At 63.0% G+C, this 56,594-nt stretch carries 54 protein-coding genes (2 of these 54 cut by a window edge); 15 read left to right on the forward strand and 39 right to left on the reverse strand.

Going from position 1 to position 56,594, the window contains the following annotated elements; all coding sequences use genetic code 11:
• Positions 1–296: the 5' end (the start) of a class I SAM-dependent methyltransferase gene (locus tag GLW01_RS06130; protein WP_202405600.1), read on the reverse strand. It extends 358 nt beyond the left edge of the window; 296 of the gene's 654 nt are visible here — the first part of the coding sequence; it begins with the start codon at positions 294–296; the stop codon falls past the left edge of the window.
• A 59-nt stretch (positions 297–355) separates the two neighbouring features.
• Here GLW01_RS06130 and GLW01_RS06135 point away from each other — a divergent pair, with 59 nt between their 5' ends.
• A complete protein-coding gene (locus GLW01_RS06135) occupies positions 356–1,405 on the forward strand; it encodes a methyltransferase domain-containing protein (RefSeq protein ID WP_160898520.1) in 1,050 nt (349 codons plus the stop codon).
• Here the strand turns inward: GLW01_RS06135 and GLW01_RS06140 are convergent.
• From GLW01_RS06140 to GLW01_RS06175, 8 genes are all read right to left on the reverse strand, one after another.
• Positions 1,402–2,016 (reverse strand): DUF938 domain-containing protein, encoded by a 615-nt coding sequence (locus GLW01_RS06140; protein WP_151441572.1) that lies wholly within the window; start codon positions 2,014–2,016, stop codon positions 1,402–1,404. The two genes, GLW01_RS06135 and GLW01_RS06140, sit on opposite strands and share 4 nt — an antisense overlap.
• Positions 2,013–2,864, reverse strand: a complete 852-nt coding sequence (locus GLW01_RS06145) for a slipin family protein (RefSeq protein ID WP_160898521.1) — start codon at positions 2,862–2,864, stop codon at positions 2,013–2,015. Before GLW01_RS06145 ends, GLW01_RS06140 begins: the two co-directional genes overlap by 4 nt.
• A complete protein-coding gene (locus tag GLW01_RS06150; protein ID WP_160898522.1) occupies positions 2,857–4,329 on the reverse strand; it encodes an NfeD family protein in 1,473 nt (490 codons plus the stop codon). Before GLW01_RS06150 ends, GLW01_RS06145 begins: the two co-directional genes overlap by 8 nt.
• A 151-nt stretch (positions 4,330–4,480) precedes the next feature.
• Positions 4,481–5,245 carry an SDR family oxidoreductase gene (locus GLW01_RS06155; protein ID WP_151441258.1) on the reverse strand — a complete coding sequence of 255 codons (765 nt, stop codon included), beginning with the start codon at positions 5,243–5,245 and terminating at the stop codon, positions 4,481–4,483.
• Between the two features lie 201 nt (positions 5,246–5,446).
• Entirely contained in the window at positions 5,447–6,139 is a 693-nt protein-coding gene (locus GLW01_RS06160; protein ID WP_160898523.1) for a histidine phosphatase family protein, read from the reverse strand.
• Between the two features lie 10 nt (positions 6,140–6,149).
• Complete coding sequence (locus GLW01_RS06165) at positions 6,150–7,214, reverse strand: phosphotransferase family protein (RefSeq protein WP_160898524.1); 1,065 nt, start codon at positions 7,212–7,214, stop codon at positions 6,150–6,152.
• An 11-nt stretch (positions 7,215–7,225) separates the two neighbouring features.
• A complete protein-coding gene (locus GLW01_RS06170; RefSeq protein WP_160898525.1) occupies positions 7,226–8,038 on the reverse strand; it encodes an SDR family oxidoreductase in 813 nt (270 codons plus the stop codon).
• A 16-nt stretch (positions 8,039–8,054) separates the two neighbouring features.
• Complete coding sequence (locus GLW01_RS06175) at positions 8,055–9,260, reverse strand: acyl-CoA dehydrogenase family protein (protein ID WP_160898526.1); 1,206 nt, start codon at positions 9,258–9,260, stop codon at positions 8,055–8,057.
• A 327-nt stretch (positions 9,261–9,587) separates the two neighbouring features.
• On the opposite strand from GLW01_RS06175, the gene GLW01_RS06180 reads away from it, so the two are divergent.
• Positions 9,588–10,562: a LysR family transcriptional regulator gene (locus tag GLW01_RS06180; RefSeq protein WP_202405601.1), complete on the forward strand. Its 975-nt coding sequence runs from the start codon at positions 9,588–9,590 to the stop codon at positions 10,560–10,562.
• Here GLW01_RS06180 and GLW01_RS06185 read toward each other — a convergent pair.
• Both GLW01_RS06185 and GLW01_RS06190 read right to left on the reverse strand, forming a co-directional pair.
• Positions 10,494–10,844: a hypothetical protein gene (locus GLW01_RS06185; protein WP_160898527.1), complete on the reverse strand. Its 351-nt coding sequence runs from the start codon at positions 10,842–10,844 to the stop codon at positions 10,494–10,496. The two genes, GLW01_RS06180 and GLW01_RS06185, sit on opposite strands and share 69 nt — an antisense overlap.
• Positions 10,844–11,611: an EAL domain-containing protein gene (locus GLW01_RS06190; protein WP_192497385.1), complete on the reverse strand. Its 768-nt coding sequence runs from the start codon at positions 11,609–11,611 to the stop codon at positions 10,844–10,846. Before GLW01_RS06190 ends, GLW01_RS06185 begins: the two co-directional genes overlap by 1 nt.
• Positions 11,612–11,751: 140 nt before the next feature.
• Here GLW01_RS06190 and GLW01_RS06195 point away from each other — a divergent pair, with 140 nt between their 5' ends.
• Positions 11,752–12,918, forward strand: a complete 1,167-nt coding sequence (locus tag GLW01_RS06195) for an isocitrate/isopropylmalate dehydrogenase family protein (RefSeq protein WP_160898528.1) — start codon at positions 11,752–11,754, stop codon at positions 12,916–12,918.
• 12 nt (positions 12,919–12,930) lie between these two features.
• On the opposite strand, the gene GLW01_RS06200 is transcribed toward GLW01_RS06195, so the two are convergent.
• On the reverse strand, positions 12,931–13,917 hold the full coding sequence (locus tag GLW01_RS06200; RefSeq protein WP_160898529.1) for a D-2-hydroxyacid dehydrogenase: 987 nt from the start codon (positions 13,915–13,917) through the stop codon (positions 12,931–12,933).
• A 190-nt stretch (positions 13,918–14,107) separates the two neighbouring features.
• Here GLW01_RS06200 and GLW01_RS06205 point away from each other — a divergent pair, with 190 nt between their 5' ends.
• Positions 14,108–15,337, forward strand: coding sequence for a pyridoxal phosphate-dependent aminotransferase (locus tag GLW01_RS06205; protein WP_151441266.1), 1,230 nt, complete (start codon positions 14,108–14,110; stop codon positions 15,335–15,337).
• A gap of 17 nt (positions 15,338–15,354) precedes the next feature.
• Positions 15,355–15,939: a DUF1439 domain-containing protein gene (locus tag GLW01_RS06210; RefSeq protein ID WP_160898530.1), complete on the forward strand. Its 585-nt coding sequence runs from the start codon at positions 15,355–15,357 to the stop codon at positions 15,937–15,939.
• A 42-nt stretch (positions 15,940–15,981) separates the two neighbouring features.
• Here the strand turns inward: GLW01_RS06210 and GLW01_RS06215 are convergent, their stop codons facing one another.
• The gene (locus GLW01_RS06215; RefSeq protein WP_151441268.1) at positions 15,982–16,296 is read right to left on the reverse strand and encodes a cupin domain-containing protein; all 315 of its coding nucleotides are present in this window, start codon (positions 16,294–16,296) and stop codon (positions 15,982–15,984) included.
• A complete protein-coding gene (locus GLW01_RS06220; protein WP_151441269.1) occupies positions 16,296–16,691 on the reverse strand; it encodes an acyl-CoA thioesterase in 396 nt (131 codons plus the stop codon). Before GLW01_RS06220 ends, GLW01_RS06215 begins: the two co-directional genes overlap by 1 nt.
• A gap of 91 nt (positions 16,692–16,782) precedes the next feature.
• Between GLW01_RS06220 and GLW01_RS06225 the strand changes: the two genes are divergently transcribed.
• The 3 genes from GLW01_RS06225 (at position 16,783) to GLW01_RS06235 (ending at position 19,004) form a co-directional block, all read left to right on the forward strand.
• Entirely contained in the window at positions 16,783–17,280 is a 498-nt protein-coding gene (locus tag GLW01_RS06225; protein ID WP_160898531.1) for a tryptophan-rich sensory protein, read from the forward strand.
• Positions 17,281–17,364: 84 nt separating this feature from the next.
• Positions 17,365–18,558: a multidrug effflux MFS transporter gene (locus tag GLW01_RS06230; protein ID WP_160898532.1), complete on the forward strand. Its 1,194-nt coding sequence runs from the start codon at positions 17,365–17,367 to the stop codon at positions 18,556–18,558.
• Positions 18,555–19,004 (forward strand): YaiI/YqxD family protein, encoded by a 450-nt coding sequence (locus tag GLW01_RS06235; RefSeq protein ID WP_160898533.1) that lies wholly within the window; start codon positions 18,555–18,557, stop codon positions 19,002–19,004. Before GLW01_RS06230 ends, GLW01_RS06235 begins: the two co-directional genes overlap by 4 nt.
• A 77-nt stretch (positions 19,005–19,081) precedes the next feature.
• On the opposite strand, the gene acs is transcribed toward GLW01_RS06235, so the two are convergent.
• The 3 genes from acs to GLW01_RS06250 form a co-directional block, all read right to left on the reverse strand.
• The gene (acs, locus tag GLW01_RS06240) at positions 19,082–21,025 is read right to left on the reverse strand and encodes an acetate--CoA ligase (RefSeq protein WP_160898534.1); all 1,944 of its coding nucleotides are present in this window, start codon (positions 21,023–21,025) and stop codon (positions 19,082–19,084) included.
• 73 nt (positions 21,026–21,098) lie between these two features.
• The gene (locus GLW01_RS06245) at positions 21,099–22,637 is read right to left on the reverse strand and encodes a fatty acyl-CoA reductase (protein ID WP_151441274.1); all 1,539 of its coding nucleotides are present in this window, start codon (positions 22,635–22,637) and stop codon (positions 21,099–21,101) included.
• Positions 22,638–22,753: 116 nt separating this feature from the next.
• A complete protein-coding gene (locus tag GLW01_RS06250) occupies positions 22,754–23,986 on the reverse strand; it encodes an AAA family ATPase (protein WP_160898535.1) in 1,233 nt (410 codons plus the stop codon).
• 286 nt (positions 23,987–24,272) lie between these two features.
• Here GLW01_RS06250 and GLW01_RS06255 point away from each other — a divergent pair, with 286 nt between their 5' ends.
• The 3 genes from GLW01_RS06255 to GLW01_RS06265 all read left to right on the forward strand — a co-directional run bounded on the left by GLW01_RS06255 (position 24,273) and on the right by GLW01_RS06265 (position 28,391).
• Positions 24,273–26,423, forward strand: a complete 2,151-nt coding sequence (locus tag GLW01_RS06255; protein WP_160898536.1) for an EAL domain-containing response regulator — start codon at positions 24,273–24,275, stop codon at positions 26,421–26,423.
• A 275-nt stretch (positions 26,424–26,698) separates the two neighbouring features.
• Complete coding sequence (locus GLW01_RS06260; protein WP_160898537.1) at positions 26,699–27,352, forward strand: class I SAM-dependent methyltransferase; 654 nt, start codon at positions 26,699–26,701, stop codon at positions 27,350–27,352.
• A 31-nt stretch (positions 27,353–27,383) separates the two neighbouring features.
• Entirely contained in the window at positions 27,384–28,391 is a 1,008-nt protein-coding gene (locus GLW01_RS06265; RefSeq protein WP_151441278.1) for a DUF2156 domain-containing protein, read from the forward strand.
• Here GLW01_RS06265 and murI read toward each other — a convergent pair.
• Together murI and nudC are read right to left on the reverse strand one after the other, a co-directional pair.
• On the reverse strand, positions 28,319–29,182 hold the full coding sequence (gene murI, locus GLW01_RS06270; RefSeq protein ID WP_160898538.1) for a glutamate racemase: 864 nt from the start codon (positions 29,180–29,182) through the stop codon (positions 28,319–28,321). The two genes, GLW01_RS06265 and murI, sit on opposite strands and share 73 nt — an antisense overlap.
• Positions 29,182–29,973, reverse strand: a complete 792-nt coding sequence (gene nudC / locus GLW01_RS06275; protein ID WP_151441280.1) for an NAD(+) diphosphatase — start codon at positions 29,971–29,973, stop codon at positions 29,182–29,184. Before nudC ends, murI begins: the two co-directional genes overlap by 1 nt.
• Before the next feature lie 113 nt (positions 29,974–30,086).
• Here nudC and plsB point away from each other — a divergent pair, with 113 nt between their 5' ends.
• The gene (gene plsB, locus GLW01_RS06280) at positions 30,087–32,594 is read left to right on the forward strand and encodes a glycerol-3-phosphate 1-O-acyltransferase PlsB (protein ID WP_151441281.1); all 2,508 of its coding nucleotides are present in this window, start codon (positions 30,087–30,089) and stop codon (positions 32,592–32,594) included.
• A gap of 7 nt (positions 32,595–32,601) precedes the next feature.
• Here the strand turns inward: plsB and GLW01_RS06285 are convergent, their stop codons facing one another.
• The 6 genes from GLW01_RS06285 to ppc all read right to left on the reverse strand — a co-directional run bounded on the left by GLW01_RS06285 (position 32,602) and on the right by ppc (position 38,791).
• The gene (locus GLW01_RS06285) at positions 32,602–33,387 is read right to left on the reverse strand and encodes a class I SAM-dependent methyltransferase (protein ID WP_160898539.1); all 786 of its coding nucleotides are present in this window, start codon (positions 33,385–33,387) and stop codon (positions 32,602–32,604) included.
• Positions 33,387–33,704: a hypothetical protein gene (locus GLW01_RS06290; RefSeq protein ID WP_151441283.1), complete on the reverse strand. Its 318-nt coding sequence runs from the start codon at positions 33,702–33,704 to the stop codon at positions 33,387–33,389. Before GLW01_RS06290 ends, GLW01_RS06285 begins: the two co-directional genes overlap by 1 nt.
• A 71-nt stretch (positions 33,705–33,775) precedes the next feature.
• Complete coding sequence (tsaB, locus tag GLW01_RS06295) at positions 33,776–34,474, reverse strand: tRNA (adenosine(37)-N6)-threonylcarbamoyltransferase complex dimerization subunit type 1 TsaB (protein ID WP_160898540.1); 699 nt, start codon at positions 34,472–34,474, stop codon at positions 33,776–33,778.
• A complete protein-coding gene (adk, locus tag GLW01_RS06300) occupies positions 34,474–35,130 on the reverse strand; it encodes an adenylate kinase (RefSeq protein ID WP_151441284.1) in 657 nt (218 codons plus the stop codon). Before adk ends, tsaB begins: the two co-directional genes overlap by 1 nt.
• Positions 35,131–35,224: 94 nt before the next feature.
• Positions 35,225–36,139 (reverse strand): HDOD domain-containing protein, encoded by a 915-nt coding sequence (locus tag GLW01_RS06305; RefSeq protein ID WP_151441285.1) that lies wholly within the window; start codon positions 36,137–36,139, stop codon positions 35,225–35,227.
• Positions 36,140–36,154: 15 nt separating this feature from the next.
• Entirely contained in the window at positions 36,155–38,791 is a 2,637-nt protein-coding gene (ppc, locus tag GLW01_RS06310; RefSeq protein WP_160898541.1) for a phosphoenolpyruvate carboxylase, read from the reverse strand.
• A gap of 106 nt (positions 38,792–38,897) precedes the next feature.
• Here ppc and GLW01_RS06315 point away from each other — a divergent pair, with 106 nt between their 5' ends.
• A complete protein-coding gene (locus GLW01_RS06315) occupies positions 38,898–39,110 on the forward strand; it encodes a hypothetical protein (RefSeq protein ID WP_095617715.1) in 213 nt (70 codons plus the stop codon).
• Between the two features lie 15 nt (positions 39,111–39,125).
• On the opposite strand, the gene GLW01_RS06320 is transcribed toward GLW01_RS06315, so the two are convergent.
• The 5 genes from GLW01_RS06320 to cysM all read right to left on the reverse strand — a co-directional run bounded on the left by GLW01_RS06320 (position 39,126) and on the right by cysM (position 44,969).
• Positions 39,126–39,467, reverse strand: coding sequence for a pilin assembly protein (locus GLW01_RS06320; RefSeq protein WP_151441287.1), 342 nt, complete (start codon positions 39,465–39,467; stop codon positions 39,126–39,128).
• Positions 39,468–39,575: 108 nt separating this feature from the next.
• Entirely contained in the window at positions 39,576–40,424 is an 849-nt protein-coding gene (mazG, locus tag GLW01_RS06325; protein ID WP_160898542.1) for a nucleoside triphosphate pyrophosphohydrolase, read from the reverse strand.
• A 13-nt stretch (positions 40,425–40,437) separates the two neighbouring features.
• On the reverse strand, positions 40,438–42,678 hold the full coding sequence (relA, locus tag GLW01_RS06330; protein WP_151441289.1) for a GTP diphosphokinase: 2,241 nt from the start codon (positions 42,676–42,678) through the stop codon (positions 40,438–40,440).
• Positions 42,678–43,985 (reverse strand): 23S rRNA (uracil(1939)-C(5))-methyltransferase RlmD, encoded by a 1,308-nt coding sequence (gene rlmD / locus GLW01_RS06335; RefSeq protein WP_340162437.1) that lies wholly within the window; start codon positions 43,983–43,985, stop codon positions 42,678–42,680. Before rlmD ends, relA begins: the two co-directional genes overlap by 1 nt.
• Before the next feature lie 90 nt (positions 43,986–44,075).
• On the reverse strand, positions 44,076–44,969 hold the full coding sequence (gene cysM, locus GLW01_RS06340) for a cysteine synthase CysM (RefSeq protein ID WP_151441291.1): 894 nt from the start codon (positions 44,967–44,969) through the stop codon (positions 44,076–44,078).
• Positions 44,970–45,109: 140 nt separating this feature from the next.
• Between cysM and GLW01_RS06345 the strand changes: the two genes are divergently transcribed.
• Positions 45,110–47,944 (forward strand): ATP-binding protein, encoded by a 2,835-nt coding sequence (locus tag GLW01_RS06345; protein ID WP_160898544.1) that lies wholly within the window; start codon positions 45,110–45,112, stop codon positions 47,942–47,944.
• Here the strand turns inward: GLW01_RS06345 and pdxJ are convergent.
• From pdxJ to GLW01_RS06390, 9 genes are all read right to left on the reverse strand, one after another.
• Positions 47,924–48,679 (reverse strand): pyridoxine 5'-phosphate synthase, encoded by a 756-nt coding sequence (pdxJ, locus tag GLW01_RS06350; RefSeq protein ID WP_160898545.1) that lies wholly within the window; start codon positions 48,677–48,679, stop codon positions 47,924–47,926. The genes GLW01_RS06345 and pdxJ overlap by 21 nt on opposite strands.
• Entirely contained in the window at positions 48,676–49,395 is a 720-nt protein-coding gene (gene recO, locus GLW01_RS06355) for a DNA repair protein RecO (protein WP_151441294.1), read from the reverse strand. The genes pdxJ and recO overlap by 4 nt, the downstream gene beginning before the upstream one ends.
• A 3-nt stretch (positions 49,396–49,398) precedes the next feature.
• The gene (gene era / locus GLW01_RS06360) at positions 49,399–50,307 is read right to left on the reverse strand and encodes a GTPase Era (RefSeq protein WP_151441295.1); all 909 of its coding nucleotides are present in this window, start codon (positions 50,305–50,307) and stop codon (positions 49,399–49,401) included.
• On the reverse strand, positions 50,297–50,998 hold the full coding sequence (gene rnc / locus GLW01_RS06365; protein WP_095617705.1) for a ribonuclease III: 702 nt from the start codon (positions 50,996–50,998) through the stop codon (positions 50,297–50,299). The genes era and rnc overlap by 11 nt, the downstream gene beginning before the upstream one ends.
• The gene (locus tag GLW01_RS06370; protein WP_151441296.1) at positions 50,995–51,375 is read right to left on the reverse strand and encodes a DUF4845 domain-containing protein; all 381 of its coding nucleotides are present in this window, start codon (positions 51,373–51,375) and stop codon (positions 50,995–50,997) included. The genes rnc and GLW01_RS06370 overlap by 4 nt, the downstream gene beginning before the upstream one ends.
• Before the next feature lie 15 nt (positions 51,376–51,390).
• Positions 51,391–52,185 carry a signal peptidase I gene (lepB, locus tag GLW01_RS06375; RefSeq protein WP_340162442.1) on the reverse strand — a complete coding sequence of 265 codons (795 nt, stop codon included), beginning with the start codon at positions 52,183–52,185 and terminating at the stop codon, positions 51,391–51,393.
• A gap of 15 nt (positions 52,186–52,200) precedes the next feature.
• Positions 52,201–54,003: a translation elongation factor 4 gene (lepA, locus tag GLW01_RS06380; protein ID WP_151441298.1), complete on the reverse strand. Its 1,803-nt coding sequence runs from the start codon at positions 54,001–54,003 to the stop codon at positions 52,201–52,203.
• Positions 54,004–54,141: 138 nt separating this feature from the next.
• Positions 54,142–55,554: a DegQ family serine endoprotease gene (locus GLW01_RS06385; protein WP_151441299.1), complete on the reverse strand. Its 1,413-nt coding sequence runs from the start codon at positions 55,552–55,554 to the stop codon at positions 54,142–54,144.
• Between the two features lie 98 nt (positions 55,555–55,652).
• Entirely contained in the window at positions 55,653–56,138 is a 486-nt protein-coding gene (locus GLW01_RS06390; RefSeq protein ID WP_160898547.1) for a SoxR reducing system RseC family protein, read from the reverse strand.
• A 92-nt stretch (positions 56,139–56,230) separates the two neighbouring features.
• Between GLW01_RS06390 and nadB the strand changes: the two genes are divergently transcribed.
• Positions 56,231–56,594 carry the 5' end (the start) of an L-aspartate oxidase gene (gene nadB / locus GLW01_RS06395; RefSeq protein ID WP_151441301.1) on the forward strand. It continues 1,241 nt past the right edge of the window, so 364 of the gene's 1,605 nt are visible here — the first part of the coding sequence; its start codon is at positions 56,231–56,233; its stop codon lies beyond the right edge, outside the window.

A 56,594-nucleotide genomic window follows, 5' to 3' on the forward strand; every position in this document is an offset into this window, starting at 1 on the left:
ACCAGTGCGGGTCCGGGGCCACAGCCGAAATCCAGCACCCGATCTCCCCGCGTCAGGCGCGGCATCAGTTCGTCCGCGAGCCGCGCCAGGAAACGCCGGTAGCCCGGGTCCCTTTCGTCGTTGTCATGCTGGTCATACTCGGCTTTTTCCGCCGCCGGCTCGGGCCGCTGGGAAGGCTCAAGAAAGGTGGCCTCGCACTGATGGCAGCGCCAGTAGTCGCGCTCACCAATCGTCATGAACGCCGCGGTCGTACCGCTTTCACACACCGGGCAATCGGGTACGGCGTTGTGTAACATGGGCGCCTGCAATGGGTCTCCCGGATGATCAGTCACAGAACGGAACAGCGACGCGAATTATGAGAGAAGACGTTCAGGATTACTACGGCCGCCAGCTCCAGGGCACCCAGGACCTGCAGACCAATGCCTGTTGCGACCAGGCGCCACCGGAATGGCTCAAGCCCATCCTCGCCAGCCTGCACGACGAAGTGCTGTCCCACTATTACGGCTGTGGCCTGGTCGCCCCCCAGCTTCTCGAGGGCGCGCGCATTCTGGATCTGGGCAGCGGCAGCGGCCGGGACTGTTACGTGCTGTCGAAGCTGGTCGGTGAACAGGGTGAGGTCGTGGGTGTGGACATGACCCCGGAACAGCTGGCCATCGCCCGCCGCCACCAGGAGTACCACAGGGAGGCCTTCGGCCACGCCCGTTCCAACGTGCGCTTTCTTGAGGGCTACATTGAGCAGCTGGACGAGCTGGACCTTGAGGACGACTACTTCGACATCGTCATCTCCAACTGCGTGATCAACCTGAGCCCGGACAAGGAGAAAGTGCTGTCGGAAGTACAGCGCGTGCTCAAGCCCGGCGGTGAATTCTACTTCTCGGATGTGTACGCCGACCGTCGCATACCGGCACACCTGAAAGAGGATCCGGTGCTGTACGGCGAGTGCCTTTCGGGCGCCCTCTACTGGAATGATTTCGAGAACCTGGCCCGAAAGACCGGCTTTACCGACCCGCGCCTGGTGGAAGACCGGCCGCTGACCATCGAGAACGAAGCCATTGAGGCACGCCTCGCCCCGGCGCGCTTCTTCTCCGCCACCTATCGCCTGTTCAAGCTGCCCGGACTGGAGCCCCACTGCGAGGATTACGGCCAGGCGGTGATCTATCAGGGGACGATTCCCGGTGAGGATGCGGTATGCCGGCTGGACAAACACCACCACATTGAGCGCGGCCGCGTCTTCCCGGTCTGCGGCAACACCTGGATGATGCTGGCGGATACCCGCTTTGCCGAGCATTTCAGGTTCATCGGCGATTTCAGCACCCATTTCGGGATCTTCGAGGGCTGCGGCACGGCACTGCCCTTTGATGACCCCGAGTCCGGAACGGAGGGGGCGGGCGGCAGCTGCTGCTAGGCGCTGCCGCGCACAAACCTCAGGAGCTGGTTGTTGGCCGGCATGCGGAAACGTTCCACGGCCTCGAAACCATAATCCGCCGCCAGCGCATTGAAGACCGCCCGGTCCTTGATGCCGCTGGACGGATCCCGCTCCTGGAGCCAGGCATCCAGCTCCGCGTTGCCCTCACTGGTGTAGCCACCATCCTCATTGAAGGGCCCATAGATCAGCAGATCACCGCCCTGGCGCAGGTGGGCGGCGCTGATTGCCAGCAGACCGTTAACGATGCGCCAGGACACGAAATGCACGGTGTTGGCAGTGAACACCGCATCAAAGGTTTCCCCCAGACGGACCCCAGCATCAAGCGCGTCCACCTCCAGTGGGTCACGCACATTGCGCAGCTTCGCCTCACGCCGCCATTGCCGGATGCCATCAAGATTCTCGGCGATGTCCGTGGGCTGCCACTCCAGGTGCGGCAGGTGGCGCGCCATATAGACCGCATGCTGGCCGGTCCCGCTGCCCAGCTCCAGCACCTTCGCGGGCTGGGTCAGGACCTCTGCCAGAACCTCCCGGATCGGTTCCTGATTGCGCTCACAGGCCGGCGCAAAGGGTTTCTCTGGTGTTTCCGTCATGCTTTACCACTCTCTTCTCCGCCGAGAACCGCACTGGTATCCGGAAACTCCGAAGACGAATGAGCCGGCTCCTCACCCCCATCATCCGGCTCCGGCGTTTCCATCCCGGCCACGGTCTTTTTCAGGTCCCGCAGCAGGTCCACCGGGAAGACAATGGTATTGGTCTTATCATTGGCGATATCGGTGAGAGTCTGCAGATACCGCAGCTGCAACGCCTCGGAACGCTTCGACAGCGTCCGCGCCGCCTCCAGCAGCCGCTCGGAGGCTTGCTGCTCACCCTCGGCATGGATGATCTTGGCCCGCCGTGTACGCTCAGCCTCCGCCTGGCGCGCAATCACGCGGATCATGGACTCGTCCAGATCCACGTGCTTGATCTCAACGTTTGCGACCTTGATGCCCCAGGCGTCGGTCTGGGCATCCAGAATCTCCTGGATGTCCTCATTAAGCTGGTCCCTGGAGGCCAGCATGTCGTCCAGCTCATGCTTGCCCAGCACCGAACGCAGCGTGGTCTGAGCCAGCTGGCTGGTGGCCGCATAGAAATTCTCCACGTTGATGACCGCATTCTGTGGATCCATCACCCGGAAATACAGCACCGCATTGACCTTCACCGAGACGTTATCCCGCGAGATCACGTCCTGAGAAGGCACATCCAGGACAATCGTCCGCAGATCCGTGCGCACCATCTGCTGAATGAACGGGATCACGATGATCAGCCCCGGCCCCTTCACTTTCTGGAACCGGCCCAGCAGGAAGATCACACCCCGCTCGTACTCCCGCAGGATCCGGAACATGCTCACCAGCAGACTGATGACGATCAGTACAATGGCTATGGTGAAATATTCAATCATTCGACTGGCCCTCCGACCTGACTGTCAGTTTGAGTCCTTCCACGTTCTGGATAACCACAACATCTCCTTCACGAACCGGATCCGCCGAGTGCGCCTGCCAGATCTCGCCAAGCACACGCACCCAACCTACCCCCCCGTCAAAGTCCCGTATTGCCACGGCCGTAGTGCCCTGCATACCCTCAGAGCCGCTGACCACCGCTTTGCGCGTTGACTGCAGTGCCATACGCAGCACCAGCACCATGATCAGGAAGGTCGACACCGAAAATGCCGCGATCACAGGCATGGCGATCTGGTAGCCCGGAAGGTCCGTGTCCATCAGCATGACGGAGCCGATCACAAAGGCCACGGCCCCACCGACCCCCAGGATCCCGAAACTCGGGGAAACCGCCTCAACCACCATCAGCCCGATCCCCAGCAGCATCAGTGCCAGCCCCACATAGCTGATGGGCAGCATCTGCAATGCGTACAGCCCCACCAGCAGACAGATGGCGCCCACGACGCCGGGCACACCCATGCCCGGGTTGTAGAACTCCAGGATCAGGCCATAGATGCCCACCAGCATCAGAATGTACGCCACACTCGGATCCGTGATCACCGTCAGGAACTCGGTGCGCCAGTCCTTCTGGATACGACTGATGCGGTGATCGGCCAGGGTCAGCGTCTGCATCACGCCATCCACATCCACTTCCATGGCGTCCGCCTGGGCAAGCATGTCCTCAAGACTGTCGGCACGGATATCGATCACATTCTTCTCAAGCGCCGCACTCGAGGAGAGGTTCACCGCCTCGCGCACTGCCTGCTCCGCCCAGTCCGCATTGCGCCCACGCAGCTCCGCCAGGCCACGAATGTAGGCCACGGCATCATTGATCACCTTCTTCTCCATGGCACTGGCGTTACCGGCATCGCCACTCTGCCCGGCTGATGCTCCATCTCCCTCCTCTGACGCCCCCTCGGCAGTACCGTCTTTGCCGGTATCACCAGCCGCGGCGCCATCGTCGGCCTGGAGGCTGAACGGGGAACCACCCCCCTCATCCTGACCACCCCCGCCACCGATCTGCACTGGCGTCGCCGAGCCCAGATTGGTCGCCGGCGCCATGGCCGCCACATGGGACGCATAGAGAAGATAGGTTCCGGCGCTCGCCGCCCGCGCGCCACGGGGCGTCACGTAGGTTGCCACCGGCACCTTTGAGGAGAGGATGCCCTGGATCATGTCCCGCATGGACTTACTCAGCCCCCCCGGCGTATCCAGCTCCACCACGAGAAGATCCGCCCCCTGCGCCTCCGCATCCGCCAACGTGCGCAGGAACCAATCCGACACCGCCGGCCCAATCGCCTCCTGGATCGTCATAACCCGGACATCCGCCGGCGCACGGCCATCATCCCCTGCCTCCTGAGCCTGAACACTCAACAGCAGGGCACCGGCGAAAAGCAGGAGCAGTGAAACCAGACGTGGCAGTCGACGCATTGAAGCTCTTCCCTGAAAAGAGGTTCTCCAATGAAAGATGGTGGATTTCAGGTGGTTTGACAAGAGAAGAATGACCCGTAGAAGCGAGCCCTGCTCGCGATCATTTGATCGTACCGCGCGCGAGGCGCACTCCTACAGGATAGGGGAGACGTTACACGGTGAGGTAACCACCATCCACGTTCAGGCAGGTGCCCGTGGTGTAGCTGGCCGCATCCGAGACCAGATAAAGCACCGCCCCGGCCATTTCGCTCGGCTCCGCAATCCGCTTCTGCGGGATATGCGCCAGTGCCTGCTGCTTGATGGAATCGTTGGTGGTCAGGGCACTGGCGAACTTCGTATCCGTCAGCCCCGGAAGCAGCGCGTTCACACGCACGCCCTTGGTTCCCAGCTCGGTGGCGAACGACTTGGTCATCTGGATCACCGCCGCCTTCGAGATGGAATAGATCCCCTGGTAATGCCCCGGGATCACCCCGTTCACCGACGCCACGTTCACAATGGAACCACCGCCATGCTTCTTCATCAGGTTCACACCCGCGCTGGTCATGAAGAAGTAACCCCGGATGTTCACATCCACCGTCTTGTTGAAGGCCGCCTCATCAGTGTCCTCAATGGGACCGAAGTACGGATTCGCCGCCGCATTGTTCACCAGGATATCCAGCCGCCCGTAACGCCCTTCAATATCCGCGAAGATGGCCTCAATCTGCTCCATCTCCCCGATATGGCACGCAATGGCCTCAGCCTTGCCACCCTCGTCACGGATCGCCTGCGCCACCGCCTCACAGCCATCAATCTTGCGGCTGGACACAATCACCTGCGCCCCCTGCTTCGCCAGCAGCTTGGCAATTTCCTCGCCGATACCACGGCTGGCACCGGTTACCAGGGCAATGCGGCCCGTCAGGTCAAACAGATCACTCATTTTCCAATTCCTTGTTTTCCAGTTTTCATTCGTTGCGTCATCGTTATGGCCGGTCGAGTGGGAGCGGTGACGGCCAATCGGGAAGCTCTGGAGCCATGGATGGCGGAAGAGCAGCCTACAGGGATGTACTTGTGGCCTTTCCCGATTGGCCGTCCCCGCTCCCACTCCTGCAACACATTCGCAGTCCTGAGATCACGATTCTCATCGATAGGTGACCAACTTCGGGTCTTCCCCTTCGAGATGCCCAAAACTGTTAAAAACAGCCAGCGACCGCCGATCCCCACTGAACAGCACCCGCGACACACTCGCATTCGCCAGCACCTCATTCAGCCGGAACGCCCGCATGTCATCCAGATCCAATAGCGACTGGGCCACCACACTGATCGGCCCACCCGAGGTCACCACGAACACATGCTTCGCATCCCCGGCATCCCGGATCACCTCATCAATCCCCTGCAGCACACGCTCCCTGAACGCCCGCCAGGACTCCGGATAATCCCCCTCGTTCTCGCCCCCGATCCAGCGCCGGATCGCCTCACTGAACGCATGCTGGAACGCCTTCCGCGGATCCGCCTCTTTCGCCAGCTGCCGGGCCATCTCCTCCGGGTTTCCCCACCCCGGCCGGTACGCCTCCAGCACCGACCGATGGTCAAACTCATTCAGCCCCGGGTGCACCGCCGCCTCCGGCAGCCCATCCCCGAAGCCTTCCGCCATCGCCTCTATGGTCTCGCGATGACGGCGCAACTCACCGCCGAACAGCCGTTCGGGCTGGGTATGCCGGCCAATCCAGCGCCCCAGAACCCGACCCTGCTCCCAGCCACGCTGCGAAAGCCGGTCGTAATCCGACGCGCCGAAACTCGCCTGCCCATGACGGATCAGGTGGAGTGTTGCCATCGATCCGCTCCTACAGGCTGCTCTTCTCGATCAACCGCTTGCAGCGCTGCTCCAGGTAATTCGCTGCCTGGCCGAAGCCCGCAAAGCGCTTGTCCTGGGTCTGACCGTGGTAGTAGCGGTAATAGATCTGCTGCACGATGCCCGCCAGGCGGAACAGCCCGTAGACCTCATAGAAGTCGAAGTTGTCCGCATGGAAGCCGGAGCGCTCCATGTAATAGGCCACCACCTCTTCCCGGCTCATCATGCCCGGCCGGTGCGTGGGCTGGCGCCTCAGCATCTGGAAGAACTGGTCGTCGTCCGCCTGCACCCAGTAGGCCAGGCTGTTGCCCAGATCCATCAGCGGATCGCCAAGCGTCGCCATTTCCCAGTCCAGAATGCCGATCACCTCAAAGGGGTTCTCCGGGTTCAGCACGACGTTGTCGAAGCGGAAATCGTTATGGATAACGCAGGTGGCCACATCCTCCGGCATCTTCTCCTGCAACCAGGTCATGACCGGCTCGAAGTCGCTCACATCGTCGGTACGGGCCTTGCGGAAGCGATCACTCCAGCCGTCAATCTGGCGCTTCACATAGCCTGCCCCCTTGCCGATCTGATCCAGACCCGCGGCCTGATAATCCACCCGGTGCAGGTCCACCAGCTTGTCGACCACGTTGCCGCACAGCTTGCGGGTGTCCTGCTCACTGAGCTCGAAACCCTCGGGAAAATCCTGACGCAGGATAATGCCCTTGAGGCGTTCCATCACGTAGAACTCGTCACCGAGCACGTCATGGTCATCGCAGATAGCGATGATATCCGGAACATAGGGGTAGACCGGCTTGAGTGCACGCATGATGCGCGCCTCGCGCAGCATGTCGTGGGCCGATTTGGCCTTGTGACCGAACGGAGGGCGGCGCAGGACGAAGGAGCGCTCGCCGTAGTCGATCTGGTAGGTCAGGTTTGAAGCGCCGCCCGGGTACTGGCGGATCACAGGCTCGCCTTCCAGCTCAGGCAGCTGCTGCTTCATAAAGCGATCCACCGCGGCCGGGTCCAGCGCCTCGCCCTCGCGGGTTTCCGTTGGCTGATCAATCAGGGTCATGGTCGCCTCGCTCAGTTCTTCTGCATCTTTTTCATCCAGCGCTTGCTTTCCATCCCCAGCAGGAAATCAAAAGCCTTCGGGCTGGCGCGCTTGATGTACCACAGGCGGCGTTCAGTCTTGTGCGGCAGCACCCAGAAACTCCCCTTGCGCACGGCACGGGCAACGTCTTCCGCCACATCGTCCGCGGTCACGCTGGAGCGCTGCATCAGCTTGTTCACGTTGTTCTGGATGCCCGGAATGCTCGAACGCATGCTCGAGGTCAGGTTTGTCTGGAAAAACGCCGGGCAGACCACACAGACGTTCACGCCGGTGTCGAGGAACTCATGGTTCATGGTCTCGGAAAGCGCGATGACGCCGGCCTTGGAGACGTTGTAGCTGCACATCAGCGGTGCCAGCATCAGCCCCGCCATGGAGGCAATGTTGACGATGGTGCCACTGCCCTGCTCTTTGAGGAGCGGTGTAAACACCTTGCAGCCCCGGACCACACCCATGACGTTGATGTCCAGGATCCACTCCCAGTCCGAGATGGTGGTGTCCTCGATGGAGCCTGCAGAGGCTACACCCGCGTTGTTGACGACCACGTCCACGCCACCCCAGCGCTCCACCAGGGCGTCCTTTGCCTTTTCAAGACTGTTGAGCCGGCGTACGTCGCATTCGAGGAAAAGTCCCTCGCCGCCGGCCTCGTTAATGGCACTTTCGGTTTCCACACCCTGTTCCGGCGTGATGTCGCCAATGCAAACCCGTGCGCCCTGGCGGGCGTAGTTCAGTGCCAGTGCCCGGCCGAGGCCACTGGCCCCGCCGGTGATGAATACCCGTTGGCTCATGCGTTGTCTTCCTTTGTTATCGGTATTTGGCCAGCTCAAGCCTTGCCACCATGGCCCGGTGCACCTCATCCGGCCCATCCGCCAGCCGCAGTGACCGCGCCGCGCCGTACATGGCGGCCAGCTCGTGGTCGTCACTGACGCCACCGCCACCGTGCATCTGGATGGCCTGGTCCACAATGGTACACAGCATCTCCGGAACCACGGCCTTGATCTGTGACACTTCGCTCAGTGCGCCGCCGACACCCTTGGTATCCAGCAGCCAGGCGGTCTTGAGCGTCAGCAGCCGCGCCTGTTCGATGTTCATGCGTGCCCGGGCGATGATGTCCGGATTACCGCCGAGCTTCGACAGCGGCTTACCGAAGGCTTCACGCGAGTTGGCCCGGCGGATCATCTTTTCCAGTGCCCGCTCAGCGGCACCGATGGCCCGCATGCAGTGGTGCACGCGGCCCGGCCCGAGCCGCCCCTGGGCAATCTCGAAACCGGCCCCCGGTGCCTTGATGATGGCACTCTTCGGCAGCCGGACGTTGTCGAAGCTCACTTCGCCGTGACCATGAGGGGCATCCTCATCCCCGAACACCTTCAGCATCCGCTCTACCTTTACACCGGGTGTGTCCTTCGGGACCACCACCATGGAATGGCGCTGGTGACGGTTGGCGTCCGGATCGGTCAGGCCCATGAAGATCAGCACCTGGCAGTTCGGGTGGCCGATACCCGTGCTCCACCACTTGCGCCCGTTCAGCACCACTTCATCGCCCTCGATGGTCGCGGTCGCCTCCATGTTGGTCGCATCCGAGGAGGCGACATCCGGCTCCGTCATGCAGAACGCCGAACGGATCTCGCCCGCCAGAAGCGGCTTGAGCCACCGCTCCTGCTGTTCCTCAGAGCCGTAGTAGTAGAGCACCTCCATGTTGCCGGTATCCGGCGCGTTGCAGTTGAAGATCTCCGGCGCTATGAAGCTGCGCCCGGTCTGCTCCGCGATCACCGCGTAATCGGCGTTGCTCAGCCCGGCGCCCAGGTCACTCTTGGGCAGGAACATGTTCCACAGCCCCTGGGCCTTCGCCTTGGCCTTGAGCTCTTCGATCACCGGCAGCACCACCCAGGGGTTGTCCAGGCTGTGCAGTTCGCGGAAATAATCCGCCTCGATGGGTTCAATCTCGTCTTTCATGAACTGACAGACCCGGTTGTAGAAATCCTGGCCTTTTTCTGAGAGCTCAAAGTCCATGGGGGACCTCCGGCTGCTTTCACAGGTGTCTGAGGGGGTGCTTCGGGGAGGCTTCTGCGGGAAGCTCTGGAGCCATGGATGGCGGAAGAGCAGCCTACATGGGTTTGCGCGCTCAAGCGCAAACGGGTTTACACGGAGGTAAACCCTGGACTTTTCAGCGGAGCAGGACAGCGCAGCTGAAAAGTACTCGTGGCGTTTCCCGCAGAAGCCTCCCCGAAGCACCCCTGCGCGATTGATACTGAAAGTGTAGAAACCTGTACCGGATAAGGCTACTGAATTATCCTCATTGCATGTTATGCAGAATACTAATACAGAGAGACACCCATCATGATCCCCGGTAACCGCCTAGACCTGAACCTCCTCACCGTCTTCATCACCATCTACCGCGAAGGCAGTCTCACCCGCGCCAGCGAGATCCTGCACCTCACCCAGCCCGCCGTCAGCCACTCCCTGGCACGGCTGCGCGAGCAGTTCGACGATGCCCTTTTCCGCCGCCAGGGCAACCGCATGGTGCCCACGCCCCTCGCCCAGCGCCTGGCCAGTTCCGTGCACCCGGCTCTGAGTGAGATTCACTCCGCCCTGAACGCCTTCCATGAATTCACCCCCGAGCAGCAGCCCAGGGTATTCAACATCGCGCTCAGGGATGTGCTCGAGGCGACCTTTCTGCCGCCGCTGATGCAGGAGATGACGCAGTATCCGGGGATCGAGGTGGTCAGCCAACGGGTGCCCCGACGGGAGATGGAGCAGCAGCTGGCGGCGGGCAAGCTGGATTTCGCGGTGGATGTCCTGCTGCCGGTGAGCGACCAGACCGCCCATGAACGCCTGCATGAGGACCGGCTGGTGGTGGTGGCGCGGCGGGGTTCGGCCATCGCCCGGCAGGGCATGACCCTCGAGCGTTACCTCGCCGCCGGCCATGTGCTGGTCTCATCCCGGGCCGAGGGTCAGGGGCTGGAGGACTTCGCACTCAGTGCCCGCGGGCATCGGCGCCGGATCGCACTACGCTGCCAGCATTATTTCGCAGCCTGCCGGGTGGCAGCTGAAACGGACCTGCTGGTGACCATGCCCGAGGCCTATGCGGACATCATCGGCCAGTACCTGGATGTCGCGCTTCTGGAGCCACCCGAAGGCATGCCGGAGGTGGATGTGCATCTCTACTGGCACCGCCAGCACGAACGTGAACCGGCTCTCAATTGGTTCCGGGAACGGCTCCACGCCCTGAAAACGCCCGGGGGATCAGGCGACCAGGGCCAGACCACCGAAGAGCAGACCTCCGGCCACCAGGGTACTCAGGAGAACCACTGAAAAGCCCCAGAGCAGGACCCTGGCTTCGCTGATGTGCGGCAGGGTGGCCCGGGCACTGCGGTAGAACGCCACCGTTCCCAGTACCGGCCCGCCCAGACCCATGAACAGCAGCCCGATCCCGAAACCGGCAAAGGTCCAGATGGCGATCAGGCGGGCGCGCTCGAACACACGCTCCTTCTCACCCATCCGGTCGAGGAAGAATCCGGCGCCCGCCCACATGAGTGCGAAGGTCAGGCCAACCAGAGCCAGTCCGATAACGAAGATAATCACGCGATAGAACACTAATGGTCACTCGGAATATAGGGGGACGGCAGCGTCTCGAACCCCGGTCTGGCCAGCAGATAGCCCTGGAAATAGCGGATCCCCATGCCACGGCACCACTGATACTCGGCCTCAGTCTCGACGCCTTCGGCAATGGTTGCAATACCGAGACGGTCATTCGTCAGCAGGACTCCCTCGATCACCGCCTGTTTGCGTGGATACTGCTCCACATCCCGGATGAGCGACATGTCCAGTTTCAGGTACTCCGGGGTGGTGTCCGTCAGCAGGTTCATCCGGGAATAACCGGCCCCGTAGTCATCCAGGGCAATGTCAAACCCCATCTCCTCATAGGCATCGATGATGCTGATCAGGTGATCGGTATCCGCAAGGTTCTCCACTTCCGTGAACTCGAAAACCAGCCGGCTGGTGTCGAAATCATACCTGTTCGCCGCCGCCAGCGTCGTCTGGATGCAGGTCTCCGCCCGGTACACCGCGTTGGGCATGAAATTGATACACAGCTTGGACGTCATGCCCAGCTCCGATGCCAGTTTCACCGCCTTGACCCGGCACGCCTGGTCAAACCGGTACATATTCTTGCGTGTCACCCGCCCGAGAACCTCCCCGGCCCCCTCGCCATTGAGACCGCGTACCAGCGCCTCGTGGGCCAGAATCCCGCCGGTGTCCGCATCCACAATTGGCTGGAATGCGAAGGAAAAATCAAAGTCCAGGCCAGCACCGCAGGCACAGTGCTCGCAGTGCGACTGGTCAAACAGCTCCTCTTCTTCCATACCCCTTCCCAAAAAAACGCTTCAGACGGTGAAACCGGTATTTACACGGATTCCTGCTCTGATTTCAGTATAGAACTTGCCACAGATACAAGAGCGCCTACAGTAAAAAATGTCACCCGGCGTCAAATCAGGATCTGACCATGGCCACCTCAAGCAAGCCCACACGCATCGCCGTCACCCCTGGCGACGGTATCGGACCCGATGTAATCCAGCAGTCCCTGCGTGCTCTGGACCATCTCAGGCAACAATACGATCTCCTGCTCGAATGGGATGTCTTCGAGTGGCCCTCGACAGAGTGGCACCGCCGCAACGGCGACATGATGCCGGCGGACGCCATGACCAGACTGGCCGGCTATGACGCCATTCTCCTGGGGGCTCTGGGTGACCCGGGACCCAGCCGGGACCCTCACCGCTATGTCCTCTCCGACAGTGTCTCTCTCAGCCCGCTGCTGCAGATGCGCAAGGGCTTTGACCAGTGGGTCTGCGAGCGCCCGGCGCACCAGCTCAAGGGCGCCCGGCAGTACCTGGCCGACCCGCGCGCAGCGGATACGGACATGCTGGTCATCCGCGAGAACAGTGAAGGTGAGTACGTCGGCCAGGGTGGACGGCTGCGCCAGGGCCAGCCCGGCGAAATCGCTACCCAGACGGAAATTTTCACGCGCTTCGCCACCGAAAGGATCATCCGCTTTGGCTTTGAACGGGCCCGCAAGCGTGCCGGTGAACGCCATGAAACCGGTAAACCCCGGACCTTCGGGAATCCTGATGGGGAACAGCTGGAAAGCCAGGTCTGTCTGATCACCAAGCGCAACGCCCTGCGCCATTGGGGGGATATGTACACCGAGGTATTCGCGGAGGTCGCCAAGGACTACCCGGATGTGGCCACCCACCACGAACTGGTGGACGCCGCCTGCATGAAGTTCGTCCAGGCCCCCTGGGCCTTCGACGTCGTGGTTGCCAGCAACCTCCAGGGCGACATCCTGACGGATCTTGCGGCGGTCATCTCCGGGGGGTTGGGCGTGGCGCCTTCATGCAACCTCAACCCGGACGACCGCAGCCAGCCCTCCATGTTCGAGCCCACTCACGGCAGCGCCCCGGATATCGCGGGCCAGAACAGAGCTGACCCGACCGCCATGCTGTTCACAACAGCGCGCATGCTGGACTGGCTGGGAGAGGAGCGGCCGGCACTGGCACGTGCTGGCCACGCACTGTACAGCGCCGTGGCCGCCGACCTGGCGGAACACGGACACGAAGAGCGCACCACTGATGCTCTAGGCGACGCGATCCTGGCACGACTGGGCGGTCAGTGACCGCCCGGAACCTCATCGGTTGGGGACGTACCCGGATGCCTTATCAACCACGTTGAAAAAGTCGCGCCCCGCCACCCAGTTGTCGAGGTTATCGAAGAACTGCTCGGTCAGCGCTTTCTTCCAGCCGATGAAATCACCCGCCATGTGGGCGGTCATGGTCACATTCTCCATGGCCCAGAGCGGGTGATCGGAGGGCAGCGGCTCCTCCTCGAACACATCCAGCCCCGCGCCGGCGATTTCGCCGCTCTGCAGTGCCTCCACCAGTGCCTGGGTATCCACGATGGGCCCGCGACCGATGTTGATCAGCCGGGCCGTCGGCTTCATGGCCTGGAAGGCTTTCGCATCAAACAGTTTCTCCGTTGCCGGCGTCAGCGGCGCGGCAATCACCACGTAATCGGCCAGACCGAGCTGCTCGGGGATCGCGGCATTGTCGTGGACGGCCTCGAAATCGGGGTCATCACTGCGGGCCCGGCGGGCCACACCGTGCGCCTCCATGCCCACGGCCGTCACCAGGCGCCCGATCTGGCGCCCGATTGAGCCCGCCCCCACGACCAGAACACGCGATCCCTGAGCCCGCTCGGTGTCCCGGTGCTGCCACTGGTGGGCCATCTGCAGCCGGATCGAGTGCGGAAAGTCCTTGGCGAACATCAGGATGGTGCAGAGCACGTATTCGGCAATGCTGCGGTCAAAGATGCCCTGGGCATTGGTAACGGTGACCCCACTGTTGACCAGCTCCGGAAACATCAGCGCATCCACCCCGGCACTGGTTGCATGGATCCACTCCAGGCTCTCTGCCGAGGGCCAGGCCTCGCGCAGGGCATCGGTGCGGAAATCGGTCACCATCATGATGCGGGTACCCGGCAGTGTCTGTCGCAGGGTATCGGCATCCCAGGCAAAACGGACCTCGGCCCGTTCGAACAGTGGGTCCAGCCCCGGCGGACGCTCCTCGTCCGGCGCTGTAAGGACGGTGATCACGGGGCGTGTCTCGGTGCTGGCCATGGTGCTCTCCTGCTGATTGGCGTCCTCTCAGGGTAGAGCCTCAATCCACGTAATGCCATGCTCAGGGTGCGCCACACCAGAGTCTCGCTTTACGGGATTACCCTTACCTGTTCTTGCTTTCCACCCCTATCTTGGCCATTGTGGTTGATGTCCGATTGTTTGAACTCATTGATGTATGGGAGAGCGGTTAATGGCTACGTCGGCAGGCAAGGCAGTACCCGAGAGCGCGCCCAAGCGTAAGCTGACCTATCGCAAGACCAAGGCCCGCTGGCATCCCTCGATGCAGGCGATACCGGTGCCGGGCATCCGCCGCATGGTCAACATGGCCGCGGAAATGGATGATGTCATCCATCTGTCCATCGGCCAGCCGGACCTGCCTACCCCCAAGCACGTGACCGACGCTATGGTGGATTCCATCCAGGCGGGCCAGACCGGCTATACCATGGACGCCGGCCTGCCGGAACTGCTGGTGGCGCTGCGTGACTATTACGGAAACCGTTACGGCCGCAAGCTCTCCACCGAGAACATCCTGGTGACCAGCGGAGCAACCGAGGCCATGTACCTGGCGCTCTCAGCCACCGCCGCGCCCGGGCGCCAGTTCCTGGTGGTGGATCCATCATTTCTGCTGTACGCACCGCTCATCCGAATGAACGGTGGCGAGGTGAAGTTCATCCCCACGCGTCCTGAAAACGGCCATCAGCTCGATCCGGACGACATCATCAAGAACATCAGCATGCGTACCTTCGCGGTGGTGCTGAACTCCCCGAACAATCCGACAGGGGCGGTCTACCCCAAGTCCACCATTGAACGGATCGTCGAGGAATGCGCCTTCCGGGGCATCCAGGTCTTCAGTGACGAGGTCTACGACCACCTGGTGCTGGACGACGAGGAGTATTCCAGCGTACTCAGCTGCGGGACGGATCTGGACCACCTGATGTGCATCTCCAGCTTCTCGAAGACCTACAGTATGGCGGGGCTGCGTGTGGGCTGGATCATCTCCAGCCAGGGTGCGATCAAGAAACTGAGGCGCTACCATATGTTCACCACATCGGTGGCGAACACACCAGCCCAGTTCGCCGGCGTGGCAGCCCTGGAGGGCGACCAGCAGAGCGTACGGGACATGATCGAGATCTACCGCGAGCGGCGGGACCTGATCGTCGATCTGGTGAACCAGACACCGTATCTGACCGGCTATAAGCCCAATGGCGGTTTCTTCATCTTCCCGGACCTGCCGGATCATGTGGACGCCTCGGACCTGTGTCTGCGTATGCTCAAGGAGACCGGTGTCTGCGCGGTTCCCGGCGACGCCTTTGGGGAACACTGCACCAACTCGATCCGGTTCTCGTTCTCCACCACGAGCGAGCGGATCCAGGAAGCCTTTGAGCGCATCATCCCCTGGATGAAGAAACAGAACCTGTGACAGAGATAAGGACTCCGATGAAACGGATTGCCAGAACCGCCCTTCTGGTGCTGCTGCCGGCCTTCGCCGGTGGCTGCGCCAGCTTCTCCCCCTACAGCGTGGATGAGTCCACCGTAGAGAAACACATCAGTGAACGGATCACGGATTTTTCCCGGGATCTCAGCGACCGCGGCCTCCCCATCACACTGGAACTGACCAGCGCCGATGTGGCCATTGGCCCGGAAGATCGGGATGTGGCCGTGGTCGATTTCGGTGGGCGCGCCGTTCTCCAAGCGCCAAGGATCCCCATTGACCTGAATTTCAGCGTCGAGGGCACGCCGGTCTATGAGGCGGAGGAAAAGGCCATTTACATCCGCAATCTCAAGGTGCTGTCCACCAACGTGGAAGCTGCAGGCAGCGCGTTTGACCTCTCGCCCATTACCGGAACCCTGTCGGACATTGCCTCGCAGTTCCTTAACGAACGCCCGGTCTACCGGCTGGATGAGGCGGACACTGGCGCCCGGCTCTTCGGTATGATGAACCTGCGTATCGACGTCCAGCCCGGCCGACTGGTTCTGGTGCCCGCCGGCTCCGGGGATGACGTGCAGCGTTCAATCCGGTAGCTGACGCTTCACCAGCCAGGCGAAATACGCGCCCTGCTGTTGTCAGCGGTAGAACACCGCCAGCCAGACCGTCACAGTCTCCGGGTCAGTCCAGCTGACCCGGTGCCTTGAATGGGCGGGAATCGTCAGGTGGTCGCCTTTCTTCAGGTGGATCTCCGGGCCCTGCTCAAACAGCACAGTTCCCGCGCCCTCCAACACCAGGACCCATTCGTGTTCGTCCTGATCGTACCAGCCGTAGTCTGGTGAGGTATGGCCTCTTGAGACAATCCGCTCGATACGGACGTGGCTCGCCTCAAGAATGGATTCAAATGCCTCGCCGTCGAGCGTCTGCGGAAGGGATGACAGCAGATTATCCATCAGGCGTCCACGAGATGCTGATTCAGCTTTTCCCGGATATCGTCGGGGATGGCCAATGCAGTTTCGGTCTCATAATCGAAATGGATCAGAACGGCAACGCCCCGGGCTACCTGAGTGTCACCCTGCCAGGCTTCCTGAACAACATGGAACGAGGAATTGCCGATTTTCCCGATGCCGGTACGGATCGTCACAGGCGTGCCCCAATAGCTCTGGGCTTTGAGATCAACCTCCAGCCGCGCAATGATCAGCGGCCAGTGCTCAAAATCCAGCGAGGAGTGGAAAATCCGGAAAACCGGCATCCGCGCCTGCTCGAACCATACCGGAAAGGCGGTGTTGCTGATGTGGCCCAGCGCATCGGTTTCGTTGAACCGGGGTTCGATTTCATGGTGAAACATCCAGAGTCTCCTTATGGCGGTTGAGCGTCAGAACGCTGACCAGCGTATAGGATTCACAATACCTGTCCACTACAGAAGCCGGGGATCTTACATGGCACGTATTTCAACACGTAAACAGCTGGCCGGTCTGGCAGCCTGGATTGCCCTCATGCTGGCGGTGGCGGTCCTTGGCGCCGTGGCGTCCGTCAACGCCAGCGGGTTCTATCAGTCATTGACCCAGCCCGCCTGGGCACCGCCGGCCGCCTGGTTCGGCCCGGCCTGGACCACGCTCTATACCCTGATGGCGGTCGCAGTCTGGCTCGTCTGGCGTCGCTCGGGTTTCCGCGGCGCGCCCAAGGCACTAACGCTTTTCCTGGTCCAACTGGTCCCCAATGCGCTCTGGAGCTGGCTGTTCTTTGTCTGGCACCTTGGAGCCTGGTCCTTCGCCACTGTTGTGCTGCTCTGGCTGATGATCCTGGCCACCCTGATCAGCTTCCTGCGCGCCCACCGACTGGCGGGCCTGATGCTGCTGCCCTACCTGCTCTGGGTCAGCCTGGCGGTGGCTCTGAACTACACCGTCTGGCAGCTCAACCCGGTGACCCTGGGCTGACGTCCGTACCTCTACTAATTAGCTCCCTAAGCACTGCTTTCTTACCAGTGCTAGAATGGCCGTTTTGATCCGGAGACCCTTTGCATGCCACAGATGCAGCTGGCCATTCTGCTGGGGATGACCGTAGCCCTGGGCCCCCTGGCACTGGATGCCTACCTGCCCGCGTTTCCAACCATCGCGCGGGAGTTCGGCACTGAGAATGCGGACGTGGGACTCACCCTGAGCGCCTACGTTGCGACTCTCGGGCTGGCCCAGCTGGTCGGCGGCCCTCTCTCAGATCGGTATGGCCGGCAGCGCATCCTGTTCAGTGGGTTGGCGTTATTCGCAGGCTCAGCCCTGATGGTTGCCCAGGCCGGCTCCCTGACGGAAATGCTCGCCTGGCGCGCCAGCCAGGGCATCGGGGGCGCGCTCTGCGCCGTCTCCGTACCAGCACTGGTGCGGGACCAGGCGGAGGGCGCGGATTCAGCGAGGCTGTTCGGGCTCATTGGGCTCATCATGTTCATTGCGCCGGCGGCGGCGCCGTCCCTTGGAACCCTGCTTCTGACGCTCAGCGGCTGGCAAACCATCTTCGTCATGCTCGCGGGCTATGCAGCGCTGCTTGCACTGCTGCTGCACTTTGCGCTGTTCCGGCGGCTCACGCCCAGGCAACGCGATCGTACGCCCGTGCATACACTGGTCACCAACTACCTGCTGGTACTCAGGCATCCTGCCACCATGCGCTTCGTCGCGCTCCAGGCCCTGGCTTTCAGCGCTATGCTGGTGTTCATCACCAACGCCTCCTTCATCTACCAGGAATGGTTCGGCCTCTCCAACACTCTCTTTTCGGCGCTCTTCGCCGCCAACATAGGGGCCATGGCCGTCTTCAGCCTGGTCAATCGACGGCTGCTGCTGCACTTCCAGGGGGTCCTCCTGTTGCGGGTCTATGTGTTCATCCAGGCCACAGCTATCGCACTCCTGGTGGCCTGTGCCCTGGCCGGTGCCCCCTACTGGGCGGTGGCCGCCTGCATCATTGTGGCCACGGGCTGCATGGGAGCCCTGGTTCCCAACAACATGGCGAATGCACTGGAATTCTTCCCGCGGCTGGGCGGCACCGCCTCGGCAATGCTGGGCGCCTCCCAGTTCACCATTGCGGGTCTCATCAGTGCGGGTTCAGCCGCCATCAGCGGCGGCTCACTGGTGCCGATCGTGCTGGTCATGGCAGCCTGTTCAACGGGCTGTGTCCTGCTGGCAGCCGGGGCCCCGGCTGCGGTCAAACGCGCAAAGGAGATGGCGGTATGACGATCTGGGTGGATGCCGACGCCTGCCCCGTGCCCATACGGGAGATTCTCTACCGGGCGGTGAAGCGGACCGGCATGCGGCTGGTCCTGGTGGCCAACCAACCGATTCCTGCTCCTTCACTGCCCAGCATCGAACACATGCAGGTGCGCTCCGGCTATGACGAAGCGGATAATGAGATCGTGCGTCTTATCGAATCCGGCGACCTGTTGATCACCGCCGACATCCCGCTGGCTGCAGAGGCCATGGAGAAGGGCGCAACCGCCCTGACCCCCCGCGGCGAGCTCTACACCCGTGACAGCATCCGCAGCCGCCTGAACATGCGCGACTTCATGGACACCATGCGCGCCAGCGGCATCCAGAGCGGTGGCCCGCCCCCACTTGGTCAGCGTGAGAAGCAGGCCTTCGGCAACCAGCTGGACCGCTGGCTGCAACAACAGAAGACATAACCCTCAGAGGCCGTCCAGCCAACGCTGGAAAACATCCATGGCAAGGGGCTCCAGCTGCGGCAGGTACTGCACTGCATTCAGCGGAAAGCCCGGTACTCCATGAGCTCATCCACCACGCCCGGGTCAGCCAGAGTCGATGTATCGCCCAGATTGTCCGTCTCGTTGGAGGCGATCTTGCGCAGAATACGGCGCATGATCTTACCCGAGCGGGTCTTGGGCAGCCCCGGCGCCCACTGGATCACATCCGGCGTGGCAATGGGGCCGATCCGCTGGCGCACCCACTGCACCAGCTCATCACGCAGCGCATCCGTGGGTTCCTCCCCCTTCATGAGCGTGACGTAAACGTAGATCCCCTCACCCTTGACGTCATGCGGATACCCCACAACCGCCGCCTCGGCCACCTTGTCATGGGCCACCAGAGCACTCTCCACTTCCGCGGTACCCAGCCGGTGGCCGGAGACATTGAGCACGTCATCGACACGGCCAGTGATCCAGTAGTCGCCATCCTCGTCGCGCTTGGCGCCGTCACCGGTGAAGTAAACGCCGTCATAGGTGCTGAAGTAGGTCTTGATGAAGCGTTCATGGTCCCCGAAGATGGTGCGCATCTGGGCGGGCCAGCTGTCCTTGATGACCAGATTGCCGCCTGTGGCGCCCTCCAGTTCATTACCCTCGCTGTCGAAGAGCGCGGGCTGAACCCCGAAGAAGGGACGGGTGGCCGAACCGGGCTTGAGTTCCATCGCCCCGGGCAATGGCCCGATCATCACCCCACCGGTCTCGGTCTGCCACCAGGTGTCCACGATCGGTGCCTGCTCGTTACCGATCACCCGGTAGAACCATTCCCAGGCCTGGGGGTTGATGGGCTCACCGGCGGTTCCCAGCAGTCTCAGGCTGGCCCGGGAGGTTCCATCCATCACATGATCACCGCCCGCCATGAGCGCACGGATGCCCGTGGGGGCGGTATAGAGCGTCGCCACCTGGTGTTTGTCGACGATCCGCCCGAGACGGGATTCATCCGGGTAGGTGGGGATACCCTCATAAAGCAGGGTCGTGGCGCCGTTCGCCAGTGGGCCGTACAGCGTGTAACTGTGCCCGGTGATCCAGCCCACGTCGGCGGTGCACCAGAACACATCCCCCGGGCGGTAGTCGAACACGTACTCGTGGGTGATGCTGGTGTAGACCATGTAGCCCCCGGTGGTGTGGAGCACCCCCTTGGGGGCCCCGGTTGAACCGGAGGTGTAGAGCATGAACAGCGGATCCTCGGCGTTCATCTCCTCGGGCTCACACCAGGGCTCCGCCTCTTCCATAAGGCCGTTGAAATCCACATCACGGCTGTCATGCCACTGCATGGCCCCACCGGTATAACCCAGCACGACGACGCGTTCGACCACATTGGCCGCCGGCTCCTCCAGCGCCTGGTCCACATTGCTCTTGAGGGGAATGCGCCTGCCACCCCGAACGCCCTCGTCCGCGGTGATCACGAAGCGGGAGCCACCGTTGCCGATGCGTGCCGCGAGCGCCTCGGGAGAAAAACCCGCGAAAACCACCGAATGGATGGCGCCGATGCGGGCGCAGGCCAGCATGGCCACAGCGGTTTCCACGATCATGGGCATGTAGAGGGTCACCACGTCCCCTTTTTTCACGCCCAGGCCTTTCAGGGCATTGGCAAAGCGGCAGGTCTTTTCGTGCAGTTCGCGGTAGCTCACATAACGGGAGACATCGGGCTCGTCCCCCTCGAAGATGATCGCCGTCTGATCGCCTTTGTCCGCCAGATGGCGGTCCAGGCAGTTGACCGAGGCGTTGAGGGTGCCGTCCTCAAACCAGCGGATACTGAGGTTATTGCGGTCAAAACTGGTGTTCTTGACTTTCGTGTAGGGGCGCATCCAGTCGATGCGCTTACCATGCCTGCCCCAGAAACCATCAGGATCCTCAATGGATTCCCGGTACATGGCTTCGTACTGCTCCCTGTTGATATGGGCGTTCTTCATGGAATCACTGATGGGATAGACACTGTCCGCAGCCATGGCGGTTCTCCTTCGGTGGGGGATACCATGACTGTATGACAGCTGAACGGCGCTTGCCACCAGCGCCGTTCAATCAGGCAACGCGCCGGCGGTTGCGGCGCTGTTTCATCCGGTAGAGTTTGCGTTCCTTCAGGGCATACCCGTTAAGGCCGGCCAGGTGCACACTGCGGATATAGCGGCGCCAGTTGATACGCCGCGCATCCACGGGAAAGAGGCGGCGGTCCTCATCCCCCATCCGCTGCGCCATCTCCAGCAGCCGGTCATTATGGAAGGTGTAGTCCGGGCAGGAATAGAAACCGAAAGTTGTAGCCAGTTTCATGGTCGTCTGGAAATGCTCTACCGTTTTCAGCTCGGCATCACGACCCAGCCACTGAAGCCCCCGGCGGACCGCATTGACCGGAATACCGGCACCCCAGCTGACGGTATTGAACAGGCGCCGGTTCACAGCCAGGAAAGGCAGCTTCGGTTTCTGGTAGAACAGGTGGTCATAGGCCTGATGGTTTTCCCTGGCTTCCGTCATGACATGGTTGATGAACTCATCCAGCCGCAGCGGGTTGGATGAGCCACTGCAGCACTGGTAGATGCGCTGCCGACCCGGCGATTGCAACTGTTCCGCCAGCGAGAGGATGATGCCATTGGCCACGAGATCCGCCGGGATGACGTCGATCACGCCCCGCCGGCGCCCGGGGAAGAACATGACGTTGCCCCGGGCATAGGCCATGATGACGGCATCCGCCACCTTCACACCCTCGACCCAGCCGGGTACCGGTTCCTCCAGTGTGCTCTCAACAATCGAGGGGCGCAGAATGGTTACCGAGCCACCACGCAGGTTGCGGGCCAGGAGTTGCTCGCCGATCCACTTGGTCAGGGTATAGGTGTCGTTCCAACCAAGACGGTTGGCCTCCCGGATCCCGAGATTGACCAGTTCCTCCTGGAGTTTCTGCCCGCTGTAGCGGCTGCGCAGATCCGCAATACGATCCTGGAGGGTGACGATCAGATCCTCGACACGGCAGGTCCCGTCCGGGTCCCGGGTGATCCCCCGACCGGCGGGTGTGACCAGCTCCTCGTGGCGGTGGCCACGGTTGTAGCCGTTCACGTAGCAGGTGGAAACCTGCACCAGTGGTATGTCCCCGGCCTCCTGCACAAACTCGGTGACATTACGCAGGCTCAGCGCGTTGATCGCCAGGGCCTGGTCCAGCGGCTCACGGAAGTCCACGCTCGCAGCCACATTGATGACACCGTCGGTTTCCGCCGCCAGTTCCTGGAAGCGGGCGCGGGTCATGCCAAAGCAGGGTTCCGTAATCTCGCCGGTCACGCACTGGATCCGGCTGTCCAGAAAGGTATCCAGCCGCTCCGGCTCGTCCACACGCAGCCGGTCAAAGACGGAGGCGGTCGCCACTTCGTTTGCAAACCGTTCGCTGGCGGTGCCATGACGCCGATTGCCGCGTATCAGCAGCGTTATGCCACCGATGTCCGGCACCGCACGGATCAGTTTCTCCAGCACCACCTTGCCGACGAACCCCGTCACACCCGTGATCAGTACCCGTTTGCCCTGGAGTTCACCGAGCACACTGGACTCACTGGCTGCGGCATTGGCCTGTTCCGATTCCATGGTCACCTCCCTGAAAGTGAGTCTCGGGGTTGCGGTCAAGACCTGAGTGTAACATTGAGCAGGATCTGATCACCCCCTGAAACGTGATCGCTTTCCCGCAATCAGTAAAGGGATGGTTACCCCGGACCAGAGTCTTCCGTAGCCGGCTCTCCCGAGGCGTCCGCCCCGGCGCCCAGCGCCCTGCCCTCCTCCGGCCGCAGCCCCTCTGGCGGAGCCACAACCCGCGCCAGCTGCCGGAAATGTTCGGAGGCGGCCCGCCGCACCGTGACCGGAGCTTCTTCCCAGTTCATCGCCGCCAGGCCCGTCTGGAGCGCTTCCACCGCATCCTCGTCCACGGACTCCCCGAGGGTCTCGAGTATCCCGGTAATCAGACGGTACCGGCTCAGCGGATCGCCCTGGGAACGGTGCAAGCGCTCACCCAGTGAGGCAAGCCATTCACGGTTACTGCCAGTCGCCACCGCCTTCTGTGGCTGCTGTTCACTGCGCTGCTGGTGGCGCCGGCGGACCAGCCGTCCCCAATACCGGGCAAACCCATTGGCCGGCGCGACGCCCTGGGAGCAGCGCACCGCCAGCATGTCGGCCAGAGTCCAGAACTGGCGGCAGGAAGGGTCACTGTCATCCATCATCGCGACGGGACGCTGGGTGCTGATGGACTGGGCTATGGTCTCGTCCCGCCAGATGGCGCCCAGATAGTGCAGCTGGACGCCGATATACCGGGAGACAGCGGTCGAAAAACGGCGGTAGACGGTCTGTGCCTCGGTAGCTCCGCGTGCCATGTTGACGATGACACTGGGTGTGCGCCGGTATCCCTTGCGGTGAAGCACCTTGACCAGGGAGAACGCATCGGTGAGAGACGTCGGATCCGGCGTGATCACAAGCGCCGCCAGATGGGAGGCGGCGACCATGTGCAGCGCGGGAGTGCTCAGGCCAGCAGCGGTATCGATGATGACACGGTCATAGCCCTGCTCAAGCGTCCTGAGCTGCGCCAGGAAATCTTCGCGCCGTGCGCTGTCCAGCTCCAGGCACCCCGGCACCCCGGATGCTCCTGGCAGCAGATCCAGATTCTCGGTGACCGGTAGCAGCACCTCATCCAGGGTCCGCTCCCCCAGCACCACGTGCTCCAGCGTCATGCCGGGATAGACCCCCAGCATCACGTTCACGTTGGCGAGTTCCACATCGCCGTCCAGAAGCAGCGTACGATAGCCCTGGCGCGCCAGGACCAGAGCCAGGTTGAGAGCCACCTGGGTCTTGCCCACACCACCCTTGCCCCCGGTGATCGCGAGGGTGAGCGGGACCCGGGAACCGGATTCCGGGCGGTCAACTGCGCTGGAGCTGTTGTTATGATTCATTCCGACACCGCAGATACTGCCAACCGCATCGGATCATTGTACGCCGGCTGACCAGTCCGGGACAGTCCCGCCCCGCACTGAAGCAGGGGCACAACCAGACTGTTCGGCGTATTTGTTGGAGTGCATGCTGAACTGACAGCTACAAATCTTTCATTTCCCGGACAAATGGATTAGGCTTCCTAGCATAAAAAGTGAGACCGGGTTCAAAGTTTCGGAGAGGCAGGGCGCACAATCGTCCATCACCGGCTAGACTTGAACCCTGAATCCGATCGGGCCGTCTTCCGTCATGGATCCAGATAATAACGATAACAAGGTTGAAACAGCCGGGACGCCTCTGCTCATCGTCGATGACGACACAGCGGTCTGCAGCAGCCTCCATAACCTGCTCGCACACCAGGGCTACCACCCGGAGACCGCCTTCAACGGCAATGATGCCTGCCAGAAACTCGGCAGGGGCCGGTATGAGCTTGTACTGCTGGATCTCCGCCTGCCGGATATCAGCGGGCATGAGGTCATGGCGTTTCTGGACCGTCGCGGCATCGATAGCGCCGTGGTGGTCATCAGCGGCGACACCTCTTTCAATGCCATCAGCCGTGCCCTGCGGCGCGGTGCCTATGACTATCTACGCAAGCCCTACGACAGTGAGGAACTGACCGCAACTGTCGAAAGCGTGCTGGAGACGCGGCAGCTGGAACAGTGTCACCAGGAGGCTCAGACACAGCTGCGCCAGTCCGAGCAGCTGCACCGCTGCATCGTGAACAGTTCACCGGACATCGTGTTCATCCTGGACCGCAACGGCCACTTCCGGTTCCTCAACAGCAAGGTGGAATCCCTGCTCGGCTACCGCCCAGAAGACCTTGAAGGCCGGCATATCCGCCACCTGATCGAAGAGCAGGATGTGGGCCGGGTGGACTGGGCCTTCCGGGACCCCACCATCAGCGCCGACAACCCGCGGACCATCGAGCTCAGACTCAAATCCCGTGGCAGTGCGCGGGGCAACCGGCATTTCGAGATCACCGCGTTCCCCATGGAGGACGAATCCGGCGCCCCCGGTGAGGCCGCCTTCCAGATCTACGGAACGGCCCGCGACATCACCGAACGCAAGGAAGCCGAGGCCTTCATCAACTTCCAGGCCTATCACGACCTGCTCACCCGGTTGCCCAACCGGGCCCTGTTCAAGGACCGTCTGGGCCTGAGCATTTCCCAGGCGGAGCGCAACAACCAGAAGCTGGCGGTCATGTTCATCGATCTGGACCGCTTCAAGGTGGTGAATGACAGCCTCGGCCATGCCATGGGCGACCGGCTGCTGCAGGCCGTGACGCAGCGCCTTGAGGGCTGCCTGCGCCAGGGGGACACCCTGTCACGCTTTGGCGGCGACGAATTCACCCTGCTGCTGCCCGAGATCCGGCACGCCGACGACGCCCGCACCATCGCCCGCAAGCTGATGGAGGCGCTCAGGAGCCCGTTCAAGCTCGGTGAGCACGAGGTCTATGTAGGCGTCAGCATCGGCATTGCCCTCTACCCCGAGTCAGGAAGCAAGCTTGAGGAACTGATCCAGCAGGCGGATGTGGCCATGTACCACGTCAAGGGCCGGGGCAAGGATGGCTACCAGTTCTTCACGGAATCCATGAGCGTGAACACCACCCACCGCCTCGGTATGGAGCGCGACCTGCGGCGCGCCCTCCAGGCGGGTGAACTGCGGGTCTTCTACCAGCCCCAGATCTGCCTGCGCACCGGGCTCTGTCGCGGACTTGAGGCTCTGGTACGCTGGCAGCATCCCACGCGTGGCCTGCTGCAGCCGGGGGAATTCCTGCCACTGGCCGAGGAGACCCGCCTGATCGGTGATCTCAGTGAATGGGTTCTGGCCACGGCCTGCCGCGAGATGGGTTCATGGCTGAAGAATACGGAAGAGGATGTCCGGCTGTCGGTCAACTTCTCCCCCATGCAGGTGGAGCATCCTCGATTTGTGGATCTTCTACTCCAGAGGCTGGAGCACTATGACCTGCCTCCCGAGCGCCTGGAGATCGAGATCACCGAGAACATGATCATCAGCGATCTGGAGCAGATCAGCCTCAAGCTGGACCAGCTCTCAAGCTACGGCATCCGGATCGCTATCGATGATTTCGGTACTGGCTATTCCTCCCTCAACTACCTCCACCGGTTGCCGATCCACACGCTCAAGGTGGATCAGAGCTTCGTGCGCAGCATCCGTCACGGCGAGGAAGGCGCCTGCATTGTCAACGCCATTACCGCCATGGCCCGCGGACTCCAGCTCGATATCGTGGCCGAGGGTGTGGAAACCCGGGACCAGCTCGCCTACCTGCGCGAACTCGGCTGCGACAGTGTCCAGGGCCATTACTTCAGTGAGGCCCGGCCCAGGGACGAACTCGCACTCTCGGACGCCTCACCGGAACCGGTGTACTACAGCGTTATCTGACCGGCACACGACCTTTCCCTTACCCGACGACGGCTATCCGGCCCCGGCCTTCCGGAACAATCAATGCCGGAAACATCAGAACTTCGCGCCCAGTTGTCGAACGATCAGATCAGATATCTGATTCAAGTTGCATTTTTTGGTTTTTTCGTTAACTCGTGCAACCGGAAACTGCGGTCTGTTCCACAGAGACCCTGGCCGGATGTGTATAGCATGGTTCCTGAATCCGGTGGCCGGAACGGCCTCCAAAACCCCATTCAGGACTGGCAGTGCGGACCATGCAGGACAAATACAGAATCGTCGGCCCCGTTTATGATTTCCTGAGCAGCGTCTACAGCGGCAGGAGCATCGATGAGTGCAAGACGGCCATGCTCCATTCCGGGAATGTCAGCCCCGGGGATCGTGTCCTCGTAGCCGGTGTTGGCCACGGCCGGGACGCCCTGCACGCGGCCGAACTCGGCGCCGACGTTACGGTTGTGGATGTATCGGAAACCATGCTCAACAGGTTCCGGGAACTGCTGGCCAGAGAGGCGTCCCACCTCCATGTCCGGACGGTCCACGACGACATCATGAAGGTCACCGAGTACGAACAGTACGATATGGTGGTCGCCAATTTCTTCCTGAATGTGTTCGACCGCCCGACCATGATCGAGGTCCTGCGCCACCTGGTCAGTCTCGGCAAACCCCGGGCCCAGCTGGTGGTGGGGGATTTCATCTACCCCAGCGGCAATCCCCTGGCCCGCCTGTTCAAGAAAGGCTACTGGTACATCGCCGCCTGTTTCTTCTGGCTGTTCACCGACAACGCCTTTCACGGCATCTACAACTACCCGGCCTATCTGGAAAGTCTGGGCCTGGAAATCCGCGACAAGAAACGCTTCTCACTGCTGAACATCCATTGCTACTGGTCAATTCTTGCCGAGAAACGCGGCTGAGGAAGCACGTATAACAATAAGGAGTCCAGCCATGACGCAGCAGACCCTGGTGCTCGACGGATTCCGGGACATCCCGGAAGGTCCCATAAGCTTCTCCGAGCGGGTGGCACTGCTCAAGCAGTACGGCTCCCACTCGCAGTCGTTCTCGACACTGCAGCCCGGCATGCACTACTTCGATGTGCCCGGTGTTGGCTACATCGGCTACATGAAGAAATGGGGGCTGAACTTCGTGCTCTCGGATCCGGTCTGTGCTCCGGAAGACCGGGAGCTGATGCTTTCACGGTTTGAGCGCCGGGTTTCGAACGTCTGCTACGTACAGGTCTCCCGCCCGGTTATGGAAGTCCTGCACGAGCGCTTCGGTTATTACGGTACGCAGTTTGGTGCGGAATCGCGGGTGGACCTGAGCCAGTGGTCGCTCAAGGGCAAGAAGAAACAGGTCATCCGCACCGCCCTCAATCAGGCGAGGGAAGCCGGCATCACCGTCCAGGAACGGTTCAGTGATGACCATACCCGGGAAATCTCGGACGCCTGGATCCGCACCCGCCAGTGCAAGCGCCAGGAGATCCGCTTCCTGATCCGGCCCATGGACATGGAGTACCGGGAGAACGAACGCCACTTCTATGCCTATCAGGACGGTAAGGCCGTTGGGTTCATCTACTTCGACCCGGTCTACGAGCGCAATGAGATCGTCAGCTACGTCCCGAACATCTCGAGGGCCAATGCCAATTTCCGGCAGGGGATTTTCTACACCATCATGGCGCACGCCATGGAAACCTTCCAGGCGGAAGGTGTGCCACGTCTCGATCTGGGTCTCATCCCCCTGCACCTATCCGAGGAAACGGAACCGCAGGAAAGCCGCATTCTCAAGAGTCTCTGCCGGGGCGTGTACAGGCACGGCAACCGCTTCTACAACTTCAGGGGACTGGAGTTCACGAAGTCACGGTTCCGGGGTGAGATCGAGAGAACCTACTGCTGCCACAAGCCCGCGCTGCCGATGCTGGAGTTTCTGGCGGTATTCAGGTTGACGCGGCTGATCTGAGGGCCGCCCCCGCGGGTGCCGGGCTGGCTTACTTCCAGCCAGTGCCGGAGCCCCGCCGGGGGCTCCGCGGTGAACAGGAAAGTGCTGCTCCCCTGTCCGGTGCCGGTTCCATCGCCTGTAGTCTCATCCAGAAGCTGAACGACCCGTCGGGCAATGGCATCCCCGGAATCCACCCAATGCCTCACGCCCGGCATGGCCCGCGCCAGTGCCTCCCGGATCAGGGGGAAATGCGTGCACCCGAGCACCACCGTATCCGGATCGCCAGCCGCCAGGGGCTGCAGTATGGCGCGGACCTGTTCATCGTCCACCCACCCCTGCGCCAGCCCCATTTCCGCAATCCGGACCAGCTCGGAACTGCCCAGCCTCAGCACCGTGCAATCCGCGGCGTATTCATCAATCAGCGACGCCAGATAGGGCCGATCCACGGTGGCCGGCGTTGCCAGAACCCCCAGCCGCCGGTTGCGGCTCAGTGCTGCGGCGGGTTTGATGGCCGGCACAACACCAACCACCGGCAGGCGAAGCCGGGAGCGCAGCATGGGCAGCACGACGGTGCTGGCGGTATTACAGGCCACTACCACCAGATCACAGGGCCACCGGGCCAGTGCCTTCTCCACCAGAGCCACACAGCGTGCCACCACCTCATGCTCCGGCAGATCCCCATAGGGGAAGCCGGCATTGTCTCCGGCATAGACCATGTCCGCATCAGGCAGCCGGAGACGGATCGCATCCGCGATACTGAGCCCGCCGATGCCGCTGTCAAACAGCAGGATCCGGGGACAGCTCTGGTGCATCAGGCACGCCCCTGGCTGAAGGCCTGTATCAACCGCCCGGCAATGGTCCAATCTCCCGGAACCCTGGGCAGCGAATCCCGGTGGAACCACTCCAGTGCCACCAGCTCATCCTCGGCGCGACGTAATGGGCCGCCTGCGAACCGGGCGCTGTAACCGAGCATCAGCTGATGGGGAAACGGCCAGCTTTCGGAACCGTGATAGCGGACGTCCGCCAGCTGAACGCCGGTCTCCTCGTGGACCTCCCGTGCTACCGCCGCTTCAGCTGACTCTCCCGGCTCGATGAAACCGGCAATCAGGGTCCACAGGTCCGGTGGGTGGCGGGGGCTGCGACCAAGCAGCAGCCAGTCCCCGTCGTGGACAGCCACGATCACGCAGGGCGAGACCCGCGGGTAGTGGCGGTGATCACAGTGAGCACAGTAGAGCGTGTATTCGTGCTCATACCACTGGGTGGGACCCCCGCAGCGGCCACAGAAGGCATGATCCCGCACCCACTGGAGCCGCTGCCGGGCCGCGCCGAGGGCAGCCCGCTCGGCCGGCGAGGCGTTGGGATAGACCGAACGCAGACTCTGCCCCTCAACGCCGCTGGCACGCGCCACGTACAGCCGGTCCCGGCCCAGACAGCCCACGGGCAGCAGCTCCCCGACACTGTCTGGAAGCGCAGTAGTACTGTGGAAGAGCCCCCCTTCCGCAGCAGGATAGAGGTCCAGCCCGTCACTGAAAACGGCCACGCGCTCACGTTCCGGAGTGGCAACCGCCCAGGGATCGGCAACGAAGTCGGTCAGAGTGTCCATGCAGGGCACTATAATCAGCCCCTGCCATGGCGGCAAGCAACGGGACTTTGCCGACTGCCCCGCGAGGCGTAAACTTGTCCCCGACTCGACCACGGACCCCGAACGGAGTAGGCATGGCGTTCCTGAAAGGCCCCGGAAACCTGATCCTGACCCTTCTGCGCAGACTCATCTACCTGTGGGTGCGCAGCCGTGTTCTGGGTGCCGACCGGGAGCAGCTCGGACTGGATCCGGAAAAGCCCGTCTGCTACGTGCTGCAGTACAGCTCCCTGTCGAGCCGGCTGGTGCTGGAAGAGGAACTCAAGCGCGCCGGTCTGCCCCGGGCCGAGCGACCGCTGCCCCTGGGCGAGGGCCTGAAGCATTCCTTCTTCTTTCTCTACCAGCGCCGGGGTGGTCTCCGCCGGCTCCGCCAGACACCGGTTCCCACGGAACGCTTCGAGGCGCTGGTCACCCAGGGATGCCGTACCGGCAAGGATGTCCAGATTGTACCCGTCTCCCTGTTCTGGGGCCGTTCGCCGGACAAAGAGAAGTCCCTGCTCAAGATCATGCTCTCGGACAGCTGGTCCGTCACCGGCCCACTGCAGAAATTCTTCACCATCCTCATGCATGGCCGGAATCTGTTTGTCCAGTTCAACCGGCCACTGTCACTCCAGGAAGCCGTCAGTGAAGCGCGCAGCGAGTCCGTGGCCCAGCGCAAACTGGCGCGCATCCTGCGGGTGCACTTCCGGCGCGTCCGCCAGGCCGTGATCGGCCCCGACCTCTCCCACCGGCGCACACTGGTGAACTCACTGGTGCGAAGCCAGCCGGTGAAGGACGCCATCCGCGAAACAGCGGAGCACGAGGACATTCACCAGGCACGGGCGAAGGAGCGGGCCCTCAAGTACGCCCACGAGATCGCCTCGAACTTCTCGATGGTTACCATCCGCTTTCTCGAAGTCGTCCTGGGCTGGCTCTGGAACCGACTCTACGACGGTATCCGGGTGAACAACATCGAAACCGCGCAGGAAGCGGCGCGGGATAACGCCGTTGTCTATGTGCCCTGCCACCGCTCCCACATCGACTACCTGCTGCTGTCGTTCGTCCTCTACAAGAACGGCCTCATGCCGCCGCACATCGCGGCGGGAATCAACCTGAACATGCCCATTGTGGGCCCGCTGCTGCGCCGGGGCGGGGCCTTTTTCATGCGCCGAAGCTTCCGCGACAACCCGCTGTATTCGGCGGTATTCAATGAATACATGCACGTGATGTTCACCCGCGGCTTCTCGGTGGAATATTTCGTGGAAGGCGGGCGCAGCCGCACCGGTCGCACCCTGCAGCCGCGCCCGGGCATGCTGTCGATGACGGTCCGCAGCTTCCTGCGCGATCCGCGCAAGCCCATCGTGTTCGTACCGGTCTACTTCGGCTACGAGAAGGTGCTGGAAGGCCGTTCCTACCTGGGCGAACTCCAGGGCACCAGGAAGAAAAAGGAAGGGCTCCTGGGCCTGATCAGCTCGGTACGCAACCTGCGGCGTTCCTTCGGCCAGGTGTCGGTCAACTTCGGTGAACCCATTGAGCTGGCCGGCGTTCTGGACGAAAAGCAGCCGCAGTGGCGTGAACAGTCGTATGACGAGGAATCCCGCCCTGAGTGGCTGCCGGACGTGGTCAACACCCTGGCCCGGCGCACCGTGACGAACCTCAACGAAGCGGCCGCCCTGAACCCAGTCAACCTGCTGGCCACTGTCATGCTGGCGACCGACCGCCTGGCCATGGACGAACAGCTGCTGGCCCGGCTGATGGAAGACCTGTGCAACCTGCTCCACAAGCAGCCCTACAGCGACCGCATGACCTTCCCTGAAGGCTCCGGCGAGGACTGGATCGCCTACAACGAGACCATGGGGCTGATTGTCCGGCGCAAGCAGAAGCTGGGCGACATCATCATGCTCGAGGGGCGGCACGCGGTTCTGATGACCTACTACCGCAACAACGTCCAGCACCTGTTCGCGATTCCCGCACTGCTGGCCAGCCTGTTCCAGAACAACAGCTCACTGGAGCGTGAACGCCTGGTGTTCCTGGCGCGCGCTATCTATCCCTACATCCAGTCAGAGCTCTTCCTGCGCTGGCCCACGGAAAGCATCGACGACGTGCTGGATACCTGGATCGACCGGCTGGTGGAGGAAGGGCTTCTCATCAGTGAAGGCAGCCTCCTGCACCGGCCGGAACCCGGCACGGCGGATGCCGTCCGGCTCGGGGTGCTCTCCAACGGCATGATCCAGACCCTGCAGCGCTACTACCTGAGCATCGCCATACTGCAGCGCTTCGGGCCCAACACCCTGACACCGGAAGAGCTGGAGGAACAGTCCACGCTGCTGGCCGAGCGTGTATCCGTGCTGTTCGGGCTGAGCGCGCCGGAATTCTTCGACAAGACCCTGTTCCGGAACTTCATTGCCAACCTGCGGACCAACGGCATCCTGACCACGGATGAGGATGGCCGGCTGGCCTGGCGCTCGGGGCTGGAGGAAGTGGCTGAAGAGGCCCGCCTGGTGCTGAGCTCGGAGCTCCGCCAGTCGATCCTGCAGGTGACGAATGTGAGTGTTCCCATGCCGGGCGTCAAAAGCGCGGATCTTCCCGAAACGGGCCAGTCCTGACGGCTTGCTACGGAAGGGCCCGGCGGCTGTAGACGTCAAACCGGCTGCTGCGGCCCTCAACTGAGGTGGCGGGTTCCGGCCCGGGCAGCGGGTCCGCCCGGCGCGGGCGCTTGACCACCACACGGTGACGCGCGGCGGCCAGGCCCGTCTCCAGCAGTAAGGCGGCATCCCCGTCATCACCGACCACGCTCCTGGCCAGCTGCATTTCCTTGCGCACCGCGGCACTGTTGCGCTTCTCCGGAAACATCGGATCCAGGTAGACCACATCCACAGCCTCGGGATGCTCCGCAAGCCAGTGGGTGGCGTCACCACGTTCCAGCTGCATGCGCGCGAGTCGATCCGACAGCGCCGGTTCATGTGCCGCCCGGGCCATACCATCGGCAAGCAGCTCGGCGATCACCGGTGAGCGTTCGAACAGCACCAGCTCACAGTCGAAACCGGCCAATACCAGCGCATCCTCACCCAGCCCGGCGGTGGCATCCAGGATCCGGAGTGGCCTTGAAGCCCGCCCCACGCCAATGGCCTTGACCAGCAGTTCGGCGCCGCCCTGGCGGCGGCGGTGACCGCTGCGCCCGTGCACCCAGTCCACCCGCACCGGGCCCGGCGCCTTCTTTCCGGTCGCCTGAAGACTGATGCCCTCACCGGAAACCAGCACCAGCAACGCGGGGCTGGCCAGTTCCGCCGGTCTGTCCACCGGTTCGGGCAGACACTCGAGCCCCAGCCGCTGCGCCACTTCGGCCGCAACCGGGAGCCATTCCGGCCCGGCAGCCGCCACCTGAAGCTCAGCCACCATCAGATCCGGATGTCCACGCCGACCAGCTCCACGTCCTCCGCCACGGCGGCACTGCCGATACGATCATAGGCGCTGAGTGCCTCCTGATTCCGGAGAGGGAGACTGTCGGTATCCGGACTGCGGCGAGGACGCACAACCTCCGGCTCGGCCACGGCCTCAGCACGCCGGGTGCGCGCCTGACCACTGTCTTCGCGGGGGGCACTGCGGGCCTCATTGAGGGGTTCCGCGCGGGGTGCTTCCCGCCCGGGACCGTCAGGCCGCCGTGCCGGATCCGGTGCGAGCGGCAGGGGGCTGTTTCCGGAGATACCACCGACCATTGGATCAATGCCCGTCAGAATCGAAAAAAGGAGAACCGGGTAACAGTATAATCACTGATCGCCCACTCTGCTCAGGCGCTGGTCTGCCAGGCCACATCGTCCCGCAGGTAGACCGGCTGGACCGCTTCTGCCCCAACCCATTCGCCCTGGTGCAGCAGGGTCTCAGCCAGGCAGGCAATCGCACCGGCTTCCGGCATCACGTCGGGCATGATTGTCTCCATTCGCGCAAGCACGGGGTCCGGAATCGCTTCCCGAAGAAGCCAGCCATCACCGACGCCCAAGCAGACACTGGTCGTCTCAGGCAGCGACAGTGCCGCGGGAGAAACCAGTGAATCGGGCAGCAGCGGTTCCACCGCTGCCTCCGGCGTCACCCGATAGAGCCCCCAGTAGAGCTCCCCCATACGGGCATCCCGGGCCACGGCGACCTCTGCGGGTGCGTCCAACCGCCCATGCACGGCATGGGCCATGGCCCGCAGTGACGACACCGGCACCACCGGCAGCTGGAGCCCGAAAGCCAGCCCCTGAACCAGCCCGGCGGTCACCCTCAGGCCCGTGAACGATCCCGGGCCGGCGCCGAAGGCCAATGCATCCAGATCCCCCAGCCGCAGCCCGGACTGAGCCAGAAGGCCATTGACCATGGGCTCCAGCCGGCGGGTGTGGGACCGGGGTTCATCGCTGTAATCGGTGAGCACGCTGCCCCCGTCAAGGAGGGCAACGGAGCCCCGGCCAGCACTGGTATCCACAGCGAGCAGCCGGGTCATGGCAGGCATCAGCCCTTCAGGGTGGAAATGATCCGGTCACGGATGGACTCGGTGGAACCCACACCCTCGATCCGGACATAGTGGGGGGCATTACCCGGGTTCTTCGCTTCCAGGTCCTGATAGAACTTCACCAGTGGTTCGGTCTCTTCACGATAGACCTGGAGACGCTTACGTACGGTCTCTTCCTTGTCGTCCTCACGCTGGATCAGGGGCTCGCCCGTCTCGTCGTCCTTGCCATCCTCTTTCGGCGGCATGTGCTTGATGTGGTAAACGCGGCCGCTGGGCTCATGGATCCGGCGACCGGAGAGACGCTCAACAATCTCGTCGTCGTCCACCGAGATCTCGACCACGTAGTCGATCTTGATGCCCTGCTCCTGGAGTGATTCCGCCTGGGGAATCGTCCGGGGCACGCCATCCAGAAGATAGCCGTTCTTACAGTCGTCCTCAGCAATGCGTTCCTTCAGCATACCGATGATCAGGTCATCGGAGACCAGCTGACCCGCGTTCATCACCTCTTCCGCTTTCTTGCCCAGCTCGGTTCCGGCCTTCACCTGGGCACGGAGCATGTCGCCCGTGGAGATCTGGGGAATACCGAAAGCTTCGGTGAGGTACGCAGCCTGGGTTCCTTTTCCGGCTCCCGGCGGGCCGAGCAGAATGATACGCATACTGATTGCTCCCATTGGCTTGCAGCCCCCTGAACAGGGACAGGCACATTAAAAATCGAAGGCTCATTATACGTGGCAGACCGTATGTAGCAAATCAGGCGGCAAGGCCGCGGGCAAGTTCCTCGATTTCAGCGCTCACCTGGTCGATGGTACTCCCGAGCGACTCAATAGCCGTCTGATCCAACCCCAGGGCACGGGCTGCATCAGCGGGATCGGATCCACTGCTGCCATCACCAATGCCACGTTCCTTCAGAAGCCCGTTGGCGAGCTGAACACAGTGTACGTAGGCCTCGTGCTGGCCCTGATAGTCCGGCGTCTCATGCATGCCGGCAACCGTCACCACCGGGGCGGGCATTTCCCAGAGATGCAGCAGAAGTCCGCCGGCACTGGCATGGCCGACGCGCAACGGTGTGCCATCGTCCTGCCCGCTGCTGTGGAACACCCGGGATTCAAGCTCCGTCAGCGGCACGTCCGGTTCCGCCTCGCGCGCCTCACGGAGCTGACGGAAATCCTCCGGAAACAGGTGCCCGATCAGCAACAGACCCAGGTTATGCAGGAGCCCACACAGGTAGGCCAGCTCCGGGTCCGGACGCCCAGGAGCATCCCGCGGAATGCTGCGGGCGATCGACAGGGAAAGACGGGCACAGTGCAGTGAGTGGTGCCAGAACGCCTCCAGCCCCAGAGGGCCGGAACGCGGCAGCTCAAAACTGCGTGAGGCCGCGATGCCCACCGCCAGGTGAGTGACTCGGTCGAACCCGAGCACCCGGGTTACGGCCTCCTGGACACTGTGCAGCTCCCCCCGGTAGTTGAAGAGAGCCGAGCGGGCGTAACGCAGGACCTGGGCCGCCAGGCTGGGGTCGCGCTCGATCACGCCCGCCAGGTCGGCGGCCGTTGTCTCAGGTGCGGCTGTCATCTGCATGACCCGCAACGCAATAGCCGGCATGGGCGGCAGTCGGTAAAGCTGCTGAACCCTTGCCGCCAGTGCGTCCATATCCGGCTGTTCCGTCATCCGTTCTCCCCTGCCTCAGCCGGTATTGCGCATACCGGCCGCAATCCCGGCCATGGTCACCTTCATGGCCTTCTCGACGTTCTCCGGAACCCGCCCGGCTGCATACCGGTCGCGCTGCAGCAGCTCCGCCTGCAGATAATGGAGTGGGTCCGTATAGGTGTTGCGGACCCTCATTGAATGGGCGAAGTCCGGCTGCTGGGTCAGCAGCTCCTCCTGCCCCTTCAGCCGGTTCACATGCTGGACACACCCACGCAGACGTTCACGCAGTGTCTCACCCAGGGGGCGGAGATCCGGTTCCACAAGCTTCTGCTCATAATAGCTGACAATCCGCAGGTCCGCCTTGGCAAGAACCATCTCCAGCATGTCGATATGGGTGCGGAAGAAAGGCCAGTCCCGGATCATCTCGTTCAGGAGGGGTTCATGCCCGTCCTCCAGCGCCCGGCCCAGGGCCACATCACTGCCCAGCCAGGCCGGCAGCATCAGGCGCATCTGGGTCCAGGCGAAGATCCAGGGGATCGCCCTGAGACTCTCCACACCCCCTGTTGGCCTGCGCCGCGCCGGACGACTGCCCAGCGCCAGCTTGCCCAGCTCCTGCTCGGGGGTGGCCTGTCGGAAGTAGGTGACGAACTCATCCGTCTCGCGCACCAGCCCGCGATAGGAGCGCACAGCCTCACCGCTCAGCGAGTGCATCATCTCGCGCCATTCCGGCTTCGGTTCCGGGGCCGGCGCCACCGTCGCTTCCAGCACTGCACTGGTGTAGAGATTGAAGCTCCGATGGGCCACGCGCGGGAGGCCGAACTTGAAGCGGATCATCTCGCCCTGCTCGGTCACCCTAAGGCTGCCGTTCACCGAGCCCGGCGGCTGCGAAAGAATGGCCTGATTGGCAGGGCCGCCACCACGGCCCACGGTGCCGCCACGACCGTGGAAGAGTGTCAGGTGTACCCCGTAATCCGTGGCCACCTGGGTCAGCGCTTCCTGGGCCTGGTACTGGGCCCAGGCCGCCATCATCTGCCCGGCATCCTTGGCCGAATCCGAGTACCCGATCATCACCTCCTGGGCGCCACCGGTGTACTCCCGATACCAGTCCAGCTCCAGCAGGGCCCTCAGTGCCTCCGGCGCATGGTCCAGGTCCGCCAGGGTTTCAAACAGCGGCACGATGCGCATGGGATGATCCATGCCGGCCTCCCGCAGCAGCAGGATCACCGCCAGCACGTCCGAGGGTTGGGCCGCCATGGAGATCACATAGGAGCCCAGTGCTTCCGGCGGATGCTCGGCAATCACCCGGCAGGTATCCAGAACCTCCCGTGTTTCCTCCGAGGGCGCCCAGTTGCGCGGGACCAGCGGACGGCGACTCTCCAGTTCCCGGATCAGGAACTGCTGGCGCTCGGTCTCGTTCCACTGCGTGTAATCCCCCAGCCCCAGCCACTCGACGATTTCGCCAATGGCCGAGGCATGCCGGGAGGCTTCCTGGCGCACATCCAGCCGGATCAGCTCCAGCCCGAAACAGTGGGCGCGCCGCAGTGTGTCCAGCAGCGGCCCGCGCGCCACCGATTCCATGCCGCAGGCCACGAGGGAGTCGTAGCACAGCTGCAGGGGTTCGGTCAGCTCGGCGGAGTCCAGCATCACCTCCGGTGAGGGTTCAGCGCTTCCTCTCACCGCCTCTTCAGCCCAGTCCCTGGTGGCCCTCAGGCGGTCCCGCAGTTCCGAGAGCAGCGCCCTGTAGGGTTCACGGTGGCCCCCGACCCGCTCCTGCAATTCCGGAGAGGCCTCCCACATGGACAGCTCCGCCCGCAGATCCTGGAGGTCGCGCAAGAACAGGTCCGCCGCCATCCAGCGGCTGAGCAGCAGCACCTCGCGGGTCACGGCGGCGGTGACGTTGGGGTTGCCGTCCCGGTCACCACCCATCCAGGAAGCCACCCGGATGGGGCTGGCCTCAATGGGCAGGCCTTCCCCTGTCTGTTCCACGAGAGCTCCGTCCAGCTCCCGCAGGAAGTCGGGCAATGCCTGCCAGAGACTGTTCTCAACTACGGCAAAGCCCCAGCGTGCCTCGTCCACCGCGGTGGGGCGCTCGTAACGGATCTCGTCGGTATTCCAGGCCTGGGTGATCAGCTGGCGCAGGCGCGCCACCTCCCGCTCACGCTCATCCGCCAGAAGATCCTCACTGTCCAGGCGCTGGAGGCAGGCGGACATCTCATCGTATTTCATGATGAGGGTCCGGCGGGCCACTTCGGTGGGGTGGGCCGTCAGCACGAACTCCATGCGCATATCCCGCACGCATTCGTGCAGCCGGGACGGTTCCACACCCTGCTCTGCCAGGCGCGCCAGTGTCGCATGCACCGATTCGTCGGGCCCCTCTTCCCGGGGTTCACGCCGGCGTCGGATGCTGTGGTACTGCTCGGCCAGGTTGGCCAGATTCAGGAACTGGTTGAAAGCCCGCGTCACCGGCACCAGCTGGTCGTCGGTCAGGCTTGCCAGAAGTTCGGCGAGGCGCTGCCCGGAGCCACTTTCCTGCATACGGTCATCCTTGGCTGCCTGACGCACCGCCTCTACCCGCTCATACCATTCCGGACCGGGTTTCTCGCGGATGCAGTCACCGAGGATCTCACCAAGAAGACGGATGTTTTCCCTGAGAGCGGGATGGAGTTCGGTCATTGAAAAGGGTCCCTTTCGCTGCGGGCAATGCCGGTGGCTCCGTGCTAGGATGAAACCGGCTTAACGCCCTTAGTATGGCCCAACATGACCGGAGCAACGCAATACCATGAAAATCGCGGATCTGCCGAAACAGTGGGAATCCGGTGAACGCACACCGGAGGACGGCAAGCAGGAATACGAGGTGAACGTCACACTGGAGGATGCGGCACGGCTGCGTGCGCTGGCGGAGCTGTATCCGGACTATTCGGAAGAGGAACTGCTGCGGGACCTGCTCAACGCGGCCCTCTCCGATCTCCCGGAGCCGGGTCGCCAGAAGTAGTCAACGGGGACGGCCTCACGCCACGCGTGAGGCGTCACCCTTGAGCTGCTGCATGTACTTGCGGGAGAGGTTGAGGAAACGCGGGGTCATGCCGGCGTCCTCGTAGATCTCGAACCCGTCCTCGTCCCGGGCAACGACACGGCTGCCTTCGCGGTACGGGAAGCAGACCTCAAGATCAGTCAGGGCGGCGTTGATCAGATCACGCAGCAGGGCTTCGCGGGACTTGAGAGGGTACTGCTTTGCAAGCGCCTCAAGCTGCTGTTCGCCTTCCTCCGGGAGCCTTACGGTCACCTGCTCCTCGGCCAGCCGGCCTCGGGCATGCTGCTCCCAGTGATTGACGAGTTGTCCAAGCCGCATATTACCTCCCCGTTGATGCCGCCTCTTTGACAATACTGTAGTCCATTCGGGCTTGGGAGGAGAGGGAATAACGGTAATGGATTGTACGTATGGTGACCGCTCAGGGCCTCAACTGTCCGCATCCGAGGCCTTTTTGGCCCTCTGCCAGGCCGCTTCCAGGGTCTCGATATCCCGCCCTTTCAGCTTTTCCCCCGCATCCTCCAGCTGTGCCTCCATGCACCGGAAGCGGCGCTCGAACTTGAGGTTGGCGCGGCGCAGGGCCTGTTCCGCATCCACCCCCAGAAAGCGGCTGAGGTTCACGGCCACGAACAGCAGGTCGCCCAGTTCATCCTCTACCGCGTCCCTGTCCTCGGGGTCGGACTGTTCCTGCCAGGCCGTCCTGAGCTCATCCGCCTCCTCGTGGAGCTTGTCGAAGACCATGCCGGTCTCCGGCCAGTCGAAGCCAACCTTTGAGGCACGCTTCTGCAGCTTGGCCGCGCGCTGAAAGGCGGGAAGGCCGGGGGTCACGTCGTCCAGGGCGCTTGCAGGTGTTGCCTCTGCCCCCTGCTTCCCCTTCTCCTCGGCCTTGATGCGGTCCCAGTTCACGCGCACATCCGCTTCGGTCATGCCATCGGCGTCACCGGGATGGCTGTCCAGGGTGCCATCCGGGAAAATATGCGGATGGCGACGGATCATCTTGCGGGTCACCCCATCAACCAGGTCACTGAAGCCGAAACGCCCCTCTTCCCGGGCCAGCTGGGCATAGAACACCACCTGGAACAGCAGATCCCCCAGTTCATCCGGCAGATGATCGAAATCCCCGCGCTCGATGGCGTCCGCCACCTCGTAGGTCTCCTCAATGGTGTGCGGCACTATGCTGCGGAAGTCCTGCTCCAGATCCCAGGGGCAGCCCTGCTGCGGGTCCCGCAGGCGGGCCATCAGCGCCAGCAGGTCCTCCATCGAATAGGTTCGGCTCATCGGGTCACTCCGGTCAGGCTTCACGGTGGCGATGCACATCCATGACGTTGGGCAGCTGGCGGATGGAGGCCAGCAGGCGCGAGAGCTGGTCGATATCGCCGATTTCCACCGTCAGCGTCATGTTCGCCATATTGCTGTCACTGTGGGACTGGGTCTGCATCGACAGCACATTGAGCTTGCGGTTGGCCAGCACCGAAGTGATGTCGTTCAGCAGCCCCGCCCGGTCATAGGCCTCGATATCGATGGTCACCGGGTAGCGAGCTTCGGGCTCCGGTCCCCAGTCCACCTCAATGATGCGGCTGGCCTCCTGCTCGCGAAGCTGCAGCAGGTTCATGCAGTCATCCCGGTGGACGGTCACGCCACGGCCAACAGTGATGTAGCCGATGATGGGGTCTCCGGGCACGGGGCTGCAGCACTGGGCAATGGTGGTCTTTAGATTGCCCACGCCCTGGATGTGGATGTCCGGGTCCTTTTTCGCCTTGTCACTGCGCCCGCGCGCAAACCGGAAATCCAGCTGGCGATCGGCCGGCTCCAGCACCCGTTGGGCCGCCTTGACCGCCTGGGCCGGCTTGAGATCCCCGGCCCCGATGGCGGCGTACATGTCGCTGGCCGAGCTGTAGTTGACCTTCCGGGCCAGGGCGTCGAGATCGAGATCGCGCAGCGAGAGGCGGCCAAGCTCGTCCTCCAGAACCGCCTTTCCGTCGGCGATGTTCTGTTCCCGGTCCTGCATCTTGAACCAGTGGGTCACCTTGGCGCGGGCCCGCGAGGTCTGGATGTAACCCAGCCCGGGATTGAGCCAGTCACGGCTGGGCGCGGCCTCGCTGCCACGCAGGATGCTCACCTGATCCCCGGTCCGCAGCGTATGGGTCAGCGGTACGATACGGCCGTTGACCTTGGCGCCCCGGCAGGCATGGCCCACCTCGGTGTGGATCTTGTAGGCGAAATCCAGCGGCGTCGCCCCACGGGGCATGTCCACCACGTGGCCCTCGGGAGTGAATACATAGATGCGATCGCCGCCCACGTCACTGCGCAGCTGCTCCACCAAGTTGCCGCTCTCGCCCAGATCCTCCTGCCATTCGATGACCTGGCGCAGCCAGTTGATCTTGGCCTCATAGGCCGCCTCCGAACCGCCATTATCGGTGCCCTTGTAGCGCCAGTGGGCACACACGCCCAGCTCCGCATCCTCGTGCATATCATGGGTGCGGATCTGCACCTCCATGGTCTTGCCCTCGGGCCCCACCACGGCGGTGTGCAGGGACTGGTAGCCGTTTTCCTTGGGATTGGCGATGTAGTCATCGAACTCATGGGGAATATGGCGCCAGAGCCCGTGCACCACCCCAATCGCAGCATAGCAGTCACGCACTTCCGGCACCAGGACACGCAGTGCCCGGATGTCGTAGACCTCCGAGAAATCAATGCCCTTGCGGCGCATCTTCCGCCAGATGCTGTAGATGTGCTTGGCGCGCCCCGCCACCTCGGCCTGGATGTCCGACTCAGCCAGGGCGCCCCTGAGGATCTCAGCCACGCGTTTGACATAGGCGTCCCGGTCAACGCGCTTCTCGTCCAGAAGCTTGGCGATTTTCTTATACGCGGATTCGTGCAGATAGCGGAAGGACAGGTCCTCCAGCTCCCACTTGATGTGCCCGATGCCCAGCCGGTGGGCCAGCGGCGCATAGATGTCGAACACCTCACGGGCCACGCGCAGGCGCTTCTCCGGCGGGGCGTCCTTGACCGCACGGATGGCACAGGTACGCTCCGCCAGCTTGATCAGGGCCACGCGCACATCGTCCACCATGGTCACCAGCATACGGCGGACATTGTCCTGCTGCCCCTGGGCCTGCCCCAGCACATTGCCCTTGAGCGGCCGGTGAAGGGTGGATATGGCGGCCATCTGGACCACACCCTCAATCAGCTGCGCGATGGCCTCACCGAACTCGGAGCGCACCGCCTCCAGCGTCATGCGCTCCTCGCGCACCGCCCGGTACAGCACCGCCGCAACCAGGGTTTCCTGGTCCAGGCGCAGCTCGGTCAGGATCTGGGCCATCTCGAGCCCGGTCAGGAAACTGCTGGCCCCGGGTGCCCACTGCCGATCCTCGCGTACGGCCTTACGGTCTATGGCGAGACTGCGCCGGCAGGCGCGGATCAGTGTGTCACGGTCCTCCAGCGGGTGCTGGGCGTCAATGTGGTCGACCCAGGCACCGATATCCACGCCGCCATCCGCCGTGCTGGCGTAATTTTCACGGACCTTCACCATCAGCGTGACTCCCGCTCGAACAGGGCCATGGACTCGACATGGGCGGTATGCGGGAACATGTCCATGATGCCGGCCCGCACCAGCCGGTAGCCACTCGCCACGAGAATACCGGCGTCCCGGGCCAGGGTCGCCGGATTGCATGACACATAGACAATGCGCTCCACACCGGCACCGGAGAGATGACGCACTACGTCTTCCGCACCGGAGCGCGGTGGGTCAATCAGTACCCGGTCAAACCCTTCCGCGGCCCAGGGCTCGGCCGTGAAATCCTGCTGCAGATCCGTGGCCCGGAAGGTGACGTTACCCAGACCGTTACGCTCGGCGTTCTCGCGGCCGCGCTGGACCAGCGCCTCCTCACCCTCGACACCGACCACTTCGCCGGCCTGGCGCGCCAGCGGCAGCGAGAAGTTGCCCAGACCGCAGAACAGGTCCAGCACCCGGTGATGGGGCTCCGGCGCCAGCCATGCCAGTGCCTGGCTGACCATGCGCTGGTTGATGTCCGCGTTCACCTGGGTGAAATCCATGGGATGGAAGCCCAGCGTCAGATCCCATTCCGGAAGCTGGTAGAACAGCCGGTCAGGCCCGTTACCCGGCTCCGGCCAGAGGCGGTGCACGGTATCCGGCCCCTTGGGCTGGAGATAGATCTGCAGGTCATGGGTCCGGCCGAATTCACACAGAGTGGCTTCGTCCTCCGGTGTCAGAGGCTCCAGGTGGCGCAGGACAAGGGCCGCCTCGTCATCACCACAGGCCACTTCGATCTGGGCCAGCCGGTTGTAGACCGAAAGCCCGGCAATCAGTTCCTTCAGGGCCTCAATGCGCTGACCCACACGGGGGTCGAGCACCGCGCAGTCGTTGATCGCAGTAATGAAACTGCTGCCCTTCTCACGGAAACCCACCAGGACCTCGCCGCGCTTGGTCACGTAGCGCACGCCCAGGCGCGCCTTACGGCGGTACCCAAGGGTTTCGCCAGTCAGCGGCTCAGCCCACTGCTCCGGTTCGATGCCCCCGAAGTGGGCGAACTGTTCGGCCAGCGTTTCCGCCTTGAGCCGGACCTGCGCCGCCGGTGCCAGGTGCTGCAGGCTGCAGCCGCCGCACAGATCCGCGTGCGGGCACGGTGGCATTACCCGGTCGGGGCCGGGATTGGCTTCTACCTCCAGCGTGCGCAGGGCATCAAAACGCCGGCGGCGGTCCAGGAAGCGTGCCTGCACCTGTTCCCCCGGCAGCGCGCCGGCCACGAACGCCGCCTTGCCCTCAATGCGCCCAACGCCACGTCCATCATGGCTGAGGCTGTCAATTTCAATGCTCACCGGTTCTGCGGGGATGCGCGGACCTCGCCGGCGTCGGCTCATGCTGGACTACCCTGTTGATGGTCGATTTACGGGGTGTGGGCCGATGGTCTACTGGCTGGAAAACACACCGGTGGACAGATAGCGGTCGCCCCGGTCGCAAATAATGGCGACGATGGTGGCGTTTTCAACCTCCTGGGAGAGACGGAGCGCACCGGCCACGCAACCCCCGGAGGATACGCCGCAGAAGATACCCTCCTTCGCGGCCAGGGCCCTCATGGTGTCCTCGGCCTCCTGCTGGCCCATTTCCATGGTCCGGTCCACGGCGCTGGCATTGAAGATCCCGGGCAGGTACTCCGGCGGCCAGCGGCGGATACCCGGAATGGCCGCGTCCTCCCCCGGTTGCAGCCCGATAATCTCGACGTCCGGGCTCTGCTCACGGAAATACCGGGAACAGCCCATAATGGTACCGGTGGTCCCCATGGAAGAGATGAAGTGTGTGATCCCTCCACCGGTATCCCGCCAGATCTCAGGCGCCGTGCCCTTGTAGTGCGACAGCGGATTGTCAGGGTTCGCGAACTGGTCCAGGATCAGGCCCTGTCCTTCGGCCGCCATCTGCTGCGCCGTATCCCGCGCGCCCTCCATGCCGGCCTCGCGCGAGACGCTGATGATCTCGGCCCCGTAGGCGCGCATGGAGGCACGGCGTTCCTCACTCGCATTCTCCGGCATGATCAGGATCATGCGGTACCCCTTGATGGCAGCCGCCATGGCAAGGGCAATGCCGGTATTGCCGCTGGTGGCCTCGATCAGGGTGTCCCCCGGCTTGATATCACCGCGTTTTTCCGCCTCACTGATCATGCTCAGCGCGGGCCTGTCCTTGACCGAGCCGGCCGGGTTGTTGCCCTCAAGCTTCACCAGGATGGTGTTGCTGGTATTGCCCGGCAGGCGCTGGAGCCGAACCAGCGGCGTATTGCCCACATAATCCTCAATGGTTGCATAGGCCATGGCGGCGGAGACTCCTCAGGCTTGTGACACCGGCAACGCGTGCCGGCACACGCTTGTGTTAGATTGGCGCCCATGATACGCCGATCCGGAGCCGCGCCCAACCACTCCGGAGCCATCCACACGATTAAGCAGGGTCACTGATGCGCCGCTGGGGCGTCCAGAAAAAGGTCTTCTTTCTGTCTCTGATCCCCACGATGGTGCTGATCGTGATCGTGGGGGTGTATTTCACCCACAGCTGGGTCAGCAACCTGTCGCGCATGCTCGAGGAACGGGGCATGTCGCTCAGCCGCCAGCTGGCTTCCGCCTCTGAGTACGGTGCTTTTACCGGCAACCGTAACCTGCTGTTCGGCATCGCCAGTTCCATGCTGGAAGAGGACGATGTCCGCGCCATCACCATCTATGACAGTGATGGGCGGAAGCTGGTACAGACCGGCCGCCGGGAGCGGTTGCAGGGACAGCAACCGCTCCAGAACGTAACCAGCCCGACAGTCCACACCGGCGAGGACGCGTCGCTGTTCACTGCCCCCATCTACCCCCAGGACCTCATGATTGACGGCCTCCTGGACATGGACCGACGCCGGAACGACACCGCTGGGGGCGAGCAGCCCCTGGGATGGGTGAGCGTTGAACTTTCCCATGCCACCACCCGCAAAGAGCAGTATGAAGCCCTTCTGGTGAGCCTGCTTCTGGTCGGGGGCGGACTTTTCCTGAACACCCTGATTGCCATTCACCTGAGCCGCTCGGTCACCGACCCCATCCATGAGCTCACCCGCGCCATCAACCGTCTGCGCGATGGCAAGCTCGACACCCGGGTGGAGATGACGGCAGGACCTGAGCTGGAGGAACTGGCTTCCGGGCTCAATGCCATGGCCGGCAGCCTGCAGCAGGCGCGGGATGAGATGCAGCAGAATGTGGACCAGGCCACCGAGGATCTGCGCGAGACCCTGGAGACCATCGAAGTCCAGAACATCGAACTCGACCTGGCACGCAAGCAGGCCCTCGAGGCAAGCCGGATCAAGTCGGAGTTCCTGGCAAACATGAGCCATGAGATCCGCACCCCACTCAACGGCATCATCGGCTTCACGGATCTGCTGCTGAAAGCCCCCGCCTCGGCCCAGCAGCGGGACCACCTCAATACCATCCGCAAGTCCTCGGAAATCCTGCTCACCATCATCAACGACATCCTGGACTTCTCCAAGATCGAGGCGGGCAAACTGGTTCTGGACCGGACGCCCTTCCACCTGCGCGAGACCGTAGAGGAGGTGCTGATCATGCTGGCACCGGCAGCCCACGAGAAGAACCTGGACCTGGCGCCCCTGATCTACACCGATGTCCCCGACGCCTTCATGGGGGACCCGCTGCGCATCAAGCAGGTGCTGACCAACCTGGTGAACAATGCCATCAAGTTCACCCAGCACGGCGAAGTGGTGGTACGGGTGATGCTCGATGAGGATGCTCCAGACGACAACCGAATCCGGATCAGCATCACGGACACCGGTGTGGGTCTTTCCGAATCCCAGCAGGAAAGCATCTTCAATGCCTTCAGCCAGGCGGACGCCTCCACGGCGCGCCAGTACGGCGGCACCGGGCTGGGCCTGGTGATCTCACACCGGCTGGTAGAGGAAATGGGCGGCGAAATCGGGGTTGATAGCGAGCTGGGCAGAGGCTCCAGTTTCTGGTTCAGCCTGCCCCTGGAGACCTCGGGCACAGCGGAAACAGCCCCGCCTCCTCCATTCAGCGGGGAATCAGTCCTCTATCTGGAATATCAGGAAACAACCGGGCTGGCGATCACCAACCTGCTGCGGGAATGCGGGGTCGCTGTTACCCACGCCTCCGGCCCGCAGGAGGTGATTGCACAGGTCCATTCCGCCCAGGCCAGCGGCCAGGGCTTCGCTCTGGTGATCCTGGGCGTGGCCCGCCACCTGCTCCACTCGAACCAGCACCGGGAACTGATCCGGACTCTGGAATACGAGTGCGACTGCCGGGTGCTGCTGCTTACCCCTACGCTCAATGAGGACGCCAGCCCGCTGGTGAGCATGGCCTCGGCCCACATGACCAAACCGGTGCGCCGCACCTTCTTCCAGCAGCGCCTGGGGCAGCTGATCCAGGGCACGGGGGAGCTGCCGGAGCAGCCGCGGGCACCGGCGCCTCTGCCTGCGGCCGACCGCCAGGAAACGAATGCCCGGGTTCTTGCGGTAGACGACAACTCGGCCAACCTCAAGCTTGTCACAACGCTGCTGCGGGAATTCAACCTCCATGTGGAGGATGTGGGCAGCGGCTATGAGGCTCTGCAACGCCTCCAGCAGGAGACCTTCGACCTGGTCCTGATGGATGTCCAGATGCCCGGCATGGATGGTACCGAGGCCACCACCCGCATACGCCGGCTCAACAACGCCAACAGCCATGTACCGGTCATCGCCCTCACGGCCCACGCCCTCTCGGAGGAACGTGAGCATCTCCTGGCTTCCGGTTTCGACGGCTATCTGACCAAACCCATCAACCCGTCACTGATTGCCCATACGCTCCAGCGCCACCTGGGGCTGGACGTCCAGGCCGCCGAGGAGCGCCAGCCCAGGGAGCCGGAGGGGGTCAGGCCTTCGTCACGGGGCCGCCAGCACGCGGTGGTCGACCCTGAGGCATGCCTGCAGCGGGCCAATGGCAAGCCGGATCTGGCGGAGGAGATGCTGAGCATGCTGCTGGATCATGTCGAGGAGGATCGGACGGCTGTTGAGAACCTGTACAACCAGGGGGACCAGGCCACCCTGCTTGAACGGGTCCACCGGCTTCACGGGGCCACCCGCTACACCGGTGTTCCGGAGCTGGGCGACTGCGCAGCGGACCTGGAAACCCGCCTCAAGAAGGGGGCTGAAGGGATCGGCGACGCGGTGGAGCGCCTGCTTGCCGCCATGGACCGGCTGATGCGCTGGTGTGAGCAGACGCACTGGCACCAGCTGCTACACAGCACCGACACCTGACGCCTGATCAATCAGCGCCCGCATGTCCCGGACCGCCTCCTTCATGCCAACCATCAGTGCCCGGGCCATGATGGCATGGCCGATGTTGAGCTCGTGAATGCCCCCGAGCGCCGCGATAGCGGCCGTGTTGTGGTAGTGCAGGCCATGGCCGCCGTTGACGGTCAGCCCCTGCCCCCGGGCCAGGTCCACGCACTCCCTCAGCCGATTCAGCTCCCGCTCCATCACCTCTGGCGTCTCCGCGAGCGCGTATTCGCCGGTATGCAGCTCAATGGCCGGCGCGCCACAGTCCGCCGCCGCCCGGATCTGGTCCGGCTCGGCATCAATGAACAGTGAGACTTCCGTACCCATCGCCGCCATGCGCTCGCAGGCGGCCCTGACCCGCCCGGGCTGGCCAGCCACATCCAGACCGCCCTCAGTAGTCAGCTCCTCGCGCTTCTCCGGGACGAAGCAGCAGTGCTCGGGACGGATGGTTTCGGCGAAGCCCAGCATGGCATCGGTCACGGCCATTTCCAGGTTCATGCGGGTGTTCAGGGTCTCGCTCAGGATCCGTACATCCCGGTCCTGGATGTGGCGACGATCCTCCCGGGGATGCACCGTGATGCCATCCGCTCCGGCTTCCTCCGCCAGCAGTGCGGCCTGGACCGGATCCGGATAACGCGTCCCCCGGGCCTCCCGGAGGGTTGCCACGTGATCCACGTTGACGCCGAGCAGAACACGGCGGGACTGATGACTCATTCTGACCTCCCCTGACGCGCGAAAAGACGGCGGCTGTGCAACGGCCGCCCCTGTAGCAGATGATCCACAAGGCTGCGCATGAGCCGTTTGGCCACCTTCAGTACCGCCTGATTATCCAGCTCATCCGCGGCCAGCGCCAGCAGGTGCTCACCGGAAATGCCCCCGACAGGGCCGTGGCCGTCCGCCAGCACGCCCTGGGCCGGGTGGAATGCGTAGACACGGTCGGGCTGTACGGGGTCACCGGTATCCCCGGTCCTGTCCCAGCTGATGCCGTACCCCAACTCCCCCGCCAGCCGGTACTCGAACCGCCGCAGCGTGGGTTCCAACGCAGCACTGCCCCCCGCCAGCTGTTCGAGGGTATCGAGGTAGACGCTGAACAGGTCCGGGGCCGGATCCGCCTCGGTCAGCAGCCGCAACAGCAGTTCATTCAGATAGAAACCACAGTAGAGGCGATCACCGGACAGCGCCAGGGCAGGCGCCGTGGCCTCAGCGTGGCGCAGCGTCCTCAGCGACTGACGGCCGGACCAGGAGGTCCTCAGAGGCCGGAAGGGCTGGAGCTCCGCCTGCCACTGGCTCCGGGGCCGGGCGGCACCACGGGCCACAGCGCTGAAGTGGCCATGGTGCAGGGTGAAGAGGTCAACAATCAGGCTGGTTTCACCATAGGGGCGGCGATGCAGCACAAAGGCCGGATCCAGCTGCTGGCCGCGCTCGCTCACGGCTCAGCGCCCCTGGTCCCCATACCCCAGGGAACGCAGGGCGCGCTCATCATCAGCCCACCCCTTGCGCACCTTGACCCAGAGACGCAGCATCACTTTCGAGCCGAACAGGCTCTCCATGTCCAGCCGGGCCTCCTGGCCGATCTGGCGCAGACGGCTGCCCTTGTCGCCGATGACGATCTTCTTCTGACCCTGGCGCTCGACCAGGATGAGCCCATTGATGTGCAGCGTGTTCCCTTCCTGTTCGAAGGTCTCGATCTCAACCGCCATGGTGTACGGCAGCTCCGCCCCGAGCTGGCGGGTGATCTTCTCGCGGATCATCTCCGCGGCGAGGAAACGCGAGCTCCGGTTGGTCAGGTCGTCATCACCGAAGTGATGCGGCCCCTCCGGCAGGTGACTGCGGATGGCGCTTTCCAGCCGGTCCAGGTTGCGTGAGCGCAGCGCCGAAACCGGCACGATCTCGGTGAACGGGTACTGCTGGCTGAGCCATTCGATGTGCGGCAGAAGCTGGTCCGTATCCGGCATCTGGTCGACCTTGTTGATCACCGCCAGTACCGGGCACTGAAGGTGGGAGAAGCGTTCCAGCACATTGGCATCGCCCTCGTTCCACAGATCCCGGTCGACCACGAACACCACCACATCCACGTCCCTCAGAGCCGTGGTGGCCTCCCGGTTCATGCAACGGTTGAGCGCCCTGGGTTCCTCGGTGTGCAGCCCGGGTGTATCCACGAACACCATCTGATCCTGCTCCACCGTGTGAATTCCCAGGAGCTGGTAGCGGGTGGTCTGGGGCTTGCGCGAGGTGATGCTGAGCTTCTGGCCCAACAGGTGGTTCATCAGGGTCGACTTGCCCACATTGGGCCGTCCCAGGATGCCGACAAAACCACTGCGGGTGACCGGTTCATCCGTCATTGCTGCCTGCCTCCTGGTCGAGCTGCTCCAGCGCCAGCCTGGCCGCATCCTGTTCCGCGGCACGCCGGCTCCCGCCCTGGCCACGGGTCGCCGCCGCCAGTATGGGCACAGTGCAGTTCACGTAGAAGGTCTGCTGGTGCGCCTCACCGCGCACCGTCTCCACCTCGTAGTTGGGCAGCGACTCGCGCCGGGACTGGAGAAACTCCTGCAGGCGGGTCTTGGGATCCTTCTGGGTATCCTGCAGGCTGAGCCGGTCGAGCCGGGGCCCGAACCAGGCCAGCAGGCGCTCCCGTGCATGTTCCAGGTCTGAATCCAGATAGATGCCGCCAACAATCGATTCGACGGCGTCAGCCAGAATCGACTCCCGCCGGAAACCACCGCTCTTGAGCTCCCCCGACCCCAGGCGCAGGCAGTCACCCAGCTCGAACTCCAGCGCGATCTCCGCCAGCGTCGCCCCGCGCACCAGCCTTGCCCGCAGGCGGCTGAGCTGGCCTTCCCGGGCTTCCGGAAAGCGGTGAAAGAGATACTGGGCCATGACCATGTTGAGGATGGAATCCCCAAGGAACTCAAGCCGCTCGTTGTTGTTGCCACCGTAGCTCCGGTGCGTCAGCGCCAGCCGGAGGTGTTCCACGTTACTGAAGTGGTAGCCCAGTCGTTTCTGGAGCTGGTCGAGGCGTTCCTGCTCGGTCACGGCATCCTCAGTTCATGCTGGTGGTCGAATTGGATCACGGTGTCGATATTGCCCATGAACGGAGAGCGGACTTCATAGGAGAATTCCAGGCGCAGGCGCTCGCCATCACGCTCCATGGCGATCTCATCCACATCCACGCCATCAATGTTCTCCATCTGAATGCGCTTGCGGAGCAGCTCCCGCACATCCCCCACGGTTTCCGCCTCGCGGTAGGGCCGGGACTCCTCCATGGAGCCGATGATGCTGCTGAGCGTGAAGTCCTCGATGTACACCGGCACCACACGAACAACCACGGTCAGTAGAAAAACGCCGATCACGATGAACAGCATCATCGCGAGCATCGAAAAACCACTCTGGTGTCTGACTGCTGGTTTCATAACGGATCTCCGCTGCTACTGGATCCAGCCGACACGATGGAAACTGGGAAGGCTGGTCAGCGACTCCCAGTGCATCCAGATGGCGAAGGCCTTACCCACCACATGCTGGTCGGACACCATGCCCCAGTACCGGCTGTCCCGACTGTTGTCGCGATTGTCGCCCATCACGAAATAGTGACCTTCGGGAACCGTCCACTCACCCTCGGCATCCGGGTCCGTCCGGCGCTGGGCATAAAGGGTGCTGAACACATCGCCCCCCAGCTTTTCCCGGTGCAGGTCCTGGTTTCCCAGGCTCGCTACAAACGCGGAAGGCACCGGCTCTCCATTAACGTAGAGCTGTTTGCCCTCATAGGCAACACGGTCGCCAGGCACCCCGACCACACGCTTGATGTAGTTGACGGAGGGCTCCACCGGGTAGCGGAACACCATGATGTCGCCTCTTTCAGGATCACCGAAATCAGCAATCTCCCAGTGCGCCACCGGCAGCCTCAGCCCATAGGTGAACTTGTTCACCAGGATGAAGTCCCCCACTTCCAGTGTTGGCAGCATGGAGCCGGACGGAATCTGGAAAGGCTCCACCAGGAAGGAACGCAGCACCAGAACCACCAGTAGGATGGGGAAAAAGGAACGGCTGACCTCGGCGAGCCAGGGCTGGTCCGGATCATTACTGTCCGCCGCGTCCTCGGCGCTCTTGCGGGCACCACTCTGGGCATAGCGCTCCTGCCGGCGCGGCCGGAAGAACTGGCCATCAATCAGCCAGATGATGCCGGTGACGGCGGTGAGTACCACCAGCAGCAGCGGGAAATTGATGTTCATGGACACTCCCTAGTCATCGTCCACCCTGAGCACGGCCAGGAAGGCCTCCTGGGGCACCTCCACGTTCCCGACCTGCTTCATGCGCTTCTTGCCTTCCTTCTGCTTCTGCAGCAGTTTCTTCTTGCGGCTGACATCACCGCCGTAGCACTTGGCCGTGACGTTCTTGCGCAGCGCCTTGACCGTCTGGCGCGCCACCACGTGGTTGCCGATGGCCGCCTGGATGGCGATATCGAACATCTGGCGGGGAATCAGTTCCTTCATCTTCTCGGCAAAGGCCCTGCCCCTGCTGTGGGCCTGATCCCGGTGCACCACGATGGCCAGGGAATCCACGCGGTCGCCGTTGATGAGAATATCCAGCCGCGCCAGATTCGCCGCCTGGAAACGCTGGAACTGATAATCCAGCGACGCATAACCGCGCGTGGCGCTCTTGAGGCGGTCGAAGAAGTCCAGCACAACCTCGCTCATGGGCAGCTCATAGACCACCTGGACCTGGGTGGCCAGGAAGTTCATGTTGGTCTGCTGGCCCCGGCGCTCCTCGCAGAGTGCGATCACGTTGCCCAGGAATTCCTGGGGCACGAGGATGTTGGCCTCGCAGATGGGCTCGCGGATCTCCTCGATCTCCGCCGGGTCCGGCAGGCGCGATGGATTCTCAATGTACTCAACGGTGCCATCCACCATCACCACCTCATAGACCACCGTGGGCGCAGTGGTGATGAGATTGATGCCGTATTCGCGCTCCACCCGCTCCTGGATGATCTCCATGTGGAGCATGCCCAGGAAGCCACAGCGGAAGCCGAACCCGAGCGCATCCGAGCTCTCCGGCTCAAAGAACAGCGAGGCGTCATTGAGGGTGAGCTTCTCAAGCGCGTCCCGGAAGGCGTTGTAGTCTTCCGAGGACACCGGGAAGATGCCCGCATAAACCTGCGGCTTTACGTTCTGGAAGCCTTCCAGCTGGGGTACATCCGGAGTGCTGGCGTGGGTCATGGTATCGCCCACGGGGGCACCCTTGATGTCCTTGATGCCGGAGACGACAAAGCCCACTTCTCCGGCCTTGAGCTCGGGGATGGTCGTGGGCTTCGGATTGAAGTAGCCCACCTTGTCCACCACGTGGGTCTTGCCGGTGGACTTGACCAGAATCTTCTCGCCCTTGCGCACGCTGCCGTGCATCACGCGCACCAGCGATACCACGCCCTGGTAGTTATCAAACCAGGAATCAATGATCAGTGCCTGGAGGGCGTCATCCACCTCGCCCTCGGGCGGCGGAATGCGTTTGATCAGCGCCTCCAGCACATCCTCGACGCCCGTGCCGTTCTTGGCGCTGCAGGGAACCGCGTCACTGGCATCAATCCCGATGACGTCCTCAATCTCGGACATCACCTTCTCGGGATCGGCCTGTGGCAGGTCGATCTTGTTCAGAACCGGGATGACCTCAAGGTTCTGATCCATGGCGGTGTAGCAGTTGGCCACGGACTGGGCCTCGACGCCCTGGCCCGCATCCACAACAAGCAGCGCACCCTCGCAGGCCTTCAGGGAGCGCGACACCTCATAGGAAAAGTCCACGTGCCCCGGCGTGTCGATGAAGTTGAGCTCGTAGACGTTGCCATCCTTTGCCTTGTACTTGAGCGTCACGCTCTGGGCCTTGATGGTGATCCCACGTTCACGCTCCAGGTCCATGGAATCCAGGACCTGCTCGTTCATTTCCCGGTCGGTCAGTCCTTCGCAGACCTGGATGAAGCGGTCCGCCAGTGTGGACTTGCCGTGGTCGATGTGGGCAATGATCGAAAAGTTGCGTATGTGGCTGAGATCGCTCACTGAAACTCCAGAATCCGGTTTCCGGCGACTGCCATTGCGGCAGCGGCCATGACCGGGCGGATTTTACCGGACACGGGAGGGAAAGGCTATGGCCGGCCCGGGTGGAATACCCCGGGCCGGCCGGCATGGTGACAGGCGTTACTCAGGCAGGCGCAGGGCCACGATCCGTGGATTCCCCTGCCGGATCAGAGTGACCGCTACCGGCTTGCCGGCCGGCAGCCCGGAAACCGCCTCGCGGAACTCGTCAACGTCGGTCACACCCTGGTTGCCGATCTTGCGGATTACATCATTACGGCGGATACCGGCCTGGCGTGCCGGACCACGCCCGACTTCCGTGACCAGCACACCGCCGTCCAGATCCCACTGGCGTGCCAGCTGCTCAGGCAGCGGTTCAACCCTCAGCCCCAGACGGTTGCCGGTATCCGGCTGCACGGACTGCTGCTGCGCCTGCTGCCCATCTTCCGGCAGCTTACCCACAGTAAAGGGCACCTTGATCCGTTCGCCGCCGCGCATCACGGTCAGTTCGGCCTCGCTGCCAACATCCGCCTGCCCGACCTTGGGCGGCAGATCCGAAGAGCGGGTGATTTCCTCGCCATTGAACTCGAGGATCACGTCACCCTGCTGCAGACCGGCTTCCGCGGCCGGTGAATCCGGCACCACGTCCGCCACCAGGGCGCCGTGCGGCCGTTCAAGACCAAAGGTTTCGGCCAGGTCCCGGTTGACCTCCTGAATCATCACGCCCAGCCAGCCACGGGTAACACTGCCTTTGTTCCTGAGCTGATCGAACACATCCATGGCCACATCCATGGGAATGGCGAAGGAAACCCCCATGAAACCACCTGAACGGGTATAGATCTGGGAGTTCACCCCTATGACCTCACCGTCCATATTGAACAGGGGGCCACCGGAATTGCCGGGATTAATGGCCACATCGGTCTGGATGAAGGGAATGTAGTTGTCACGCGGCAGGGAACGGCCTTTGGCGCTGACGATCCCCGAAGTGACGGTGTAGTCAAAGCCGAAAGGCGACCCGATGGCGAACACCCATTCGCCCACCGACAGATCCGAGGAGCTGCCGATCTTCGCCGTGGGCAGGCCTTCGGCATCCACCTTCAGTACCGCAATGTCGGAACGGGCATCGGCCCCCACCACTTCCGCTTCCATCTCGCGCCGGTCGTTCATGCGCACGATGATCTCGTCCGCGTTCTCGACCACATGGTTGTTGGTGAGAATGTAACCATCGGAAGAGACAATGAACCCCGACCCCATGGACTGGTGCTCACGCTGGCGGTCCGGCATCTGCCCGCGGAAGCGCTCATTGAAGAATTCCTGGAAGAATTCCGGGAGCTGCTCCATCTGGCCACCAAACGGCGTCGCGCCCCGGGAGCTCGTGGACGTGGTACTGATATTAACCACAACGTCCGCATTATTCTCGACCAGCCCGGTGAAATCCGGCAACTGACTCCCGCTCTGCTGCGCGGGCACACAGGCACTCACCAGCAGTAATGCAAGGGCAAGCAGCGGTGTGACTCGATGTGGCATCCTCGTCATTGGGATCTCCCATCCGGTTTGAATACTCAGGGGCCGTACGTGGTGCACGGACCCTCGCCTGATACCCCGTCATGATATTGAGTTCGACACCGGGGTTTTCAAGTGAACTGTACGTCACAATCAGGGACGCGCCTCACAAAAACCGGCTCGTAGCGCCCGGCCTCGCGGGCACTACGCAACCGATAGCGGGCCAGCAGCAGCCCCCCCGCGAGGCCGGCAATCCCGGCAGCCGTGGTCACCCCATCACTACTGCCAATCAGCACCTCCGCAAGCAGAGCCCCGAGCACCAGCCCCAGAAGCGGCACCATATAGACCATCGCCGCGCCGGCCACCAGGGCCGAAGGCCTCATCCGCAGCAGCACCCGGTCTCCCGGTGTCACCCGTTCATCCCCGGGGACGGTAACCCAGAACTCGCCGGGAGAGGGGGCACTCCGCATCGCGCCCAGCAACCCCTGGCCGCAGCCCTCACCGGCTGCACAGCGCGAACAGCCAGCGGCCGGCGCCACCCGTATCCGGGCACGCTGCCCCACGCATTCGAGAACCTCGCCCTGGCGTTCGTCGTCCGGTTGCGCCTGTTCTTCCATTGCCCGTCCCCCTTCCGATATCCGGATCATCTCCCGGCCATCGCTGTACGTAAAGAGTGACACCAGAAGCAAACTTTAGTTCAATATCCGCCATGCATGCATTCCACCATTACGATGTGCTGATCGTCGGCAGCGGTGCAGCAGGTCTGAGCACTGCCCTGACCCTGTCCTCTGACCTGAGCGTTGCTGTTCTGAGCAAGACGGAGCTCGACAGCGGCTCCACCCAGTGGGCCCAGGGCGGCATTGCCGCCGTGCTGGACGACAGCGACAGCGAGGACGCGCACACCGCCGACACCCTCGCGGCCGGTGCCGGGCTCTGCCACGAGGACACGGTCCGGCTGACCGTCTCCCAGGCACGCGACAGTATCGACTGGCTGATTGCGCAGGGTGTCCAGTTCACCCGGGCCGACGGCAGCCACTTCCACCTGACCCGTGAGGGTGGCCACAGCCACCGCC

Origin of the sequence: Vreelandella halophila, assembly GCF_009856365.1 — a bacterium.
Lineage (GTDB): Bacteria > Pseudomonadota > Gammaproteobacteria > Pseudomonadales > Oleiphilaceae > Halospina > Halospina utahensis_B.

What these genes read in the sequence shown, in the direction of transcription:
- GLW01_RS06190 (WP_192497385.1), bottom strand. Translation starts at nt 11,611, where the DNA reads ATGGAAGAAGAGGAGCTGTTTGACCAGTCGCACTGCGAGCACTGTGCC.
- GLW01_RS06135 (WP_160898520.1), top strand. Translation starts at nt 356, where the DNA reads ATGAGAGAAGACGTTCAGGATTACTACGGCCGCCAGCTCCAGGGCACC.
- relA (WP_151441289.1), bottom strand. Translation starts at nt 42,678, where the DNA reads ATGGTGAAGGTCCGTGAAAATTACGCCAGCACGGCGGATGGCGGCGTG.
- GLW01_RS06155 (WP_151441258.1), bottom strand. Translation starts at nt 5,245, where the DNA reads ATGAGTGATCTGTTTGACCTGACGGGCCGCATTGCCCTGGTAACCGGT.
- GLW01_RS06290 (WP_151441283.1), bottom strand. Translation starts at nt 33,704, where the DNA reads ATGGTCGGTGGTATCTCCGGAAACAGCCCCCTGCCGCTCGCACCGGAT.
- GLW01_RS06305 (WP_151441285.1), bottom strand. Translation starts at nt 36,139, where the DNA reads ATGACGGAACAGCCGGATATGGACGCACTGGCGGCAAGGGTTCAGCAG.
- plsB (WP_151441281.1), top strand. Translation starts at nt 30,087, where the DNA reads ATGGCGTTCCTGAAAGGCCCCGGAAACCTGATCCTGACCCTTCTGCGC.
- GLW01_RS06235 (WP_160898533.1), top strand. Translation starts at nt 18,555, where the DNA reads ATGACGATCTGGGTGGATGCCGACGCCTGCCCCGTGCCCATACGGGAG.
- tsaB (WP_160898540.1), bottom strand. Translation starts at nt 34,474, where the DNA reads ATGCCTGCCATGACCCGGCTGCTCGCTGTGGATACCAGTGCTGGCCGG.
- era (WP_151441295.1), bottom strand. Translation starts at nt 50,307, where the DNA reads ATGACGGATGAACCGGTCACCCGCAGTGGTTTTGTCGGCATCCTGGGA.
- GLW01_RS06320 (WP_151441287.1), bottom strand. Translation starts at nt 39,467, where the DNA reads ATGCGGCTTGGACAACTCGTCAATCACTGGGAGCAGCATGCCCGAGGC.
- GLW01_RS06170 (WP_160898525.1), bottom strand. Translation starts at nt 8,038, where the DNA reads ATGAGCCAACGGGTATTCATCACCGGCGGGGCCAGTGGCCTCGGCCGG.
- GLW01_RS06145 (WP_160898521.1), bottom strand. Translation starts at nt 2,864, where the DNA reads ATGATTGAATATTTCACCATAGCCATTGTACTGATCGTCATCAGTCTG.
- GLW01_RS06180 (WP_202405601.1), top strand. Translation starts at nt 9,588, where the DNA reads ATGATCCCCGGTAACCGCCTAGACCTGAACCTCCTCACCGTCTTCATC.
- GLW01_RS06210 (WP_160898530.1), top strand. Translation starts at nt 15,355, where the DNA reads ATGAAACGGATTGCCAGAACCGCCCTTCTGGTGCTGCTGCCGGCCTTC.
- acs (WP_160898534.1), bottom strand. Translation starts at nt 21,025, where the DNA reads ATGGCTGCGGACAGTGTCTATCCCATCAGTGATTCCATGAAGAACGCC.
- GLW01_RS06175 (WP_160898526.1), bottom strand. Translation starts at nt 9,260, where the DNA reads ATGGACTTTGAGCTCTCAGAAAAAGGCCAGGATTTCTACAACCGGGTC.
- nudC (WP_151441280.1), bottom strand. Translation starts at nt 29,973, where the DNA reads ATGGACACTCTGACCGACTTCGTTGCCGATCCCTGGGCGGTTGCCACT.
- GLW01_RS06390 (WP_160898547.1), bottom strand. Translation starts at nt 56,138, where the DNA reads ATGGAAGAACAGGCGCAACCGGACGACGAACGCCAGGGCGAGGTTCTC.
- GLW01_RS06205 (WP_151441266.1), top strand. Translation starts at nt 14,108, where the DNA reads ATGGCTACGTCGGCAGGCAAGGCAGTACCCGAGAGCGCGCCCAAGCGT.
- GLW01_RS06345 (WP_160898544.1), top strand. Translation starts at nt 45,110, where the DNA reads ATGCGCCGCTGGGGCGTCCAGAAAAAGGTCTTCTTTCTGTCTCTGATC.
- GLW01_RS06285 (WP_160898539.1), bottom strand. Translation starts at nt 33,387, where the DNA reads ATGGTGGCTGAGCTTCAGGTGGCGGCTGCCGGGCCGGAATGGCTCCCG.
- GLW01_RS06255 (WP_160898536.1), top strand. Translation starts at nt 24,273, where the DNA reads ATGGATCCAGATAATAACGATAACAAGGTTGAAACAGCCGGGACGCCT.
- GLW01_RS06225 (WP_160898531.1), top strand. Translation starts at nt 16,783, where the DNA reads ATGGCACGTATTTCAACACGTAAACAGCTGGCCGGTCTGGCAGCCTGG.
- GLW01_RS06215 (WP_151441268.1), bottom strand. Translation starts at nt 16,296, where the DNA reads ATGGATAATCTGCTGTCATCCCTTCCGCAGACGCTCGACGGCGAGGCA.
- GLW01_RS06230 (WP_160898532.1), top strand. Translation starts at nt 17,365, where the DNA reads ATGCCACAGATGCAGCTGGCCATTCTGCTGGGGATGACCGTAGCCCTG.
- GLW01_RS06370 (WP_151441296.1), bottom strand. Translation starts at nt 51,375, where the DNA reads ATGAAACCAGCAGTCAGACACCAGAGTGGTTTTTCGATGCTCGCGATG.
- pdxJ (WP_160898545.1), bottom strand. Translation starts at nt 48,679, where the DNA reads ATGAGTCATCAGTCCCGCCGTGTTCTGCTCGGCGTCAACGTGGATCAC.
- GLW01_RS06140 (WP_151441572.1), bottom strand. Translation starts at nt 2,016, where the DNA reads ATGACGGAAACACCAGAGAAACCCTTTGCGCCGGCCTGTGAGCGCAAT.
- GLW01_RS06315 (WP_095617715.1), top strand. Translation starts at nt 38,898, where the DNA reads ATGAAAATCGCGGATCTGCCGAAACAGTGGGAATCCGGTGAACGCACA.
- adk (WP_151441284.1), bottom strand. Translation starts at nt 35,130, where the DNA reads ATGCGTATCATTCTGCTCGGCCCGCCGGGAGCCGGAAAAGGAACCCAG.
- GLW01_RS06245 (WP_151441274.1), bottom strand. Translation starts at nt 22,637, where the DNA reads ATGGAATCGGAACAGGCCAATGCCGCAGCCAGTGAGTCCAGTGTGCTC.
- GLW01_RS06200 (WP_160898529.1), bottom strand. Translation starts at nt 13,917, where the DNA reads ATGGCCAGCACCGAGACACGCCCCGTGATCACCGTCCTTACAGCGCCG.
- GLW01_RS06150 (WP_160898522.1), bottom strand. Translation starts at nt 4,329, where the DNA reads ATGCGTCGACTGCCACGTCTGGTTTCACTGCTCCTGCTTTTCGCCGGT.
- GLW01_RS06265 (WP_151441278.1), top strand. Translation starts at nt 27,384, where the DNA reads ATGACGCAGCAGACCCTGGTGCTCGACGGATTCCGGGACATCCCGGAA.
- GLW01_RS06195 (WP_160898528.1), top strand. Translation starts at nt 11,752, where the DNA reads ATGGCCACCTCAAGCAAGCCCACACGCATCGCCGTCACCCCTGGCGAC.
- mazG (WP_160898542.1), bottom strand. Translation starts at nt 40,424, where the DNA reads ATGAGCCGAACCTATTCGATGGAGGACCTGCTGGCGCTGATGGCCCGC.
- GLW01_RS06165 (WP_160898524.1), bottom strand. Translation starts at nt 7,214, where the DNA reads ATGACCCTGATTGATCAGCCAACGGAAACCCGCGAGGGCGAGGCGCTG.
- ppc (WP_160898541.1), bottom strand. Translation starts at nt 38,791, where the DNA reads ATGACCGAACTCCATCCCGCTCTCAGGGAAAACATCCGTCTTCTTGGT.
- GLW01_RS06160 (WP_160898523.1), bottom strand. Translation starts at nt 6,139, where the DNA reads ATGGCAACACTCCACCTGATCCGTCATGGGCAGGCGAGTTTCGGCGCG.
- GLW01_RS06220 (WP_151441269.1), bottom strand. Translation starts at nt 16,691, where the DNA reads ATGTTTCACCATGAAATCGAACCCCGGTTCAACGAAACCGATGCGCTG.
- cysM (WP_151441291.1), bottom strand. Translation starts at nt 44,969, where the DNA reads ATGGCCTATGCAACCATTGAGGATTATGTGGGCAATACGCCGCTGGTT.
- murI (WP_160898538.1), bottom strand. Translation starts at nt 29,182, where the DNA reads ATGCACCAGAGCTGTCCCCGGATCCTGCTGTTTGACAGCGGCATCGGC.
- GLW01_RS06250 (WP_160898535.1), bottom strand. Translation starts at nt 23,986, where the DNA reads ATGAATCATAACAACAGCTCCAGCGCAGTTGACCGCCCGGAATCCGGT.
- GLW01_RS06260 (WP_160898537.1), top strand. Translation starts at nt 26,699, where the DNA reads ATGCAGGACAAATACAGAATCGTCGGCCCCGTTTATGATTTCCTGAGC.
- GLW01_RS06385 (WP_151441299.1), bottom strand. Translation starts at nt 55,554, where the DNA reads ATGACGAGGATGCCACATCGAGTCACACCGCTGCTTGCCCTTGCATTA.